This window comes from Microbacterium sp. STRO-2N (genome assembly GCF_057747775.1).
Map to the genome: position 1 here is coordinate 3,574,559 of NZ_CM173223.1, position 55,529 is coordinate 3,630,087.

Genomic DNA, 55,529 nt, shown 5'->3' on the forward strand with positions numbered 1-55,529 from the left:
GGGACAGGATCTCGATCATGAGATAACAATACCGGTAAAACAATCCCGGTATTACTATCGGAGCATGATGGTACGGCTGCCGCACACCGCAGATGAAATCGAGCGCGGGCAGCGTCTCGGCGCGACGCTGCGCCGGGCGCGCGGGAAGCGCTCCATGATGGACGTCGCCCTCGACGCCGGCGTCTCACCCGAGACGCTGCGCAAGATCGAGTCGGGGCGCGTGCCCGCGCCGGCGTTCCCCACGATCGCCGCGATCGCAACGGCGCTCGATCTGTCGCTGGATGAGTTGTGGAGCGATGTCAGAGACGACACCGCCGCCGGGCCCGACCAGCTCGCATCGTGACGCTGCTGCATAGTTGCCTCGATCGGGCCGATGAATCTCTGCGCGATCAGAGGTCCTCGTGGCTCCTTCTCCAGTTCACCTGCACGTCGGAGGCTGAGCGTAGCCTTCGCTGGTGATGGCCGAGTCGCTCGTCTTGCCTGCGCTTCATGTTCCGGCTGACGTCAACGTCAGTGAGGAGCTACGCGGCGGAGCCCGCCTCTGGGTAGACGCCGTCCGGCGCGGCAGCACGTTGCCGCTCGTTCCGGACCTCTCCCGCGACATCGTCATGACTCACGATGGCCCAGAGCTGACGGCGCGGACCGTCTCATTCACTCTCGTACCTGTCGCCCGAAGAACGACCATGACGGGGGTTCGGCTGCCGATCGCTGCGACCAACATCAACCTCGATCGCACTTGGCCGGGTTGGGCGTCGCGACGTTCCCCCGAAGACCGGCTTGCGGACGCGCTCGAGAATGGGGCGATCACTTGGATCGAAGATCCAGTGGTGTCTTCTTACGTCGCAAGCACTCAAGCATCTCCCACGAACGTCCCGCAGATGGCCCGCTTCGCGCTCGTTTCGGAACGCACGCTTCGCCGCCGGGTCAAGCATGCTCTCGGCGTCAGTCCTGTCTATGTCGGGCGGGTCCTGCGGCTGCACCGACTAGCGCGATTGATCCAGCACCACTCCGCCGCAGCAGCTTCCGCCGATGCCGGCTACGCCGACCAGTCTCATGCCGCGCGCGACGTTCACTCACTCACGGGCCTGCGCCTTCGGCAGTTCGCGCAGTTCAGGTTGGCCGAATAGTTCAAGGCGGGCGAGCACTCGCTCGCCAGAATCAGCCGTATGAGATTGGGTTATGTCATCGTCTACGTTCCTGACGTCGCTGCTGCCTTGGACTTCTACGAGCGCGGATTCGGGATGGCGAAGAGGTTTCTGCATGAGTCCGGTGACTTCGGCGAGGTCGATACCGAGGGACCTCGACTCGCATTCACCAGCCATCGACTCGGTGAATCGGCCGTGCCGGTCCCTTACGTTCACCTCGATCCCGCTCAGCCTCCCGCGGGGTTCGAACTCACCTTGGTGACCAGCGAGGTCGACGAGGCATATGCCACTGCCGTGCGAGCGGGCGCAACACCCCTCGCCGCCCCTCACGATGAGCCCTGGGGTCAACGGGTCTCGTACGTACGAGACCCGTTCGGGGTGCTCGTGGGCATCGCTTCACCGATGGCCTGATGCACGGGGCGTTCATGCCTCCGAGGTGTGTGCGGTACCTCGAACTCGCGAAGAACGGGTGTGGGTTAGTCGATTCTCAGTTTGGCGGCGGTCGTCGTCCTGACGGTCTCGGCCCTCGCGTCGAGGCGAAGCTGGCGCGCGTGGTTCCCGACCCTCACCCACCTGGCAACAACCCACGCCGTGTGCTGACCGACCTGACTTGCGATCAGGTCAGCGAGCTCGCCACCTAGATCACCGTCGCTCCCATTCCGGAGCCTTGGAGGAAAGCGCCCCCTGGATATGCTTTCGGCCGATGGCTTCCCCCACGATCGAGCAGAGGTACTTCTACCCGGACGGGCGACTCCAGGCAGCGATTCCGATGCATGTGGTCAGCGATACTGCCGATGTTGTCGTCGGTTGGACGACGCCCGGTACTGAGATCTCCTACTGGTCAACCGCGGACGGGGCCGATCCGCGAACGATCCCGCTCAGCTCACGCTTCTCCGGACGTCTCACGACCGCTCGCCGCACGTGGACGGGAGGAGCGATGCTCCGCGTCGTCCCTTTGAAAGAGCGGTGGCAGGTACTTCACTTCTGGGATTCTCAGACCGGCGCGTTCCTCGGTTGGTACGTCAACCTGGAGTCCGCGAAGACCCGCCGCAGTTCCTCAATCGACGCCGTCGACTGGCACCTCGATCTCCTGATCTCTCCCGACCTCGTAGTCACGTGGAAAGACGAGGACGAAGCCGCGGCTGCGGCAGGCACTCCCTACCTGCGACTCGAAGACTTGCGGTCCGCCCGCGAAACCGGTGAGGCCATCGCATCCGATCCTCAGAGAATCCTCGACCAGATCGGCGATTGGCGAAGCTTCGAACCATCACCGGATTGGAAGCCTCTCGCGCTTCTCGACGACCACCTGTGACGGTTCGCCGCGTTCATCGCCGAGTACGTGAACGATGACGGCACCATGACCAGCGACGCACAGACGGCGTACGCCTTCGCCCTGCAGAGACCGCGGCCACCGGCGACGAACGAATTGAGCGTCGGGACCACTGTTCCGCCGCCTGTGGGAAACCCGCTCACAACGTGAACGCGTTGATAGTTTGAGCGCACCTCGGCCGGCATTCGAAAGGAAGCGACTCAGTGGTCAGAAACATTGACGTGAGTGATCAACTCGACCAGCAGTGGCGCCTATGGCTCGAACAGAGAACCGTCCGACTGCAGCACGGGGATGATCTGTCGGTCGAGCGGGAGACCGAGCACACGCTCCTCTTCCGATGGCGCATCGACGCGACCCGAGCGAGCAAACTCATCAACCGGTCGCGATCCGTTCGAGTCTCACGAACCAACGGCCAGCCCCGGTACATCATCGACGCGATAGCCCAGGAGGACCTCCTCGACGACTCCGTGAGGCACTCGCTCCAGTACATGCTCACCATCGCGGCGGCGTGCCGCGGCACCTACGACGGATTCGGCGCACCGATCATGAACGCCGCCAATGTCGACGAACCGCCCACAGAACAGTGAAGACCCGCAGGCGGTGAATGACCGCGACCCCCGCACCATCTAGACGTGAGCAGCCCGTTCACCGACAGCCATCCGAACACCAGTCGCGGGCCGTGAGGCGGGCCGCCGCCCCGTGGTACGTGAACACGATGCGAATGCCTCGACGCGAAGCCCGCGCGTTGGACCCACGGGAGTGCTCAGTTGCCAGAAGTTCGCGTACGAGTAACGAACATGGTCGAGTCCGGCTCGCCAGCGCCTTCCCTGGCGCGTAGGTCCGCCCCGCACCCATCCGAGGCGCAATGACGCGTCCGCGCTAGCCGCAGTTCGGGCGACACCCTCGCTGGGTGACAGCGTCGATCAGCACCGTGCCGATGTCGGTCGGCTGAAGCGCCTGATACGCCGCGCCGTCAGTAGCCGCGGCGATCTGCTCCAGAGCGGACTGGTCGGTGTCGGGGCCGTACCCTATCGCGATGACGGCGACCGGCTTCGCCGGATCCCGCAGCTTCTCGAGTTCGGCGAGCAGCCCGGGCAGGTCGAGGCCCTCGTCGTCCTCGTTCTTCCCGTCGGTGTTGAGCAGCACCAGGTTGACCTGGCCTGGAACGTACGTCTCGCGCATGTACTTCACCGCCGCGAGCACGCTGTCGTAGAGTCCGGTACCGCCGCCGACGAGACTGTCGAGGTTGTTCGCCGTGTCGATCGTGGTCTGCTTGTGCGCCGGATCGCCCAACGGGCCGAACGGGACGATCTCCTGCCAGTCCTGCGCTCCGATCCGCTCGCTCGAGAACACCCACGTTGCGAGCGATGAGTCCGTCGACAGTGAGTTGATGGCGCGGACGGCGGCCTGCTCGAACAGGTCGATGCGCCGCATGTCGGCCGTTGCCGGCTCGAACATGGAACCCGAGACGTCGTTGAGCGACAGCATCCGGGACGGCGCAGTGAGCACCTGCCAGGTACGCAGCACTGCGGCCTGGTTCACGCCGTCCGTGAGCTCCGGGGCCGCGCTCGCCCCGTCCGTGCTCGAGTCGGTCGCGGTCCCCGCCGCGTCACGCAGGCCGAACTCGGCGAGGTGGTCGCTTCCGTCCTCCACAGCAGCCGCGAGCGCCTCGACGGCCGCACGTGTGTCGTCCGAAGCGTCGGCGAGTGTCACGAGCGGCATGCTCACCGCTGGCTTGACGTCGGCAGGGATGACCGGCACGAGCGGGGTCGCGGCATCCGCGTTGTATCCATGGACCGCTTGCTCAGTGGTCACGGCGACGGTGGGCGTCGTCGCACCGGATGCCGCGGCGAGCGCGTCGTCGGCGGTCGGGACGACGCCGGCGTCGAGGCCGAGCACGAGCGTGGTGAACGTGCGCGCATCGCCGGCGACAGCGGTCTGCAGGGCGAGCAGCGCGGCAGAGCTCGCGGCGACCGTCGCGGGATCGGGCAGCACGGGGGCGATCGAGCCGGTCGCGAAGCTCGAGAATCCGGCACCCTCGAGTGCGGTTGCGGTGGGCTCCGTCGCCGCGAAGACGACCGGAGTGCTGGCTACCATCGCGCCGACCTCCAGATCTGCGGCATCCACCCCCGTGAGCTCCGCCTGAGCAGTCGCTCGCTCAGGCCACATCGCCGAGTCGGGCACCCATCCATCGAAGTCCGGCTCCGTCCCCTCAGCGAGCGCCGCTGCGGTGATCGCGCTGTCCTCCGCCTCGATCGTCACGTCGAGGCAGTCCGAACCGGATTCCGTCTCATCGTCGACGATCGCCTCGAGCGCTTCGGCGATGGCCGGATCCGCGGTGATGCGCAGACTCGATGACGGGCAGTCGCCCGCCGGCGCCGCCCCCTGGTCCGGTTCGGCGGTGGTTTCGCGCGTCAAGAAGATGCCGACCACGACGGCGATCGCGACCACGAGGACGAGGATCACGGCCAGGAGGATCAGCGAGCGCTTCCGCTGCTGCGCCGCCCGCGCGGCAGCGCGCGTCGGCGTACTGCCGGTGGTGGGTGTGTTCGGCTGCACTCGAACCACATGCACTCCGATGAACGGCGGGTTGGGGGCCCGCTTTCGGGATACGACGCCGTACCCGAGGAATACGACATCGTAGGTGGGGGGATTCTTCAGTGGAGTATAGGCGAGGGCGGGAAGGGAGTACGCCCGCCCATCTCACTCGCCGCCGCACCGGCGGCCCGACACCGCACGAACGTTCACCGCCAGACGGCGTTGTCTGGGTCGATCCCATGCGCACGGGCTGACTCGTCGATGATCTGACGGAACCAGCACGCAAGCCCGGGTCTGATGCCGTTGTAGTGGGCGGCGAAGCCCGGATCCGACTCGAACATGCGCCCCAGACACACCTGCATCTCCCGCGTGAGGGGGAAGAAGTTCGAGAAGACCTCGCGATGCCGCTCGACGAGCCCATTCGCCTCGGGGCTGCCGGGAGCGACTCCGCGTCCGAGAGCGTCGCCCAGGTCGCGCTGGAGCGTGGACATCGCGTCGGAGAGCGATCGCCACTGCTCACGCGTACGGGACGCGGAACGCTCGGCGAACTGAGCCCACTGAGTCGAGCCGCCCCAGATCGCGCGGGCTTGCCGTGAGCGGGCCGGGTCCCAGTCGGGTCCGAACGTCTCCACCTGCGCTTCATCGGTGAGCAGGATGCCGCGTTCGTGCGCTTCCGTCATCCGTTCCAGTCGGTGATCGAGCTGCTGCAGATCGCGGATCCGGTCGGCCAGCTGCGCACGCTGCTCACGAAGGGTCGCGCCGATCTCCGCCGTTGCATCGTTGAGCACCTCACGCACGGCATCGAGCCCCAGACCGGCCTCCCGATATGCCACGATGCGGTGCAGACGGTACAGGTCCTCCTCGGTGTAGTGGCGATAGCCCGCCCTGGTGCGCACGGAAGGCGACGCCAGGCCGATCTCGTCCCAGTGATGCAGCGTGCGGACTGTGACGCCCACGACCTCCGCAGCCACGCCGACCGTGACACCGTCGGAGATGTCGCGGTCAACCATGTGCACCATTGTGACCTCCCTTCGCCGACTGCGGGCCCGTGATCCCGATCGCGGCAAGATCACGCGCCTCTTGGCTGTCGGGGTCGAACTCCTTCGCAGCCGAGTACACGATGCGCGCGCGCTCCGGCGTGATCAGCTCGATGTCGCGTGTGAGCCACGGAGTGTCACGCGGTCCGGTGACGCAGCCGGGAGCGAGCTGCGTGCACGCCTCGGCGACAGAATCGATCTCGCTTTGGACGCACAAGAAGCTCACGGTCATCGCCGGCACGTCGGCGGGGCCCGTATCCGCCGCCGCGGGCACGAGCAGCACGTCCTGGAACGCCCAGCGGCGCAGGTGGACGACCTGTCCGGGGACGCTGAACAGCTCGACGAAACCCAGGCCCCGCACCCAGAAGTCCGTCGACGCCGCGAGGTCTGCCGTGGGAATGGACACGAAGGCCGGCATCGCGTAGATGCCGCGGTACACCTCTGGCGCAACCGCCTTCGGCCCCCGCTCGGCTACCGGACCCATCTCGAACGCATCGAAGTATTCACTCATGCATGGCATCGTTCGCCCTCACGCAACGTGAGGGTCAAATCCGCTACGACGCAGCCGAACGGGGCCGGCACTCGTAGATGCCGGCCCCGTCCGAGCGTGAGGGATGAAGCTCAGACCTCGGGCGGCGCCTCCTGCAGCGCGCGGACCTCGATGCGGCTCTTCAAGACCACGGCGATCTTGGACGCCCACTCGACGGCGGCAGTCTCGTCGGGCGCTTCGATGACCCAGAACCCGCCGACGTACGAGTCCGCCTCGACGAACGGCTCATCGAGCACGCGGGGCTCGCCCGAGGTCACGTCGACCGTCTTCGCGGTCGACGGCGGGTTGAGCCCGCCGGCGAAGAGCCACGCTCCGGCGTCCTTGAGGGCGGTGTTGAACTCGTCGACCGCCGCGATCACTTCGGCGAACTCGGCCGGGTCGAACTCCTGCATCGACTCCATCGTCGGCTCGGTCGCGGTGTCGTGCGGCATGGTCAGGAAGTACTGAGTCATCGACGGATCCTCTCGTAAGTGGGCTCCCTGGTGTCGCCCTTACCAACGCGTCGAACGAGCCGCACGCAAATCGACATCAGCATCAGAAAACCCGCCCGATCGATTCCTCACTCGCGCGGAGCGCCGAGTGCGTTGCTGACGTCGAAGTGCGCATGAAACTCGGGAAGCAAATGGGGTGTGCCACCGTTTCCGACCGATGTGACTGAGATGCAGGGCTCGCACCCCTCCGACCACGCGACCGATGTTGTGACGGCGGGTGTCCGGAACGAGACGTTCAGCGTCACGCGAAACCTCGAGGCGGATCGGGCAGCGGTCTTCGCAGCGTTCGCGGACGATCGACTCCGCCGTCGCTGGTTTCGGCTGCCGGGATCCGGGGCGACCTATGACCACGACTTCCGCGTCGGTGGGGGTGAAGACGCGCGCAGCACCTTCGCCATGATGGACGGAAAGACAGAGAAGCTGCGCAATCGATCCCGCTACCTCGACATCATTCCCGACCGCCGAATCGTGTTCGTCTACGAAGCGATCGTCGACGAGGTGACCCGGTGGACCTCGCTTGTGACCGTGACCCTCGAGGATGCGGAAGACGGGGGAAGCACCCTGACCTGGACGGAGCAGGTCGCCTTGCTCGCCAGCAGCGGCGACGGCAGTGCAGACCTGGCTCACCTGCGCACGGGGACGACCTTGCGCCTCAACGGGTTGCCCGCAGCTCTTCTACTGTGAAGTCCGATCCGTCGGTCGAGCGCGGAACACCATCACCGTCGTCACCGCGAGCACCACGATCCCGATCGACTCGACGATCACCGTCTCGGGCACGAGCATGAAGTTCCAGTCCTGGTGGATGCCGAAGAGGCCGACGGTCAGCGCGAGCACCAGAGCCCCCAGCGTGGCGATGAGGAACAGCAGGCTCAGCACGGCCGCGGCCTGCAGCATCCGTCCCCGCAGGGCCACCATCGCGATCGCCAGGACGAGGCCGGCGACCGCGTTCAGGATGAACATCACACCGAGGAAGCCGCCGACGCCGTTGAGGGCGAGGTACAGGTGGATGCCTCCCGCCGCCAGCAGCAGAGCGGCGCTGAGTATGCGCAGGACCCACAGGCCCCGCTGTGACGTACTGGTCATCTGACCACTCCATTCCTTCTTCTCTGATCCGCGTCGATGCGGATCGTCGCGCGCGGTCGGTGGGAGACGAGCCACAGCACGTCCCTGCCGAACGACTCCACCAGCAGGGCGAGGGCCATCAGCACCACGGCCGTCGCCACCCACGCGGTGAGCAGCTCACTGGCAGCGGCGGTGAGCGCGATGCCCGCGACCGCCGTGGTCACCTTGCGCCAGTACCGCGGCGGCAAGGTCGCTCGCATCCACGGCAGGAACCATCCCGCGACGACGAACGCGTAGCGCAGCAGCCCGATCGTGAGCACCCACCACCCCAGCGCCGGCGCGACGTACACGCCCAGCACGAGGAGGAGGAAAGCGTCCACCTCCATGTCGAACTGCCCGCCCAGCTCGGTCTCTGAACGAGTGCGTCGCGCGAGCCATCCATCGACGCCGTCGAGCACCAGGGCGATGCTCGCGAGCACGACCAGCAGCGGCACCGATATGGAGGAGACGAAGGATGTCGCGACCAGCGCAGTGACGAGGGCGACCAGGGTCGATCGCGTCGCGGTGGCCCAGTTCGCCCACCCGAAGACGGTCATCGCCCTCTGGTGCAACCCCCTGGCGAGCAATCCGTTCGACACGACAAGGTAGAGGAGTCCGGCGGTCCATCCGGCGGCCGAGAGCGGTGAGAACCGGTCGATCGCCCAGAGGCCCAGCGCCCCCGCCGCGATCGACGAGAGCGGAGCGAAATGAACTTTCGGCATGGTCACCTCCGTTCCTCCGTCATGGATACCACTGGGTACACGTTTCGGCAGGTGGCCTCGGTTCAATCGTCCGGGGCGATCGGCCGATGAGGGCCACGGCGTACTGGGTGGACGCGCCCGCGCAGGGGTCGCTTCGGGGCGAGGCGGTGCCCGTGCCCGAGTCGGGCGAGGTGCTCGTCCGCACGCTGTACACCGGCATCAGCCGCGGCACCGAGTCGCTCGTGTTCCGCGGCGAGGTGCCGGCCGGCGAGTGGGAGCGCATGCGGGCTCCGTTCCAGGCGGGCGACTTCCCCGGCCCGGTGAAGTACGGATACCTCAACGTCGGCGTGGTCGAGCAGGGCCCGGCCGAACTCGTCAGGCGCACCGTGTTCGCCCTGTACCCGCATCAGTCCGCCTTCGTCGTGCCCGCGGCGGCGGTCGCGGTCGTGCCCGACGACGTTCCAGCGCGCCGGGCGGTGCTCGCGGGCGCCGTCGAGACGGCGGTGAACGTCCTGTGGGATGCCGCGCCCCTCGTCGGCGATCGCGTCACGGTGGTCGGTGCGGGGATGATCGGGTGCGCGGTCGCGAGGCTGGCACGCGGCATCCCGGGAATCGACGTCGCCGTCGTCGAGGTCGACGACGAGAAGGCCGAAGTGTGCGAGCGGCTCGGCGTCGCCTACGCGCGTCCCGCCGACGCCCCGCACGATCGCGACCTCGTGATCGACACCAGCGGGTCCGGCGAAGGACTGCAGCTCGCCATCGACACCGCCGCGGTAGAGGGCGAGATCATCGAGGCCAGCTGGTTCGGCGATCGCGCCGCGAGCGTGCGGCTCGGGGGCGCCTTCCACTCGCGTCGCCTCACGATCCGCTCGAGCCAGGTCGGGATGGTCGCGCCGCGCCGGCGCGCCACCCGCACCACGAACGACCGGCTCGGGCTCGCGCTGCGGCTGCTGCAAGACCCCGCGTTCGACCACCTGCTCACCGGCGAATCGTCGTGGCGCGAGCTGCCCGACGTGATGGCCGCGATCGCAGCGGGGTCGCTGCCCGGCCTCTGCCACACCATCGACTGGAGGGACTCCGGATGACGTACTCGCTCACCGTCCGCGACCACATCATGATCGCCCACAGCCTCGCCGGCGAGACGTTCGGGCCGGCCCAGCGACTGCACGGCGCCACCTATGTCGTCGACGCCACTTTTCGCGCGCGCACGCTGGACGCCGACGGCGTGGTGATCGACATCGGGCGCGCGTCGGACGCGCTGCGCGGCATCCTCTCGACGCTTTCTTACCGCAACCTCGACGACGAGCCCGAGTTCGCCGGCGTGAACACGACGACCGAGCGACTCTGCAGCGTCATCGCGGAGCGCCTCGTCGACGCCGTGCGCGCGGGTGACCTGGCGGGGAACCTGTCGGGCATCGAGGTCACGCTGCGCGAGTCGCACATCGCGTGGGCCTCCTTCGAGGTCGAGCTGTGACCGAGCGGGTGCTGTGGTTCGTCGTGCCCGAGGGGTTCGACGATCCCGGACGCGTGAGTGGCGGCAACGTGTACGACCAGCGGGTGAGCACCGAGCTGCGCGCGCTCGGCTGGGACGTGCGCATCGTCGACGCGCCCGCGGACACCTCCGCGGGCGCGGACCTGCTCGGTCACATCCCCGACGGGGCCCTCGTCGTGGTGGACGCTCTGATCGCGATCGGCTCGCCGACGGCGATCGAGGCGGCCGCCGGCCGAGTCCGCCTCGTGATGCTCGCGCACATGATCGCCGAGGCATTCGCCGACGCCGACCCGCGCGTGATCGAGGCCCAGCGGCGGGTGCTTCCCCGCGCGCACCGCGTCATCGCCGCCAGCGCGTGGCTTCGCGACGAGCTCGAGCGGCGCGCGCTCAGCACAGCCGAGCGGCTCGTGGTCGCGACGCCAGGCTCGGACGAGGCGGCCATGGCGCCGGGAACGTCGACCGGCGGGTCGCTGCTGTGCGTCGGCGTCGTCGCGCCCCACAAGGGACAGGACACGCTGGTCGCGGCTCTCGCCCGGCTCGGCGACGTGCCGCCCTGGACCTGCACGTTCGCCGGATCGCTCTCGGCCGACGACGGGTTCGCGACCAGGGTCGCCGCCGACGCGGAGACGGCAGGGCTGGCCGACCGGATCACGTGGGCGGGCGTGCTCACTGCGCGCGAGCTCGACGACGCCTACGCGCGCGCCGATGTGCTCATCGCGCCGTCGCGCACCGAGTCCTTCGGCATCGTGATCGGCGACGCGCTCGGCCGCGGCATCCCGGTCATCGCGAGCAGCGTCGGGGGCATCCCCGAGTCGGCCCAGCCCCCCGACGCCGTCATGCTCGTGCCGCCCGGCGACCCCATCGCGCTCGGCGAGGCGCTCCGCCATTGGCTCGAAGAGCCGCAGCGTCGCGCGAGCATGTCGGCCGCGGCCGGGCGCGCCGCTCCGGCTCGCAGGCGCTGGAGCGACACCGCGCGCACCATCCACTCCACGCTCGAGGCACTGCTGTGAGCGTCGTCATCCCGGTCTCGGCCGACTGGCTGACGCTGCGGGAGGAGGCCGACGCCGGCTCGCGTTCGCGCGCGCTCGCGCGGAAGGCGGGACGGATGCTGCGACCGCCCCTCGTCGTGCACGACCTCGGCACCGGAACGGGTTCGATGGTGCGGTGGTGCGCGCCTCTCCTACCCGGACCTCAGACGTGGGTGCTGCACGACTGGAACGACGCGCTCCTGCAGCACGCGGCGAGCGCCACCGCCCACGACCGAGACGGCGCGCCGGTCGCCGTGCGCACGCGGGTCGGCGAACTCGGCGGGCTGCGCAGCGAGGACCTCGCCGGCGCGTCGCTCGTCACGGCATCCGCACTGCTCGACGTGCTCTCGGCGGACGAGGTCGCCGCGATCGTCGCCGCCTGCCTCGCGGCGGGTGCACCCGCGCTGTTCTCGCTCTCGGTGACCGGCCGCGTCACGGTCGAGCCGCCCGACCCGGGCGACCGCGTCTTCGAGGCGGCCTTCAACGCCGATCAGCGGCGCACGGTGGAGGGCCGGCAGCTGCTGGGCCCGGATGCCGCAGCCGTCGTGGCAGATCTCTTCCGGGCCGCCGGCTGGTCGGTGCGGGTCGCGGACTCCCCCTGGCGCCTCGGCCTCGGTGACCACGCCCTCGTCACCGAGTGGATCGACGGCTGGCTCGCTGCCGCCGTCGCGCAGCGTCCGGCGCTGCGCGAATGGGCGGCGGAGTACGCCCGGACACGCGCTGCGCAGCTCGAGGCGGATGTCCTGCGGGTCACCGTGCACCATGTCGACCTCCTGGCGTGGCCGCCGTGAACGCCGTGATCGCGCGGTCGAGGCGCGCGGTGCGGACCGCGCCGCGATGGCAGCCGTGGGTGCGGGCGGCCGTCGGCATCGGCATCCTCGGTGCGATCGTCGCGGTCGCGGGTGCCGAGCCCTTCCTCCGCGGCATCGCGTCCGTGTCGCCTCCGGCCATCGGCGCGGCCGTGCTGCTCGCCGCCGCGGCGACGGCCGCCGCAGCCTGGCGATGGCGCCTGCTCGCCCGGCGGCTCGGACTGCGGCTCGGGTGGCGGGAGTCCGTCGCCGCGTACTACCGCTCGCAGTTCCTCAACACGGTGCTTCCCGGCGGCGTCGTCGGCGACGTCGACCGGGCCGTGTCGCACGGGCGAAGCGTCGATCAGGTCGCGCAGGCCGTACGTGCGGTCGCCGCCGAACGCGGGGCGGGGCAGACGGTGCAGGTCGTGCTCGCCCTCGTGGTGGTGGCGTCGATCGGATTCTCGGCATACGCTCCGGCCATGGCGCTGCTGTGGCTGTCGCTCGGCATCGTCGCCGTGGTGGCGACGGTCGCGGTTGCGAGCGGCCGGGCGCGGCGCCGGCTCGCACGCGAGGCGGTCATACTTCGCAACGCCTTCGGCACGATCGGCACCGTCCTCGCCGTCGTGGCGGCCTCCACGCTCGTCGTCGTCGCGCACGTCGCGACGTTCCTCATCGCCTGCGCCGCCGCGGGCGTGGTCGCGTCGGCCGAGAAGCTCACGGTCGCCGCGATCGTCGCCGTGCTCGCGTCGGCCATCCCACTGAGCATCGGCGGGTGGGGTCCGCGCGAGGGTGCCGCCGCATGGGCGTTCGCCGTCGCGGGCCTCGGCGCGGCGTCGGGGATCACCGCCGCCACCGCATACGGGGTGCTCGCGATGATCGCCGTGGCGCCCGGCGCGCTCGTCGTCGGCGCCTCCCTGCTGCGTCGTCGCCACGCCACGGCCGACCCCGGAGGGCAGGCCGCAGCATGACGCTTCCGTACGTGATCCTCAGCTGTGCGATGTCGCTCGACGGCTACCTCGCCGGCGAGGCACCGCGGCGCCTGGTGATGTCGAACCCCGAGGACTTCGACCGCGTCGATCAGCTGCGGGCCGACAGCGACGCGATCATGGTGGGAGCGTCGACGGTGCGGCGCGACGATCCGCGCCTGCTGGTGCGCAGCGCCGACCGGCGGCAGCAGCGCGTCGCCGAAGGGAGAACCCCCTCGCCGGTGAAGGTGACCGTCACGGGAAGCGGCGGCCTGCCGGCACAGTCGTGCTTCTTCACCACGGGCGAGGTGGAGAAGCTCGTCTACTGCCCGCGCAGGGTGGCCGACCGTACCGTGGGCGCCCTCGGTGAGAGGGCGACGATCGTGGCGCTCGACGACCCGGTGACGATGCGCGCGGTCGCAGAAGATCTCGCCGCGCGCGGCATCGACAGGCTCATGGTCGAGGGTGGCGGGAGGCTGCACACGCAGTTCCTGCGAGAGGACATCGCCGACGAGCTGCAACTCGTCATCGCGCCGTTCTTCGTCGGGGAGTCGCACGCGCCGCGGTTCGTCGAGGCCGGCGAGTTCCCGTGGACGGCGTCGCGGCGGGCCCGGCTGGCCGAGACCCGGCAGATCGGCGACGTCGTGCTGCTGCGGTACGCACTGTCGGAGCGCTTCCCCTCGGCAGGGACGTCGGGCCAGGTCGACGCTGCCGAGGCGGCCGCGGATCGGACGGGCTCGGAGCATGCCGAGACGCCGTGACGCGGCATCCGTCGACCACAGCGGCAGGCGCGGCGGAGCGGTGCTCACGGTGCTCGCGTGCGCGACGCTGCTCGTCGTGCCGCTCGTGCCGGGCGCGCTGAGCACGGGCAGCCCGAGCGCGCTGCTGGGCGTGCCGGTGGAATCCGTCATCGTCGTGGTCGCGCTCCTCGCCGTCGCGGCGTCTTGGCTGCGGATGCTCACGGCCGGCGTGTTCGCGGCCGTCGTGGTCGCCGCTCTGCTCCTCGCCGCGCTCGATCTGGCATTTCGCGCCACGATCGACCGCCCGTTCAATCTCGCCGAGGACGGCAGCGCGGTCGTCGACGCCTTCGACGTCGTGCAGGACGCGGTCGGCCCCGTCGGCGCGGGCGTCGTCGTGCTGCTCGTCGCCGCCCTCGCGGTGGCGGCGGGAGCTCTCGTCGCGGCCTCCGCGCTGCGCGTCGGACGCGCCGCGCGGCGGGCGGGCCCCCGCGGGCGTGCCGCCGTCGCCACGATCTCCGTCGCCTGGATCGTCTTCTCGCTCGCGGGCTCCCAGGTCGTGCCCGGCACGCCGGTCGCGGCATCCCGTGCCGGTGACGTGCTCGTCGCGACGTCGGTGCGCGCCGCCACGAGCGTGCGGGAGCAGCAGGCCTTCGAACGCGCGCTGGCGTCCGACCCCCTCGCGTCCGATACCACCGCGCGGCCGATGTCGCTGCTCGCCGGCAAGGACGTCGTGATCGCGTTCGTCGAGAGCTACGGCCGCGTGGCTGTCGAACCGTCGCCGTTCGCCGACCCCATCGCGCGCACGCTGAACGAGGGCGCCGACAACCTCGCGCGCCACGGGTACTCCGCGCGAAGCGCGTTCCTCTCGTCGCCCACGTTCGGCGGCGTGAGCTGGCTCGCCCACGCGACGCTGCAGAGCGGGGTGTGGGTGGACTCGCCCCGCAAGTACGACCGGCTGCTCGAGCACGGTCGCACGACCATCAGCGGCCTCTTCGACGCGGCCGGCTGGCGCACGATGGCGGTCGTGCCGTCGAACAAGCGGGACTGGGAGGCGGGCGAGGCGTTCTACGGGTTCGACGCCGTGCTCGACTCCCGCAACATGGGGTACCGCGGGCCGACGTTCGGCTACGCGCGCATGCCCGACCAGTACACCCTGCAGGTGTTCCACGACCGCGCGCATCTCGACGGGCCGCAGCCGGTGATGGCCGAGATCGACCTCGTGTCGTCTCACACGCCGTGGACGCCACTGCCTCGCATGGTCCCGTGGGACGAGCTCGGCGATGGCTCGGTGTTCGCCGGCCAGGCGGCGGAGAGCGAGTCGGCGGTCGCGGCGTGGGCCGATCCCGAACGAGTGCGTGAACTGTACGCCGCATCGGTGTCGTACTCGCTCGAGTCGATGTTCTCGTACCTCGAGACCTTCGAGCAGCAGGATCTCGTGCTGATCATGCTCGGCGACCACCAACCGGCCCGCATCGTGAGCGGCCCCGATGCCGGGTACGACGTGCCGGTCACGATCATCGCGAAGGATCCCGCTGTCTTCGACGCGATCGAGTCGTGGGCTTGGGAGTCGGGCGTGCGTCCCTCCGCGGAGGCGCCGGTGTGGGCGATGGACGACTTCCGCGACCGCTTCGTCGACGCGTTCAGCGAGTGACGAGTCAGGCGCCGTGCCTACCCCTTGCCGGCCGTTCAGGTGGCGGAACACGCGGAATCGACGCACCCACCCCGCGTGTCGTGACACCCGATCGCCGCAGCCGCGCCTCGGTCGCAGCATCCGTCGCCCAGATTCCGTCTAGCCCTGCGGGCGCAAAGTGAATATCCTTTCGTAAGCGAATCCTCATCCGGGATCGCCTCGATCGGAGTCACCGTGTCACTGGCCCGCTACACCCGCCCCGTCGACGGTCAGGTGCGCCTGCTCACCAAGGTCGCGCGCATGTACCACGAGCGCGGTGTGCGGCAGGCCGACATCGCGTCCGCGCTCAATATCTCACAGGCCAAGGTCTCACGTCTGCTCAAGCGTGCCGAGACCCTCGGGATCGTGCGCACGATCGTCACCGTCGCGCCGGGCGTGTACGCCGAGCTCGAGGAGCAGCTCGAGGAGCGCTACGGCCTCGCCGAGGCCGTCGTCGTCGACGTGGACCCCGACGCAGACGAGCGCGAGCTGCTCGCGTCGGTCGGTGCGGGTGCCGCCGCGTACCTCGAGGCGACCCTCTCGGGGTCGGAGCGCATCGGCGTCTCGTCATGGAGCCAGACGATCCTCGCGATGGTCGACCGCATGCGTCCTTTCACGGTGCGCGCCGCGACCGAGGTGGTGCAGCTGCTCGGCGGCGTCGGCGCGCCCGAGGCGCAGAGCCACTCCAACCGCATCCTGGGAGAGCTCGCCCGCATGCTCGGCGCCGAGCCGGTGTACGTTCAGGCGCCGGGTGTCGTGGCCGATCCCGCCATCCGCGACAGCCTGCTGCGCGACCCGTCGATGCAGGACGTCTCGCAGCACTGGAACGACCTGACCATGGCGATCATGGGCATCGGCAGCATCGAGCCGTCCGACGTGCTGGCCACCAGTGGCAACGCCTTCGCCGCGGAGGAGCGCGAGGGCCTTCTCGCGCAGGGCGCCGTCGGCGACATCTGCCACCGCATCTTCCGCGCCGACGGCACCCTCGTGCGCGGCGAGCTCGACGACCGCATCATCGCGATCCCCGTCGAGAACCTCATGCGCATCCCCCGCCGCGTCGGCGTCGCCGGCGGCGAGCGCAAGCTCGAGGCCATCCACGGCGCGCTCGCCGGCGGCTGGGTCACGACCCTCGTGACGGATCTGCGCTCCGCCGAGGAGCTCGCCGGTCGCTGACCCCGGCATCCCGCCCCTGGTCGAAGCGCCGGTCGGAGGCTGGCTGCCGCGTCGGCCACCCGCCGCCCGGTCGAGACGGTCCGCTGAAGGACGGCCGCGGTAGTCGGCGTCCCGGCGTATTCTGTCGGTATCGCCGATCGAAGGATTCGTCGTGTCAGGCCCTGCAGATCGCGCCGCTCAGGCGCACCACATCCCGGGCCCGGGCGAGCCCTCCGTCCCCGAGCTCGAGGTCGATGAGACCGTGGCGCCGCGTCCGGAGGAGGAGATCGCCGATGTCCTTCGCGCGGAACCGGACGTCGAGGATCACAGCCGGCGCTGATCCGTCGCTCCTCGTGAGGCGGGTCGCTCGGCGCGCAGTCGCCGCGTACGAGAACCTTCCGCTTCCGGCGGGGTCGATCCTCGGCATCGCCGGAGTCCTCCTGCTGCATCGCGTACACGCAGTGCCGATCCGGGGAAATCGGGCGCTCCAGCGCACGGCCGGTTGCATACTGTCGGTGGCCGGATGCGCGCTCAACGTGTGGGCGCTCGCAGAACGCCGGCGCCGTGCCCCGAGCCGATTCCGTCTCGAGCACCCGGATTCCGTGGTCACCACCGGACCGTATGCGTACAGCCGGCATCCTATGTACCTGGGCTGGTGGCTCATCCATGTCGGAATCGGCCTGTGGCGCGGTTCCGCCTGGATCGCAGTGACCGCTCCGGTCGGAGTGCTCGCCGAGCATCTCGGTTCCCTCGCGGAAGAGCGCGCGCTCCGGTCACGGTTCCCCACGGAGTACGAGCGCTACGCCGAACGGGTGCCGCGCTACTGGGGCACACGCCGGCGCGTCGCTCGTTCTCGCCGACGGCGGCCGCAAGTCCCGCACGTCGGCTGACCGGGTCCGGTCCCGCAGGCTCCGGGCTCGCGCGACGTCAGAGCGCGGCGACGGCTTCGCTCAGGCGACGGATGCCGGGCTCGAGGCTCGTCAGCACGGGAACGTCGACCGACACGGCCTCGGCCGCGCTCGCCATCGAGGCCTGCGCCAGCACCACGACATCGGCGTCCGTCGCCACACGCTCGATCGCGGCGGCGACGAGCCGATCGTGGGTGGCGCGGTCGCCCGACGCGACGGCCTCGAACGCTCCCTCGACGACCTCGCTCACGAGCTCCGGCGAACGCCCGGCGAGCTCGGCGCGCTCGCGCAGCAGCCCGAGGGTCGGGGTGAGGGTCGTCGGCAGGGTCGCGAGCACCGCGACGCGGTCGCCGGTGCGGACCGCGGCATCCGCCATCGCCTCGTCGATGCGCAGCACCGGGATGCCGACCGCCTCGGCCGTGGGCGCGGCCAGGTGCGAGATCGACGAGCACGTGAGCATGACGACATCCGCTCCCGCGCTCTGCGCCGCCTTCACGAGATCGGTGAGACGCTCGGGGACGGATGCCGCGAGCGCCGGGTCGCCGAGGTCCGCCACGATCTTGTCGTCGAGGTAGTTCACCGTCGTCGCGCCGGCCAGATGCTCGCGGGCGAGCGCGGCGACCGGCGGGATGACGACGGCGCCGGTGTGGACGAAGGCGATGCGGGGTGCGTCGGCGGTCATGCCACCAGCCTTTCAGCTCTCAGCCCTTGAGGGCGCCGCCGGCCATGCCGGCCATGATCTTCTTGTTCAGCGTCAGGAAGACGATGAGCAGCACCACGATGTTGATGCTCACCGCGGCGAAGAGCGGACCGTACTGGGTCGAGCCGTACTCGTCACTGAGGCTCAGCAGGCCCACCTGGATCGTCGCGAGCTCGGGCCGCGTCGTGAACGTCAGCGCGATCAGCAGGTCGTTCCAGACGCTGAAGAACTGAACGAGGCCGACCGTGAGGATCGCGTTCTTCATCATCGGGACGCCGATCACGAAGAACGAGCGCAGCGGGCCGGATCCGTCCACCGTCGCCGCCTCGAAGATCTCGCGGGGGACGGAGCGGAAGTACGTCGCCATGAGGAACGTCGTCAGCGGCAGGCCCATCACGGTGTACGTGATGATGAGCGGCAGCAGCGAGTCGGTGATGCCCATGCGGAAGTACACGATGAACAGCGGCACCAGGATCATCTGACCCGGCACCATGATGCCGGCCAGGATGTACAGCAGCGTGCCGTTGCGGCCCTTCCAGATCATGACCTCGAGCGCGTACCCGGCGGCGACGCCGATGAACACGATGAGCAGCACCGACGGGATCGTGACGATGATGCTGTTGAGGTAGTTCTGCCCGACGTTGCCGTTGGTCAGGGCGATGACGTAGTTGTCGAACTGCCAGGTCTCGGGCAGTGACAGCGCCGGGTTGGAGAGGAACTCCGACTGCGTCTTGAACGAGCCGAGCACCATCCACACCTGCGGGTAGAGCACCACCACCATCAGGATCGCGACGAGGATCCACACCGGGATGCGGCGCACGAGGCGCAGCGCCTTGCGCCGCACGGGGCTCGGCCCCGGCTTGCGCCGGGTGGGCACCGCCACGGTGGCGGGGGCATCCGTCTGCGTCATGGTGGTCATGTCACACCTCCGCCTTGCGACGCGACGATCGGAAGATCGCGAGCGTGAACACGAGGCACAGCAGGGTCAGCACCAGGGCGATCGTCGAGCCGTAGCCGTACTCGGCGTACTCGAACGCCGTGCGGTACATGTACAGCGTCAGCGGGGCGGTCGACGTGCCGGGTCCGCCGTTGTTGAGGGCCAGCAGGCTGTCGAAGACCTTGAGAGTCGCATTGAGGCTGAAGATGATCGACGACAGCAGGATCGGAAGCGACAGCGGCAGCACGATGTGCCGCACCAGTCGCAGGCCGTTCGCCCCGTCGAGCCGGGCCGACTCGATGATCTCCTCGGGGATGTCGAGCAGGCCGGCGTACAGCAGCACGGCGTAGAAGCCCATCGAGCCCCACAGCGTCATGACGATCGCGGTCGCCATCGTGCCCGCCGTCGAGGCCAGCACCTCGACGCTGTCGCCGCCGAAGAAGTTGATGATGTCGTTGACAGGGCCCTGGTTGTCGCCGACGGCGACGAAGCTCTTGAACAGCAGCGCCACCGCGACCGTCGGCAGGATCGCCGGGAAGAACACGATCGTGCGGACGAACGAGGATCCCTTGCGCAGCACGAACACGTACAGCAGCGCCAGGCCGTAGCCGAGCGCCACCTGGCCGATCGTCGCGACGATCGCGAAGAAGATGCTCACCCACATCGACTGCAGCGCGGCGTCGTCGGTGAAGAACGTGGTGAAGTTCTGGAAGCCGACCCATTCGAATCCGCGGAGCGTGTTGCCCTCGAAGAACGACAGGCCGAGCGACCATGCGACGGGGACGACCTTGAGCAGGGTGTAGAGCAGCAGCGCTGGGGCCAGCAGGATGATGATCGTCCTGCGATCGCCGAAGATCGAGTTCATCTCCGTCGCTTTCTGTGGGGAGCCGGCCCCCCGAGCCTGGGCGCGGGGGGCCGGCGGGGCGGGCGTCAGCTGTTGGCGTCGATGCTCGCCTGGAGGTCGGCCATGTAGTCCTCGGCGCTCATCTGCCCCGTCGTCAGCAGCGTGACATTGGTCGAGGCGAGCGAGTTGGACTTCGGGTCGAACAGCGCCTCGAACCACAGCACGGTCTCGTCGATCTCGGCGATGCGCTCCTGGATCTCTGCGGTGTTCTCCGAGAGGTCGGTGACCTCGCCGTTGACCCGGAAGCCCGAGATCACACCGGCGTCCTGGAGGGCCTGCTGACCGTAGTTCTCGGCGATGCAGCTGATCCAGTCGACGACCTTCGGGCCGAACTGCTTGGCGTTGACGATCATCGGCGCGCCGGCATTGGCCGGGTACTGCTCGATCGAGCCCTCGCCGCCCTCGACCTCGGGGAACGGCATGAAGCCGATGTTCTCGCCGCCGATCTGGTTGCGCTCGGGGTCGTTGATGGCGCTCAGCAGCCACGTGCCGTCGTAGGTCATCGCGGCCTGGCCGGTGAGGAACATGTTCGACGACGTGTCGCCGTCGCGGGTCGAGAAGCCCTCGCCGAAGTAACCGGCCTCGGCGAAGTCGGCCAGCGCCTGCGCGCCCGCGACGTACTCGGGGTCGGTGAGCTTCGCGTCGCCGTCGCGGATCGCGGCCATCGCGTCGGGGCCGACGTTGCGGAAGATGTACATGCCCAGGATGCGCGTGAGCGGCCAGCCGTTGGCTCCCGCCTCGGTCATCGGCGTGATGCCGGCGTCCTGCAGGGTGGCTGCGGCATCCACCAGCTCGTCCCACGTCTGCGGCTCTTCGATGCCGTTGTCGGCGAAGATCTGCTTGTTGTAGAAGATGCCCTCGATGTTGTACTGGTACGGCATCGAGAACATGCCGCCGTACACCTGCTCGACGGTGGAGGCGGCCGCGGGGAGCACGTTGTCCCACGTGCCCGCGCCCTCGAGCGCCTCCTTGAGGTCGCCGACCAGCCCGGCCGCGCCGAGGTCGCCGTCGGGACGGATGAGCGCGGTGCCCGCGATCGTGTGCGTGGGCAGTGCGTCCTGGCTCGCGAGCAGCGTCACCTTCTGCACCGTGTCGGCCTGCGCGACCTTCTGGTGCTCGAGCGGGAGGGCCTCGTTCTCGGCCTCGCACGCGCCCGCGGCGAGCGCGTCGAGCTGAGCCTCGAGGACGGGGTTCTCGTTCGCGGTCATCACCGTGAAGGCCTCCGGGTCGGTGCCGGCGGCGCCGTCGTCACCGGAGGGCGCGCCGCTTCCGCCGGCGCAGGCGGCCAGCGGCAGCACGGCCGCCAGGGTCAGTCCCAGGGCCGCGAAAGCGCGGCTGCGGGGTCGGGTGTTCATAGCGTCCTCCTTGACGAAGACCATGCGGGTGAAGGGTACGACCACGACAGTAGGCACGAACGGGAAGTGTGTCAACACTCAGTGTTGAAATTCTATTCACTTCGTGCTCAAATCGTCACTACAGTCAGGTGCACGCCCTCCGGAAGGACCCATCGCATGACCGCCACGACAGCGACTCGCGCCCATGCGCGGCTGCGCCCCCTCGGAGCCGAGAGCGCGCGGTGGAGCAGCGGCTTCTGGGGCGGCGTCCACGAGCGCACGCGCGATGTCACCATCCCGCAGATCTGGTCGTCGCTGAGCGACCCCGCCATCAGCCCGGGCCTGACGAACTTCCGCATCGCCGCGGGCCTGGAGGCCGGCACGCACCTCGGACCGCCGTTCATGGACGGCGACTTCTACAAGTGGCTCGAAGCAGCCATCGCGCGCCTCGAGACCGACCCCGACCCCGAGCTGGCCGCCCGGATCGAAGACATCGCGCAGCTCATCGCGTCGGTGCAGCGCGAGGACGGCTACCTGCACACGCCGACCATCATCTCGGCGCGCAACCATGAAGACGCGCTGGCCCTCGCCGACCGCTTCCACTTCGAGACCTACAACCTCGGCCACCTCATCACCGCGGGCGTCAAGCACTACGAGGTGACCGGATCGACGACACTCCTGGAGGCCGCCAAGAAGGCCGCCGCCTTCCTCGAGGATCTCGCGACCAACAAGCCGCTCGAGCTGGCGCGCAGCGCCATCTGCCCCTCTCACTACATGGCCGTGGTCGACCTCTACCGCGCCACCGGCGACGAGCGGTACCTGCGCCTGTCGGAGGCGTTCGTGCGCGTGCGCGACGACTTCCAGGGCGGCGACGACAACCAGGACCGCCTGCCCGTGCGCGAGCAGACCGTCGTCGCCGGGCACGCCGTGCGCGCGAACTACCTGTACGCGGGCCTCGCCGACCTCGTCGCCGAGACCGGCGACGACGAGCTCACCGCCGTCCTCGAGCGGCTGTGGCAGGACGTCGTCGCCACCAAGCTCTACATCACCGGCGGCGCCGGCGCCCTGTACGACGGCGCCTCGCCCGACGGCTCCCCGTGGCAGGACCAGATCAGCCGCGTGCACCAGGCCTACGGCCGCGCGTACCAGCTGCCGAACACCACTGCGCACAACGAATCGTGCGCGAACATCGGGCTCATCCAGTGGGGCGAGCGGATGCTGTCGCTCACCGGCGACGCGCGGTACGCCGACGTCATCGAGCAGGTGGCCTTCAACAGTCTGCTGTCGAGCATCAGCCTCGCCGGGTCGGAGTACTTCTACACCAACCCGCTCCGCCAGGTGCGGGACCTCCCCTACCCGCTGCGGCGCCCGGGCGACACCGCGATCCACCCGACTCCGCCGCCGCCGCCCTCCGACGAGCGTCTGCGCGAGTCGTACCTCAGCTGCTTCTGCTGCCCGCCGAACATCGCGCGCACCCTGGCCCGGTTCCACGAGCGCGCGGCGTCGCTCGGCGACGACGGCCTCTACCTCCACCTCTACGGGGGCTCGTCCATCGACGTCACGACCGACGACGGTCGCCGCCTCGCCCTGCGCGAAGACAGCGATTACCCGTGGCACGGCACGATCTCGTGGACGGTGACGGATGCCTCGGGCCGAGGCATCCCGCTCCACCTCCGCGTCCCCGGCTGGTCGTCGGGCGCGACGCTGACGGTCAACGGCGAAGACGTGGCGGTCACCGAGCCCGGCACCTACACGCGCGTCGAGCGCGAGTGGCGCGAGGGCGACGTCGTCGTGCTGAGGCTGCCGATGCCGGTGCGCGTGCTGCGCGCCCACCGTCTCGCCGAGGAGGCCACGAACCAGGTCGCGGTGCGCCGCGGACCGGTCGTGTACTGCCTCGAGAGCGCCGATCTCCCTGACGGCGTCGTGCTCGAGCAGGCGGCGCTGCGCCGCGGCCAGGAACTCGCCCCCGTCGAGGCCGAGGTCGACGGCGCGCGAGTCGTCGCGCTCGAGACCGAGATCGCCGTCCTGCCCGAGCAGGCCGATGACGACGCGCTCTACGACGACCTCGGCGACGCCGAGCTTTCGACCGCGAAGACGCGGCTCGTGCCGTACTTCGCGTGGGGCAACCGCGGCGCCGGCGAGATGTCGGTCTGGCTCCCGCTGGTCTGGTGAACCGATGACCGCACAGCACGTCATCGCGACGTACATCATCGAGACCTCGCTCCCGCTGCGGCGCGCGGCGGAAGTGCTCGCGGGCGAGCAGTCCACCGGCACGTTCGTGCGCATCGAGCGCGAGTCCGACGACCTTCGCGCGCGGTTCGCGGCGCAGGTCGAGTCGCTCGAGGAGGTGCCGCTCACCGGCGCCTCCCCGCTGCCCGGCTCCGTGGGAGACCCGTCGCTGCGCCGCCGTGCACGGCTGCGCCTGCGCTTTCCGCTCGACAACTTCGGGCCGTCGCTGCCGAACCTGCTCGCGGCCGTCGCCGGGAATCTGTTCGAGATCAAGGAGCTGTCGGCGATCAAGCTGATCGACGTCGATCTTCCGCCCGCGTTCGCGGAGCGCTACCCGGGCCCGGCGTTCGGCGTCGAGGGCACGAGGCGGCTCGTGGGCCGCCCGAGCGGCGCCATGATCGGCACGATCGTCAAGCCCAGCATCGGGCTCTCGCCAGAGGAGCTCGCCGAGGTCGTGGGCGAGCTGGCCGAGGCGGGCATCGACTTCATCAAGGACGACGAGCTGCAGGGCAACGGCCCCAGCGCACCGCTGGCCGAGCGCGTGCGCGCGGTCATGCCCGTGCTCGAACGCTACGCCGACCGCACCGGCCGCAAGCCCATGTACGCGTTCAACATCACCGACGACATCGGCCGGCTCGAGGCCAACCACGACCTCGTCGTCGCCGCCGGCGGCACATGCGTCATGGCGTGCATCAACCTCGTGGGGCTCCCGGGCCTGGAGTTCCTGCGCCGCCACTCCGAGGTGCCGATCCACGGCCACCGCGCGATGCTCGGCGCGTTCAACCGCTCCGAGCAGGTCGGGATAGGGTTCCGAGCGTGGCAGAAGCTCGCCCGGCTCGCCGGCGCCGACCACCTGCACACCAACGGAATCAGCAACAAGTTCTACGAGACGGACGCCGAAGTGCTCGACTCGATCGCCGCGGTCCGCGAGCCGCTGCTCGGTCTCACCCCGACCGTGCCCGTGCTGTCGTCCGGGCAGTGGGGCGGTCTCGCCCACGCGACGTACTCCGCGGTCGCAACGACCGACCTGCTCGTGCTCGCGGGAGGCGGCATCCACGGTCATCCCGACGGTGCGGCCGCGGGCGTCGCGAGCATGCGCGAGGCCTGGGAGTCGGCCGCCACCGGCGAGGCGGTCGAGGTCGCTCTCGAGCGCTCGCCCGCGCTGCGCCGTGCGACCGAGCTGTTCGGGCCGGTGCGTGTCTAGACTCCGCGCCGCCTTCTACGGCGACGACTTCACCGGCAGCGTCGACGCGCTGCTGCAGTTCACGCGGCGCGGGTGGACGGGGCGCCTCTTCACACGACTTCCGGATGCCGCGGCCCTGCGCCGCGCCGCGTCCGAGGTCGACGTGGTGGGCGTAGCCGGGATCTCGCGGTCGCTCGCGCCGGATGCCATGGACACCGAGCTGCGCCCGGTGTTCGCGGCGTTCGCGTCGCTCGAACCCGAAGTCGTGCAGTACAAGGCGTGCTCGACAGCGGACTCCTCGCCGACGGTGGGGAGTCTCGGCCGCGTGGTCGAGCTCGCCCGCGAGGTTTTCGGGGACGCACCGGTACCCATGCTGTTCGCCCAGCCCGACTTCGGCCGCTACACGCTGTTCGGCCACCACTTCGCCGCCGAGCGCGGGGTGGTCTACCGCCTCGACCGGCAGCCGACGATGTCGAACCACCCGTCGACGCCGATGACCGAGGCCGAGCTCGCCGTGCACATCGGGCGCCAGACTGCGCTTGCGGTGGGGGCGATCCCGCTCGTGTCCTACACCGACCTGGGATCGCGTCTCCGAAAGGCGCCCGAGGCCGCCGTCGTGCTCGACGCCGTCACCGACGACGACCTCGTCGCGGTCGGTGCAGCCCTGCACTCGCTGCCGGGTCCGGCGTTCGCGATCGGCTCGGGCGGACTGTCGCACGGCCTCGCGGCGGCCGATCCCGGGGCGGCGCCGCCGATCGCCGTGTCGACGCCGGCCTCCGGACCCGTGCTCGTGGTGTCTGGGAGCCGGTCGGCGCAGACGCGACGGCAGGCGGATGCCGCGGCCGCCGCAGGCTGGCTCGTGCGGCCGCTCCCGCTCGGCGACGCGGCACTGGATGGCGCGGCCGATGAGGCGATCGCGACGCTCCGCTCGGGGCGCGGGGTGGTCTTCACGTCGGACGACGCCGACACCGCGGCGGCAGGCGAGCGACCCGTGCTCGAGGCGATCGCGGAGGCCGCGGCATCCGTCGTCTCCGCCGTCGTGCGGGCGAGAGCGAGCCGGCGCGTCGTCGTCTGTGGCGGCGACACATCGAGCCGCGTCACGCGGCTGCTCGGCGTCGAGGCTCTGTCGATCGCGGCGAACCCGTGGGGCAACGTCGTGCTGCTGCGCGCACACGCCTCCGACCCGACGGTGGACGGCGTCGAGCTGCTGCTCAAAGGCGGGCAGGTGGGCGCCGACTCGCTCTTCACCGACGTCGCCGCACTCGACGCCTGACGGCGGTCGGGGCTCATCGGGCCGTGGTCGTCTGACCCCGAGGTGGACTACCGCTCGACCGGTTGCCAGATGATGTCGGCGACGCAGAGGCTGCCGTCGGTCTCCCGGTAGAACACGTCGGTCGGCACAGCCTCGCCTGGCGCAGCGCCGACGCCCGATCCTTCGAGGTTGATCCGCCAGGCGGCGTCGAGCGACGGCCTGTCGACCGAGGTCTCAGCGTCGAACTGCTCCGGCTCCCCCGCGCTGGTTCCATCCCACGCCTGTGCGTCTCCGAACTCGCCGGCGAAATCGGCGCACGCGAATGATCCCTGTTCTCCGGGAACCGCCGCGTCGATGAGCTGCTCGGTCGTCTCGATCACGCGGGCCCCGTCAGGTCCCCATATCGCCGTGTCGACCGAACACGCCGGCAGTGCAACCAGCGACGCACCGACGATCGCAACCGCCCAGACACGAGCAGGCGCTTTCACGCGGCCACCGTTGAAAGGAAGTCCACGACACCCGGCACAGTCACCCGATCAGCGAACCGCTCCGTCATGGGTCACACGGTACGCCAATGCAAGCCCTCCGCGCGGCTGCGCTGCTGCGCAAGAGCGGCCGAGTGGGCGGCGACTCGCTCATCACCGACGTCGCCGCGCTCGGCCGACTCGGTCGGGCCTGTAGGGTCTTGCGAGCCATGACTCGCGTCTCACTCGTGCCTGCGTCGTACGTCTTCCTACGCCGGTCGGGCGCGGTGCTGCTGCAGCTGCGGCAGAACACCGGCTATATGGACGGGTACTGGACGGCCGGCGCCGCCGGTCACGTCGAGCTCGGAGAGACGGCGGTGGATGCCGCGGTCCGGGAGGCGAAGGAAGAGCTCGGGGTCGACGTCGACCGGGCCGACATGATCGCCTCGAGCGTCATGCAGCGCACCGACGGCACCGCCGAACCGCGCGAGCAGCGGGTCGACTGGTTCTTCGTATGCGATGCGTGGCGGGGCGAGCCCACGATCCTCGAGCCGCACAAGTGCGCCGAGCTCGCATGGTTCGATCTCGACGGGCTGCCCGAGCGGGTGCCCGACTACGAGACGCTCGCGCTCGACGCCATCCGGGGCGGGCGGACGTCGACCCTGCTGTCGTACGGGTTCTGATCCGGTCGCGGCGCTGTGCTTGACCCTGACACTGTGTCATGGTCGAACGTGGCCAGCACCATGTACACCATCGGAGAGTTCGCCGCCTTCGGGCGCGTCAGCGTGCGGATGCTGCGTCACTACGACGCGATCGGCCTGCTGGTTCCGGCATCCGTCGATCCGCACTCGGGATATCGCAGGTACGCGAGCACGCAGCTGCCGCGGCTGCTGCGGATCGTGGAGCTGCGGGACCTCGGCGTCGGCCTCGACGAGATCGCCTCGGCGTTGGATTCGGACGACGAGAGCGTGCTTCGTCGCGTGCTCGCGAATCGGCGGGCGGAGGTCGCAGCTTCGATCGACGCAGACACCGCACGGCTGGAGCGGATCGACCGGCGACTCTCCCTCTTGGAAGGGAACACCGCCATGACAGAGAACGTGCAGTACCGCCCAGTGGACGCCGTCACCGTCTACGCCGCATCGGGCATCGCCCCGGGCGGCGGCCCCGAGAACGTCAGCCCCGTCGTCGGGACCATCATGCCGAGACTCGACGCCGCGCTCCGGGCTTCCGGGCGGCCCCTCATCGAGCCCGGAGTCTTCTGGTACGAGCCCATCGTGGGAGCGGACGACCTGCGGGTGTACGTCTCGTTCATCGCAGAGGAGGAACCGGTGCCTGGCGAAGGGTACGACGTCGTCACGCTTCCGGCCGTGGACACGATGGCGACGCTCATCCATCGCGGCGACATGTCGGGCATCGGGGAATCGTGGTCGCTGCTGATGCAGCGTGTCATCGACGAGGGCTATCGGATGACCGGACCCTGCCGCGAGGTGTACCTCGAGGCGGACGGCCACGAGCCCGGCCCCGACTGGGTGACCGAGCTGCAAGTGCCCGTCGAGAAGGCGTAGCCGCGGCTCCGCGCGGCGGGGGGCCGATCCGCGAGTGCGATCGGCTCCCGTCGTTCGCTCTTGTGTTCATCCACAGGTCGGTCGCTCATACATACGAATGTCTGAGCCACGTGTCATGATTGAGTATGGCATTCTTCTCCGATCTGCAGACGGCACTGGACGCGCTGCGCGCGGCGGTCGGAGACGACGTCGAGGCCATCGACATCCCGGCGGCCGTGCAGGGCTTCGCCGATGGCGAGGTGCTCGCCCTCATCGAGCAGGCGAGCGTGCTCGTGCGCGGCGGCGAGTGCATCCGTATCGCCGGTACGGGAGTGATCGCGTCGCGCTCGGCTCGCGACGCCGGGCACGGTGGGATGGCGCAGAAGCGCGGTCACCGGTCCACGGTGTCGCTGATCCAGGACCTCACCGGCTCGACCCGCGCCGACGCGGCCAAGCAGGTGCGGCTCGGCGAAGCGCTCGCGGCGGCCGTGGCATCCGTGCCTGCCGATCCCGACGACTTCGACGGCGCGGAATCCGCCGTGGACCTCGGGACGGATGCGGCGGCTTCAGGCGACGCGCCGCGTGCGGTGACCGACCGGCCGTGGCACGCCGTGCTCGCCGACGCGCTCATGACCGGGATGCTCACGTCCGCCCAGCACGACGCCATCTACCGCGGACTCGGCGAACCTCCCGTCGCGGCGGAGGCAGGTGAGGGATCATCGGCCGAGATCGCGCCCGCCGTATCGCCGGCGGCGGAGGTGCGGGCGGCGTGGGAGACCGCGGCGACGCAGTTGATCGACGAGGCTGCCAGCCGCACCGTCGAGGAGCTCGCAGGCGCGGCACGGGCGATCCGCGACCTGCTCGATCCCGCCGGCGCGGAGCGACGGTTCGAGCAGCGCTTCGAGGCACGCTCGTTCCGCCGATGGACCGATCGCGACGGCATCCGTCACGGCAGCTTCACGTTCGAAGACGAGGGCGGAGCGTGGATCGAGTCCATCATCGACACCGCGCTGCGACCCCGCCGCGGCGGACCGCGGTTCGTCGATCCGCAGGAGAAGGCGCGCGCCGAAGAGCTCGCCACCGACCCGCGGACGAACGACCAGCTCGCCTACGATCTGATGCTCGATGTGCTCCGGGCTGGTGCGCTCGCCGACGCCGAGACCGTCTTCGGCTCGCGACGGGCGGGGCTTCGCATCGTCGCGACCGCGGCCGCGCTCGACGACGCAACCTCGGGAAGTGCCGCGGTCGCACTGCTCGAAGACACGGACACGACGCTTCCCGGCTGGCTGGTCGCTCGACACGCGTGCGACACCGGCACCGTGGCGTGCACACTCGACGACCGTGGCAACCCGCTCGACCTCGGACGCGAGGCGCGCCTGTTCTCGGCGAAACAGCGGCTCACGCTCGCCGTTCGTGACGGCGGATGCCGCTGGACGGGCTGCGACCGGCCCGCCTCGTACTGCGAAGCCCATCACATCGACCCATACAGTGAAGGCGGCCGCACCGATATCGACCGCGGCATCCTGCTCTGCCGCTGGCATCACATGCAACTCCATCACGGTGGCTGGCGTATCACCCGCGACGGCAGGGACGACTTCGTCCTCCATCCACCCGACGATGGTGGTGGTCGTGGCGGCGGCGAGCCCATCACTCTGCCCGCCCGGCTCGCCCGCCGCTACGCCTGGGGCGACCTGCAGCCGCCACCTCGAAGGTTCCGCCCTGCCGCGTAGCGTCGGGCGATCGCAGAACTATCCTCCGATCATGGCAAATCGCATGGACAAGCCCGAGCTGCACGTCGACACGGTTGCGGAATGGGAAGCCTGGCTGGACGCAGACCCCGACCCGACCGGAGTCCGACTGCGGCTGCGGAAGAAGGCGTCGACCAAGCCCGGGATCACCTACGCCGAGGCCCTCGATGCCGCGCTGTGCTTCGGATGGATCGACGGGCAGAAGTCGCCGCTGGACGCCGACTACTTCCTGCAGACCTTCACGCCACGACGACCGCGAAGCCTGTGGTCGAAGGTCAACATCGGTCACGTGACGCGGCTGATCGAGGAAGGGCGCATGCGCCCACAGGGCCAGGCCGAGATCGACCGCGCGAAGGCCGATGGTCGATGGGACAACGCGTATCGTCAGAGCGACGGCGCCATCCCCGCGGAGCTCCAGGATGCCTTCGACGCGGACCCCGAGATCGCCAAGGCGTTCGCGGCCCAGTCGGCGCAGAACCGATTCGCGATCACCTTCCGCGTGGCCAACCTCAAGCGGCCGGAGTCGCGAGCCCGACGCGTCTCCGAGTACGTCGAGATGCTCAAGCGAGGCGAGAGCATCTACTGATGACTGACGTCTGTGGTGGAGTGGGGGCATGCGCGTCTCGTCGGTCGTCATAAACGGCACCACAGGCGTCGGCAAGTCAGCCGCTCTGCAGGCCATGGGAGCCGTCCTCGCCGAGCGACGTGTGCCGCACGCCCTCGTCGACTTCGACTTCCTCAGCCTCGCCTGGCCGGCGCCCACCGACGATCCGTTCAACCTCCGCCTCGGGCTGCGCAACCTCACCGACGTCGCGGCCAACTACCGCGAAGCAGGGTTCGAACGCCTCGCGATCGCGAGCGTCATCACGAATCGCGCCGATGCCGAGGCGTTCCAGCGCGCGACGGGCAGCGAGCGGATGCTGGTGACCCGACTGCGTGCGGATCCCCGAACCGTCGAGGCGCGACTGCGCCGGCGACACGGCGCGCAGGCCGAATGGGAGCTGCCCTGGTTCCTCGAGCGGTTCCAGGTACTCCAGAACGAACTCGACGCCGCCGCGATCGACGACGTGGTGATCGACGTCGATGATCTCTCGCCGACCGCTGTCGCCCACGAGGTCCTCGCGGCCGTCGGTTGGTGAAGGAGCGTCGTCCAGCCGCAGCCGCCACACCGCGTCGCGCCTCCTCACACGACCCTCTAGGGGTGTGGAGTCTCGTCCGTCCTCACCCAGCGGACGACCCGGGCGGGAGCGCCGACGGCGACGGCACCGGCGGGGATGTCTTTCGTCACGAGGGACGCGGCGCCGATCACGGCGTCGTCGCCGATGGTGACGCCGGGCAGGATCGTGACGTTCGCGCCGATCCAGACGTTGTCTCCGAGGACGACGGGGGCAGGATGCAGGTCCGCACGCCGGCTCGGGTCGAGGTCGTGATTGAGCGTGGCGAAAACCGCGTTATGTCCGATGAGGCAATCGTCGCCGATGGTCACGCCGCCTTGGTCCTGGAACCGGCATCCCGAGTTGATGAACACTCGCCTGCCGATCCGGATGCCCCTGCCGAAGTCCGTCGAGAACGGTGGGAACACCACGACCGAGTCGTCGACCGTGGCGCCGATCAGCTCGGACAGCAGCTCGCGTACACGCTCGGGCGAGTGGTACGCGCCGTTGAGCTCAGCGGTGATCCGGAGGGCGTCTTGACTTGCCCGGTGCATCACCTCGTGCAGGGGAGAGCCGCCCGCGATGGTGCGCCCCTCGCGCAGGGCGGTGAGCAGATCGTCGATGGTGAGGGTCACGCCTCCGCCCCCTCTCGACGCACCGAGTCCGCGTGCGTGGTGGCCGCACTGCTGCCGAGGAGGGCGAGCTTGTCAGCGCTCGGGCTTCCGGGAATCGCGGTGTACGTGCCGATGGACAGCCCCGGCTCGCCGGGCATCTCGAAGACGTCGTAGTTCAGTTCGAGATCACCCACTTCGGGATGCCGGTAGATCTTGGTGCCCGTGCGGTGCTCATGCACGCCCTGATCGGCCCAGTCCTGACGGAACCGAGAGCTGCGGGTGGCGAGCTCGCCGATCAGTGCGGTGAGGTCTGCGTTGAGCGGATCACGACCGGCCTGATAGCGGAGCATCGCGGCGGTGAGACTGCACGCGAGGGGCCAGTCGGCGTAATAGTCGTGGGCTCGCGAGTCCAGGAAGATGAACCGCGCCAGGTTGGGCCGGTCGGTGTCGAAATGAGGCGCGAACAGCGCGCGCCCGAGCAGATTGGAGGCGATCAGATCCTGCTGCGCGTTGTAGACGACGGCAGGAACGGTCATGTTGTCGAGAACCCGCTGCACCGACTCGCGAAGCCGCCCCTGCACCGCCCCGCGGGCGCGGGCGGCAGGAGTGGCGGGAACCCCGCGCGCTAGGTCGTGCAGGTGCGCCCGCTCGACATCGGTCATCCGCAGCGCGTCGGCGATCGCATCGAGGACCGCCCCGGACGCACCCTGGATGCGGCCGCGTTCGAGCCGTGTGTAGTAGTCCAGGCTGACTCCGGCGAGGAGCGCGACCTCTTCACGGCGAAGCCCCGGCACCCGGCGATCACCGCCCCCCGGCATCCCTGCCTGCTCCGGTGTGACGGCCGCGCGACGTGCCATCAGGAAGTCGCGCACTTCGTTGCTGCCGCTCATGGGATCAACCTACGTCCGTCAGAGTGTGAGCAGCACCTTGGTGGCGCGGCGCTCGTCCATGGCCTTGTACCCTTCGGCCGCCTCCTCGAGCGGCAGCGTCAGGTCGAACACCTTGCCGGGATCGATGGCGCCGTCCCAGATCAACTGGATGAGCTCGGGCAGGAACCGCCGCACGGGCGCCGGCCCGCCTTCGGCGTGGATGCCGGCGAAGAAGAGCTGGATGCCGGGGATCTGCACCTCGTGGTTCACGCCGACGTAGCCCAGGTGCCCGCCGCCGCGGGTCGCGCCCACGGCCTGCATGAACGACTCCTGGGTGCCGACGGCTTCGACGACGGAGTGGGCACCGAGCCCACCCGTGAGCTCCTTGATCTTCGCCACTCCCTCGTCGCCGCGCTCCTCGACGATGTCGGTGGCGCCATAGTGGCGTGCGAGTGCCTGACGCTCCGGGTGGCGCGACATCGCGATGATGCGCTCCGCGCCGAGCTGCTTCGCAGCGAGGATCGCCATGAGCCCGACCGCGCCGTCACCGACGACCGCGACCGTCTTCCCCGGCCCGGTATCGGCGGCCACCGCGGCGTACCAACCCGTGCCGAGCACGTCCGAGGCCGCCAGGAGGTGGCGCATCTGCTCGTCGGTCGGCTGGCTCGGCGTTACGACCAGCGTTCCGTCCGCGTGCGGGATGCGTGCCTTCTCGGCCTGAGTGCCGATCGCCCCGGCGACGAACTCGCGGTGCACGCACTGGGACTGGTAGCCGGCCCGGCAGATCTCGCACGTGTTGTCGGAGATCACGAACGACCCGACGACGAAGTCGCCGACCTCGAGGCTCGTCACGTCCGCGCCGATCTGCTCGACCACGCCCACGTACTCATGACCCATCGGCGTGCGGTCCACGGGCTCGATGCCGCGGTAAGGCCACAGATCCGATCCGCAGATGCACGTCGCCGTCAGGCGCACGATCGCATCGGTCGGGTCGATGATCCTGGGATCCTCGCGCTCCTCCACCCGCACGTCACCCGGCGCGTACATCACAACTCCACGCATCAGCGAGGTCTCCTTCCGTCGGCAGACAGGACGGCGGCGTGAGTCGGCCGCCGTCACCGGCGGGCGCTGTTCGGGTCTGCCCGCCGCTTCCATTCAACGAGGGGCCGAGCGATGGTGAGAGGCTCTGTCAGACACCCCCGGGCCGGGGCCGCGCCGTCTGCGGAGCGCGGGGACGTGGGCGCCGCCGCGACGAGACACTACGGTGGCGGTGTGTCCACCGATGATCCGCTGCCCGATCGTCCTGCCCCCCACGACCCGTCGGGGAAGCTGGTTCTGCTGCGCCATGGCGAGACGGAGTGGTCGAGGGAGGGCCGGCACACCGGGCTCACGGATATCCCGCTCACCGCTCGCGGCGAGAACCTCGCCCGCAACGCGGGCCGGCTCGTCGCCGGCTACGACTTCTCACTCGTCCTGAGCTCGCCGTTGCAGCGTGCACGACGGACGGCCGAACTGGCGGGCCTTACCGCCGAGGTGGATCCTCTCCTGACCGAGTGGGACTACGGAGGCTACGAAGGGCGCACGACCCGCGACATCCGTCACGAACTCGGTTACAAGTGGAGCGCCTTCACCCACGGCGTGATCCGCGGGAACACCCCGGGCGAGACCGTGGAAGAGGTCGCCGCACGAGCCTCGCGCGTGCTCACGCGCGTGCTGCCCGCGATGGCGCAGGGGGATGTCGCCCTCGTCGCGCACGGGCACCTCCTGCGCATCCTGACGGCCGTGTTCCTGCGGTTGGCACCGCGCTTCGGCGGGCAGCTCACTCTGGACGCCGGTTCGGTGTCGGTACTGGGCTTCTACCGCGAGCAGCCCGCCATCCTGTCGTGGAACTACGGGCTCGAACTGCCGCTCGAGCCCTCGGAATCCTGATCTGTCCGCGGCTCAGCGCGTCCCGAGCCACACGCTCCACGACGTGCGTTCGCGGGGCACCCGGTACCGCTCGGGCAGGGCGGGGCCGACGGATGCCGAGCCCAGACCCTGCTGCATGCGGTCGATGTTGAGCCACACCCGGCCGGAGTCGACCAGCTCGTGCGGCTTGGCGGCGCGCTCGAGGTCATGCGAGGTCCAGCGGCGTGCGGTGAAGTCGAACTCGGGGCGCCCCTCGACCCGCAGCGTCGGCATCCCGCCGCCCGCGACCTCCAGCCAGCGCGTCTGCACATGGTTGCCGTTCTCCTGCGGCACCGGATACGGCACCTGCAGCTCGTCGATCGGCCGCGAGAATCGCCCGACGCGCGACCCCTCGTGCGAATCGACGTAGGTCTCGCCCGGTCCACGACCGAACCACGTGACGCGCTGGGCCATGCCGGGCATCGCGAAGAGCAGGCCGAGGCGCGGCACCCAGATGTCGCGATGCATGTAGGGCGTATCGGCCCAGGGCCCGACGAAGTCCACCTCGACGTCGAGTCGCAACCCGTCGCCGGCGGTCGCCCAGGTCATCGACCACGCCACCCCGTGCGGATGCGTCCGCGGTGCCGTGCGGCCGCGAACCCGCAGCGAGTCCCCCGCGACCGACACCTCATCAACCCGGTGCAGCAGCCGGTGCAGCATGGTCTTGCGCCACACTGCGGCGACGTTGTTGGTGTCGCCCTGCCCGTGGTCGTTCTCGGTCGGCGCCCGGTAGAGGTCGAGCACCGGACCCTCGAGCTCGAGGTCGCCGATGCGCAGGAGTCGCCCGGTCGCCGCGTCGAACCCGCCGGGGCCGAGGCGCACGATGCCGTCCGTCGCTGGGTGGCCGGCCGGCCCTGAACCACCGTGATGGTTCCGAGACACGACGGGTTCGGCGGTGGCTCGCCGGTTCTCCGGTGTTCCGCCTCCCACGGCTGGAGCCGCGACCGACTCGGAGGGTTCGGCGACGGATGTCTCGACCCCGGCGCCCGTCCCGAACACCCGCTGGCCCCACGCCACGACGTGGCCGGCCGGTGCCCACAGGGTTGCCGCCGCCAGGGCCGCCTCGACGGTGAGCACGGCGTCCGGTTGCCCGTATGCGGCGGTCGCGGCATCCGGAATCCGCACTCCCGCCGACGCACCCGCCGCCAGCTCGCCTACCGGAAGCACCCCGCTCGAGACAACGTCACCGTCGGCTGCGAGGCTCCATCGGAACACCAGATCTGCGGTGGATACATAGTGTCGGTTGTTCACTATGTACACCAGGTCGGGGTGCACGTCGATCGACAACGGCTCGTGCGCCTTGGTCAGCTCGACGAGTCCGGGCGTCGGCGTGCGGTCGCTGAACACCAGACCGTGCAGGCTGAAGCGGCCGCCGCGGGGCTCGTAGTCGACGTCGTCGCCGTGCATCGTGAACGGGATGCCGTCGGCCGTGGCGGCCGTGAGCCCGTGGTCGATCCACTCCCACACGAACGCGCCGCACAGCCGATCGTGCGCATTGATGATGCGCCAGTAGTCCTGGAGCGACCCCGGACCGTTGCCCATCGCGTGCGCGTACTCGACGAGCAGGAACGGCAGTCCGCGACGGCGCTCCTCGTCGGCCTCGGTGACACCGGCGGGGAGCGGGGTCACGGCGCCCGGCTCGTCGAACACCATGCCGTGCATGCTCAGCCGCCCGCCGCGCGGCTCCTCCCGACGCCCGATGGCGTCGAGCAGCTCGAGCGACGGATACATCAGCGAGTAGAAATCGGAGTCCCGGTAGCTCGGGTCGCGCTCGTAGAGCACGGCCCGCGACGGGTCGCGCTCGTCGAGCCAGCGACGCATCTCGCCGAACCCGTCTCCGGTCATGCTCTCGTTCGCGAGCGACCACACCACGACGCTCGGGCGGTTCTTGTCGCGCTCGACCGTGCGGCGCAGACGGTCCATGATCGCCTCGCGCCACTCCGGCAGTGCGGGCGGGTTGTGCTCCCACCCCTCGTAGATGAAGCCGTGGGTCTCGAGATCCACCTCGACGATCACCCACAGCCCGTACTCGTCGCACAGCCGGAGGAATTCGGGATGCGGCGGGTAGTGGCTCGTCCGCACGGCGTCGACGTTCGCGCGCTTCATCATCACGATGTCCTGGATCATCGTGTCGCGGTCGAGCGCTCGGCCGGTCTCGGGGTGGTGCTCGTGGCGGTTCACACCGCGGAGCTTCACCGCGCGCCCGTTCACGGTGAACACGCCGTCGACGATCTCGACGTGCCGGAACCCGACCGCGAGCTCGACGGTCTCGCCGCGCGATCGCAGCGTGCCGCGGTACAGCCGTGGGCGCTCCGCGCTCCACGGCTCCACCGGGACGGTCGCCGTGTCACCGGCAGGCATGCGGATGCCGAGCTCGGGGATTTCGACGACGGCCTCGGTCGAGGCATCCACCCGCAGCGTCCCCAGGCCCGTCGCGGCGTCGAAGTCGGCGTGCACGAAGTGGTCGTCGATCGCACCGTCGGGACGCGCGATCAGCTCGACATCGCGGAAGATGCCGGGAAGCCACCACATGTCCTGGTCTTCGAGATACGTGCCCGCCGACCAGCGGTGCACGCGCACGCACAGTACGTTGCGGCCCTCGCGCACCGGAGCGTCGAACTCGAACGGCAGGCGGCTGCCGGTCGACCAGCCGAGCTCCCCGCCGTTGAGCCACACCTTGGCGCACGAGTCCACGCCCTGGAACCGCAGCACCGCGGCGCCGAACCCCGCGGGCACATCGAACACGAGCCGGTAGTCGCCGGTCGGGTTCTCGGTCGACACGTGCGGGGGATCGAGGGGGATGGGGTACGCGGTGTTCGTGTAGAGCGGGCCTTCCTCGGTGCCCAGCATGCGGCGCGCACCCCCACCGGCGAGCGGCGTGAACTCCTCGAGCACCCAGTGCGAAGGCACACGCATCGGATCCCACGCGGAGTCGTCGAAGCCGTCGGCGAGGAACGCGGCGCCCGTGCCCTCGGCGGTCGGCGAGAGGCGGAACCGCCATGTGCCGTTGAGGCTCAGCACCGCGGCGTCGGTCACGGCGTCGGCACGCGGCTCACGCCGGCCGGCGCCCGGCGCCGTACTCTCCCAGTAGCAGTCAGCGACGGCAGTGGAGGTGGCGGCGACGGATCGACTAGTCTGCATGTCCATGGGAGTGTGCATATCCATTCTTTATTGAATGTGGTTGCAGTTTAGCTCAGAGGAGTCCGCGTGACACGAACGGCATCGACGACGCTTCCTTCTGCGCGCGTCCCCGATGCGATCGCCCGTGCGGTCGCCGAATCCTCGCGACTGAAGACGCGCATGATCGACCGGGTCTCGTACGCGAGCGACGCGTCGCACTTCCTCCTCACGCCCGAGGCCGTGGTCGTCGCCGAGGACGCCGCAGAGGTCGGGCGGCTCATGCGCGCGGCCGGTTCCACCGGATCGCGGCTCACCTTCCGCTCGGGAGGTACGAGCCTGTCGGGCCAGGCCGCGACCGACGGCCTGCTGATCGACGTGCGCCGCCGATTTCGCCGCATCGACGTGCTCGACGGCGGGCGGCGCGTGCGCGTGCAGCCCGGCGCCACCGTTCGTCAGGTCAACGCGCGCCTCGCCCGTCACGGCTACCGCCTCGGACCCGACCCCGCGAGCGAGATCGCGTGCACCATCGGCGGCGTCGTCAACAACAACTCCAGCGGCATGGCGTGCGGCATCACCGAGAACACGTACCAGACGCTCGAGTCGCTCGTCCTGGTCCTGCCGTCGGGCACCGTCGTCGACACCGGGGAACCCGACGCGGACGCCGCACTCAGGGCGGCGGAACCCGACCTCGCCGACCGGCTGATGCGGCTGCGCGAGCGCGTCGTGTCGAACCCGCACTCGGTCGAGATCATCCGACGGCAGTTCGCGATGAAGAACACCATGGGGTACGGCATCAACGCGTTCCTCGACTTCGACTCGCCGGCCCAGCTGCTCGCCCACCTCGTCGTCGGCAGCGAGGGCACGCTCGCCTTCGTCGCCGAGGCCACCTACCGCACGGTCCCGGTGCGGCCGCGGGTCTCGACGGCCCTCACCGTGTTCCCCGATCTCGACACCGCCACCCGTGCGCTGCCGGATCTGGTCGCGACGGGCGCGGCGACGCTGGAACTCATGGATGCCACGTCCCTGCGTGTCGGGCAGACCCTCGCAGGTGCGCCCCCGCAGATCCTCGGACTCGCGGTGCGCGAGCAGGCCGCGCTGCTCGTGGAGTACCACGCGGACGCGGATGACGAGCTGGCCGAGCTCGTCGCGCTCGGCGCCCGCACGCTCCAGGCCCAGCCGCTCGAGACGCCGGCCGCGTTCTCGGCCGATCCCGTGGAGCGCGCCGCCGCATGGAAGCTGCGCAAGGGCCTCTACGCGTCGGTCGCCGGCGCCCGTCCGAGCGGCACGACCGCCCTCCTCGAGGACGTCGTCGTGCCCGTCGAGCGTCTCGCCCCGACGTGCGCGAGCCTTCAGGATCTCTTCGCGCGCTACGGCTACCGCGACAGCGTCATCTTCGGGCACGCCAAGGACGGCAACATCCACTTCATGCTGACCGACCGGTTCGAGACGTCCGATCAGCTCGCGCGCTACTCCGGATTCACGGAGGACATGGTCGATCTCGTGCTCGGCGAAGGCGGCAACCTCAAGGCCGAGCACGGCACCGGGCGCGCGATGTCGGCGTATGTCCGCCGCCAGTACGGCGACGAGCTGTACGACGTCATGCGCGAGCTGAAGCGCCTGTGCGATCCGCACGGGATCCTCAACCCCGGCGTCATCATCGACGACAACGCCGACGCGCACCTCGAGCACATCAAGCTCGCCGACACGATCGAGCCCGAAGCCGACCGCTGCGTCGAGTGCGGCTACTGCGAGCCGGTGTGCCCGAGCAAGGACCTGACGCTCACACCCCGGCAGCGCATCGTCACGCGCCGCGCGATCGTCCGAGCCGAGGCATCCGGCGATCAAGCGCTCGCGCGCGAGCTGGAACGCGACTACGACTACGCGGGGGTCGACACGTGCGCCGTCGACGGCATGTGCCAGACCGCGTGCCCGGTGCTGATCAACACCGGGAGCCTCGTCAAGCGGCTGCGCCGTGAGGACGCCGGCGCGGTCGCGGGGACTGCGTGGGCCGGTGCTTCACGCGCCTGGGGTCGCGTCACGCGCGCCGCTTCGACCGGCCTCAGCCTCGCCGACCGCCTGCCCGCGCCGGTCGTGACGGTGGCGACCGATGTGGGCCGGACCGTCCTCGGCGCCGACACCGTGCCCCGCTACTCCGCCGACCTGCCGCGCGGCGGCACTCCCCGCAGTAGGCTCGGCGCAGAGGTCGGCGCCGGCCCCGAAGCCCCCGTCGCGGTGTACCTGCCCGCGTGCGTCAACACGATTTTCGGCCCGGCGGGCGACGGAGTCGGCGTGATCGAAGCGTTCCGGCTGCTCGCGGAACGCGCGGGCGTACGGCTCATCGTCCCCGACGGCGTCGACGCGCTGTGCTGCAGCACGCCGTGGACGTCCAAGGGCTTCACGAAGGGGCGCGACGTGATGCTGCACCGCGTGGGCGAGGCCGTCGCCACCGCGACCCGCGGCGGCGAGCTGAGCGTGGTGACGGATGCCTCGAGCTGCACCGAGGGCTTCATCCACCTGCTCGCCGATGCCGGCGTCGACGCGCGCGTCGAGGACGCCGTCGCGTTCGCCGAGCGGGTGCTGCTGCCCCGGCTCGGAGCCGTCGCCCCCGTCGTCGCGACGCTCGCGCTGCATCCGACCTGCTCGTCGGCGCAGCTCGGGCTGGATGCGTCGCTGCGCCGCGTGGCCGAGGCCGTCGCGACGGCCGTCGTGGTGCCGGACGCGTGGGGCTGCTGCGCCTTCGCGGGAGACCGCGGGATGCTGCATCCCGAACTCACGGCGTCCGCGACCGCCGCCGAAGCAGCCGAGGTGAGGGCCCTGGGCGCCGACGCGCACGCGTCGTGCAACCGCACGTGCGAGCTCGGCATGACGCGTGCGACGGGCGCCGACTACCGCCACGTCCTCGAGCTGCTCGAAGAGGCGACCCGCCCCCGATCCTGACGCAGCGTCGCGTCCGGCGTGCGCCCGCGCCCGCTGCCCGCTCAGGTGTGTCACAACACGCGGCTACGCGCGCCGGATACCGCGTGTCGTGACACCCCAACACCAGTCCGCGCGACGGCCCCCGACTCAGGTGTCACAACACGCGGCAACCCGCGCCGGATACCGCGTGTCGTGACACCCGAACGCCGCGCCGCCGGCAGCGCCTGCGGGCTCAGCCGCCTGTGGACTCACGCACCACGAGCTCGGGCTGGAACCTCACGCGGCGCTCGTGCCCGCCGTCAGGGTCGTCGAGCTCGGTCAGCAGCAGGTCGACAGCGGTGTAGCCGATGAGGTGGGCGGGCTGGCGGATCGAGCTCAGCGGCACGACCGTCGCCGAGGCGAAGTCGATGTCGTCGTAGCCGATCAGTGCGATGTCGTGCGGCGCGGCGACGGAGGGCGACACCGAGAACGCCTGCAGCACGCCGATCGCGAGCAGGTCGTTCGCGGCGAACACCGCGTCCGGCCGCGCCGCGGCGGGCCGCGCGCGGATCGCCTCACCGGCGGCGCGCCCCTGCAGCACGGACAGCGCGGGCGTCTCGATCACCTCGAGAGAGGCATCCTCCACCTGATCCACTGCTCGTCGGGCGCCTTCGAGCCGGTCGGCCACCTGCCGGATCGTCGTCGGCCCGCCGACGAAGGCCACCCGGCGCCTTCCCGCCGAAAGCAGATGACCGACGGCCAGGCGGCCGCCTTCGACGTCGTCGACCGACACCGACGCGAGCGCGCGCGGGGAGTCCTCGGCGTCCTCGTGGTCGACGAGGACCACCGGCACCCCGCCGTTGCGGAGGCGGTCCAGTCGTGACAGGTCGGCGCCCACGGGGGTGACGAGCACGCCGTTGACGCGCTGCTCGCGGAACAGGTCGAGATACGCCTCCTCACGGTCGGTGCGTTCGTCGCTGTTGCCCAGCAGCACGCTCATCCCGGACTCCGCGGCCCGATCCTCGGCACCCCGGGCGACCTCGGCGAAGAACGGGTTGCCGGCGTCGAGGACGATCAGCGCGATGCTGCGGCTGCGGCCGGCGCGCAGCTGCCGGGCGGCGTCGTTGCGCACGAACCCGAGCTCGTCGATCGCCCGCATCACCCGCTCCACGGTCGCCGGCGACACCTTCGACGGCCGGTTCAGCACGTTCGACACGGTGCCCACAGACACGGACGCCGCAGCCGCGACATCCCGCACGCTCACCATGTCATCGCCGGCGCTCGGCGGAGACCGCCGCCAGCCGCTCCTCGATCGCCCGCTGGAGGTCGGGCCCCGCGACCATGAACAGGGCCTCGCCCAGCTCCCGTCCCGGCACCCACTTCGTCGTCGTCCGGAATCTCTCAGCCGCGTCGGGCGAGTCGGCCCCGAGCACGTCGAGCACCGCCCTGTACGCCTCGGAGTCGTCGATGACGTCGGCGAGACTCGAGTCCAGCCCCACGCGCGCCGGCGCGACCTGCTCCGCGACGTCGGCGACCTCCCACGCGTGCGCGCCCGACCCGACCTCGTGCGATCGCCCGTCGGGCAGCACGACGGTCGCCGTGGTGTTGGGAGGGATCACGGCCTCGACTCGGATGACGCCGTCGGCGCGCGTCCACGCGGAGCGAGCTCGCCCGTAGGGCGTGAGGTGCTCGGCCGATGCGTGGTCGAAGCCGCCCAGCGGTCGCGGCTCGATCCGGATGCGGGCGTACCCCGGGGCGTCCGGGGCGAGGCCGGCCACCACGCGATGCAGCCAGTCGCCGATCGCCCCGAAGGCGTAGTGGTTGAACGACGTCATCTCGCCCGGATTGATCGTGCCATCGGGCAGCATCGAGTCCCACCGCTCCCAGACCGTCGTCGCTCCCATCGTCACCGGGTACAGCCATGACGGGTTCTCGGTCTGCACGAGCAGCCGGCGCGCCGTCTCGACGTGGCCCGTGCGGGTGAGTGCGTCCTGGATGATCGGCGTCCCGACGAACCCGGTCCCGATGTGGTAGCCGGACTGGCGCGTCAGCGCGGCGAGCCGATCCCCCAGCGCCGCGTGCTGCTCTGCCGGTGCGATGTCGAAGACGATCGCGAGCGCATACGCCGTCTGCGCGTCCGACATCATGCGCCCCGCCGGAGTGACGTACTCGGCGTTGAACGCGGCACGGACCTCGTCGGCGATGCGCGAGTACTCGACCGCCTCGTCCGCACGGCCGAGCAGCTCGGCGGCGCGAGCGACGGCGTCCGCGGAGCGGAAGAGGTACGCGGTCGCGACGATGTCGGCATCCGTCTTCGCGTTCGCCGGCAGGTGAGGCGGCGCGTCGGGGTCGAGCCAGTCGCCGAACTGGAACCGACCCTCCCACAGCCGCCGGTCGCCGGCGATGTCGATGAGGACGTCGGTCCATGCCTTCATGCTCGGGTACTGCCGCTCGAGGGTCGCGGTGTCGGCGAAGCGCTCGTGCAGCACCCACGGCACGACGGTCGCGGCATCGCCCCACGCGGCGGCGGGACGCGCCGGGCCGAGCACGTTCGGCACCACGAACGGCACCACCCCGTCCGATTCCGACTGCTCGATCGCGAGGTCGCGCAGCCACGAGTCCAGGAAGCCGCGTACGTCGTACAGGAACGACGCCGTCGGCGCGAACACCTGGATGTCGCCGGTCCAGCCCAGGCGCTCGTCGCGCTGCGGGCAGTCAGTCGGCACGGACAGGAAGTTTCCGCGGAGTCCCCACACCACGTTCTCGTGAAGGCGGTTCACGAGCGGGTCGGATGCCTCGAACCAGCCGGTGCGCTCCATGTCGCTGTGGATCACGACCGCGGTGACGGCGGACGGGTCGAACTGGCCTGGCCAGCCCGAGACCTCCGCGTAGCGGAAGCCGTGGAACGTGAACTCGGGCTCCCACTCCTCGACACCCTCGCCCGACAGGACGTACCGGTCGGTGGCCGCCGCGGCCCGCAGCGGCCGCGTTCCGAGCTCGCCGTGCTCGAGCACCTCCGCGTGACGCAGCGTCACCTCGGTGCCCGCGGGCCCCTCGACCCGGATCCGCAGCCGCCCGACGAGGTTCTGGCCGAAGTCCAGCACCGTCTTGCCGCTCGGTGTCGTGATGACCTCCTGCACGGGAAGCTCCTCGAGCCGGCGGACGAACGGCGACACACGCGCCTCGGGCGTCGCGACGGCGTCGAGCACCGCGGCAGGACGCCATCCGGAGTCGTCGTATCCGGCCTCCGCGAAGCCGCGACCCGTCGCATCGACGAGCGCGCGGCGCGCGTCGTAGTCCTCGCCGGCGTAGAGGCCGCTCGCGGTGAGCGGTCCGGTCGACGCCCGCCACGAGGCATCCGTCGCCACCCATTCGCTCGACCCGTCGGCGTACTCCACGAGCAGCTGCGCGGCGAAGCGCGGCTGGTCGCCGTAGTGGCGCTGGGCGCTGTCGCGGAACCCGAACCTCTCGGTCGCCCACGCGCCCGCCAGGCGCACGCCGAGCGCGTTGCGGCCCTCGGTCACGAGCGCGGTGACGTCGGTCGTCTCGTGGATCGTCCGCTGCCGGTACGGCGTCCAGCCCGGCTTCATGACATGGTCGTCGACGTCGGCGCCGTTGACAGCCACCTGGTACACGCCCACCGCAGTGGCGTACAGCGTCGCGCGCCGCACGGGGCTCGCCGGTTCGAACTCCGTCCGCAGGTACGCGGGCTGCGCGTCCTGCTCCGGGTCGGCGAGCCCGATCGTCTCCGCGGTCCACTCCTCGTCCCCGAGGAAGCCGCCCACGATCCTCCGCGGCTCGCTCCACGCTCCCTCGGCGCCGTCCTGCCCGGTGACCCGCACGCGAAGCGCGACCTCCTCGCGCGGCGCGAGCGGTCCGAAGGGCCATTCGACGCCGTGCGAGTCTCGGCCGTCGACGCGATGGGTCTCCGACCCGTCCCGCCGGACGAGCTCGAGCTCCGCTCCGGCCTGGAGCCAGCCCGGCGAATCGGTCTCGGTGCGCCAGCCGATGCGTGGTGCGGGCGTGGCGACGACGTCGCTGCGGTACGGGGCTTCGATGACGATGCGGGCGGTGGGCTTGCTCATGGCGCTCCTTCGTGCGGGTCCGGTGCTTCGGATCGGTCGGATTGCGGCGGCTCTGCGTGGACGCGGCCGTGACGGGTCAGGCGGAGACGGTCACCTCCGGCCGGGCGACCGCCGGCGCGGTCACGACGATGCGGTGCGAGCCATGGCCGAGCTCTCGTGACGGTGCCTCGCCGTCGACGGTGATGTCGGAGTCGGCCGTGATCGGCAGGTCCAGCCGCGCGCGGCACCCGAACGGCACCTCCAGGCTCGCCTCGAACCGCTCGCCCGCGAGCCGCCAGTCGATCGCGAGGCGGCCGTAGGGGGTGTCGATGGATGCCGAGGCCCGGTCCAGCCCGTCGGCCGGACGCGGCGCGACCCGCACGACCCGGTAGCCCGGCTCCGCCGGCGCGAGGCCCGCGACCGTGCGGTACACCCAGTCGATCATGGCCCCGTATGCGTAGTGGTTGAACGACAGCATTCCGGTGTTCTCGGGACCGCCCTCGGTGGGCGCCGCGTCCATCGCGCCGGAGTGGATCGAGCCGTCGGGGAGGATCGCGTCCCACCGCTCCCACACCGTGGTGGCGCCGCGGTCGACCTGGTACAGCCACGACGGCGCCTCGCGCCGCAGCACCATGAGGTAGGCCTCGTCGAGGTGCCCGAATCGCGAGAGCGCGAACAGCACGAGCGGCGTGCCGAGGAAACCGGTCGCGATGCGCCCGGCCTCGCGACGCACGTTCTCGGCGAGGGCGGCCGCGATCTCGGCGTGCCGCTCCTCGGGTGCGATGCCGAACTCGATCGCGAGCGCGGCGCCCGTCTGGGTCGCGATCGCCGCCTCGCCCCAGCGCGCGAACGTCTCGGCCGCGACCTGGTCCGCCAGCCGCTCGTAATCGTCCGCCCGCACGGCGTCGCCGACCAGGCGCTCGGCGCGCGCGAGCAGGCGTGCTGAACGGACGTAGAAAGCGTTCGCGACGTAGTCGCTCGAGACCTTCGCCTCCCATGGCCGGTCGGCCGGCGCGTCGGGATCGAGCCAGTCGCCGTACTGGAAGGACGGCGGCAGCACGATGTCGTCGCCGGCGCGCCGACGGAGGTGCTCGACCCACCGGCGCATGCTGTCGAGTTGCTGCGACAGGATCTCGGCGGACCCGTACGACTCGTACACGGCGAACGGCACGATGGTGGCGGCATCCGCCCAACCCGCCCGCCCCATGTTCTCGATCGGGCCGCCCTGCATGACGATGTCCTGCGGGCGGATGATGTCGGGCACGACGGAGGGAACTCCGGCGTCGGTCTGGTCGATCGCGAGGTCGGTCAGCCACGACCGCCAGAAGGCCTCCGAGTCGACGAGCGTGCACGCGGTCGCGGCGAACGCCTGGGCGTCGCCGGTCCATCCCAGCCGCTCGTCGCGCTGCGGGCAGTCGGTCGGCACCGAGACGAAGTTGTCGCGCAGCGACCACAGCACGTTCGAGTGGAACTGGTCCAGCGCCGCGTGCGACGACGAGAACGAGCTGCGAGGCGCGAGGTCGCTCGAGATCGCGACGGCGACCGCCGACACGACCTCCGCGCCTTCGACATCGGCGTAGCGGAAGCCGTGGAACGTGAACGCCGGTTCGAGCGTGTGCTCGCCGTCGCGGTCGAGCGTGTACACGTCGGTCGCCTTCGCCGAGCGCAGCGCCGTCAGGTGCAGATCTCCGGACGGCTCGAGGACTTCGGCGTGCCGCACCGTGACGGTGTCGCCGGCCTCCCCGCGCACCGTCAGCCGCACCCACCCCGCGATGTTCTGCCCGCCGTCGAGCCGCGAGCGACCCGCGTGCGTCGACACCGACATGGGCAGTTCCGCGATCACCCGCACCGGCGGGGCCGACCGGGGCACGAATCGCGTCCGGTCGACGGAGATGACGGATGCCGCGGCCCAGCCCTCGCCCGAGAACCCCGGTTCGTGGGCGGCGGGGTCATCCAGGCGCAGGTCGATCACGGTCCCGTCGTAGATGCTCGCACTGCGGACCGCTCCGAATCCGCCTCGCCACGAGGCATCCGTCTTCGCGACCACCCGGCCATCGGCCTCGATCTGCGCCAGCGCGCCGAGCCGGTCGCCGTAGATCTCGGTGCGGCGTGCGAACCCGAAGCTGCCGCGGTACCAGCCGTCGGCGACCGCGAGGACGACGACGTTCTGCCCCTCGCGGAGGAGGTCGGTGACGTCGAGGGTGTCGACGACGATCCGCTCCTGGTACGAGGTCCACCCGGGCGTGAGGTGCGCGTCGGTCGCGCGGACGCCGTTGATCCACGCGTCGACGAGACCCAGCGCGCTCAGACGCAGCCGTCCTGCGGCCGGGCGGTGCTCGAGTGAGAACTCGGCGCGCAGCAGCTGCGCCGGTCCGTCCACCGGCGCGTCGATGCCGACGACATCGGCCTCGAGCTCGGGTCCGTCCACACCGGCCTCGACGATGAGGCGATCGCTCCACGGCGACCAGCCCGCGGCGGTCGCCACCCGGACCGCGAACGCCCGGCGCTCGCCCGCGCGGAGATCGCCCTCGATGCGCGCGCCGGTCGCGTCGGCATCCGCGACGGCAGCGGACTCGGCGAGGTCGTCGTGCTCGGATCCGCTGGCGATCTGGTAGCCCAGCACGCGCGCGTCGGCGTCGGAACTCGTGATGCGCCACGAGAGCCGGAGCCCGGAGCGCGGGACGCCGAGGAGTCCCGGAGCGTGCTGCGTGCGGAGGCCGACCACCGTCGTGGCGAGGTCGGGCTCTGAGGGGAGGGGAAGCGCCGTCATGGCCGGAGTCCTTTCGCCGGACAGCAGCGTCGCCGCCCGTGCCTCCATCGTGAAACGATTCATGGTTCGTTGTCAACCAGAGTGTAGACCGTTACACGATCGTGACGGCCGGTTTCGACATGACTGTTGACGACCTTGCTTGCGCGACGTACCTTACGAGGAGTTGAATGGTTTCAACGACCATTCGGCGCAGCACCAGGGAATCCGGCAGCGTGGGCGGAATCGGCCGCTCGGCTTTACAAGGAGGTAAAGGATGAAGAGCAATCGAACCCGGAGACTGCTCGTCGCGACGACGGGGATCGCCGCATTGGCGCTCCCGCTCGCGGCCTGCAGCGGCGGAGACGGCGGGGGTGGCGACGGAACGGTCGAGATCTCGTTCCTCACCCAGAACACCGGCACGAACGTCGAGGTCGCCGAGGCGCTCATCGAGGCGTTCGAGGCGGAGAACCCCGACATCACGGTCCGGCTCGAGACTCAGCCGGCCGGCACCGAGGGCGACAACCTCATGAAGACCAAGCTGGCCACCGGCGAGATGGAGGACGTCTTCGGATACAACTCGGGATCGCTGTTCCAGGCGCTCAATCCCGATCAGAACCTCGTGCCCCTCGATGACCAGCCGTGGGTCGCAGACCTGATCGACACCATGAAGGCGGTCGTGTCCACCGAGAACGGCATCTACGGCGCGCCATTCGGCTCGACCCAGGCCGGCGCGGTCGTCTACAACAAGAAGGTCTACGCCGACCTCGGTCTCGAGGTGCCCACGAGCTGGGAGGAGTTCGCCGCGAACAACGAGGCCATCAAGGCCGCCGGGATCGCCCCCGTCGTCCAGACCTACGGCGACACCTGGACCAGCCAGCTCTTCGTGCTGGGAGACTTCGGGAACGTCCTCGCGCAGGACCCGGACTGGGCCGAGGAGTACACCGCGGGCAACCGCAAGTACGTCGACGAGCCGGCCCTTCAGGGCTTCGCCAACCAGCAGGAGGGCTTCGACGCGGGCTGGTGGAACGAGGACTTCGCCTCGGCGCTCTACGACGACGGCGCACGCATGGTCGCGACGGGAGAGGGTGCCCACTACCCGATCCTCACCGGCATCGTGACGACGTTCCAGCAGAACTACCCCGACGAGCTCGAGAACATCGGCGTCTTCCCGCTTCCCGCGCAGAACGCCGAGGACACCAAGCTCACGGTGTGGCTGCCCAACGCCGTCTACATCCCCAAGACGACCGAGGGCGACAAGCTCGAGGCCGCCAAGACGTTCGTCGCGTTCATCAACGACGCCGGCGGCTGCAAGATCCAGACCGAGGTCATGGTGCCGAGCGGGCCGTTCGCGACGAGCGCCTGCACGTTGCCCGACGACGTCCCCGGCCTGCTGAAGGACATGCAGCCGTACTTCGACGAGGGCAACACCAACCCGGCGCTCGAGTTCCTCTCGCCGATCAAGGGGCCGAACCTCGAGAACATCACGGTCGAGGTCGGGTCGGGCATCCGCTCCGCTGAGGACGGGGCCGCCCTGTACGACGAGGATGTCGTCAAGCAGGCGCAGCAGCTCGGCCTGGAAGGCTGGTGAGACACCGGGCCTGAAACCTGTCCGTCGGTGGGGGCCGTGTCGCCCGCGGCACGGCCCCCACCCACATCAATGGAGATGAGATGACGACGATCGCGGAACGCCCGCGCGAGAAGACCGCCCCGCCGCCCCCGCGCGCGAAGCGCAGGCCGATGAAGAGCATGTACCCGACGTGGTTCTACATCCCGTCCGGTGTGCTCTACGTCGTCCTCTTCGCCGTGCCGACGTTCGCGTCGTTCTACTTCGCGCTGACGCGGTGGTCGCTCTTCGACGTCGAGTTCATCGGCCTCGACAACTTCGTGACGTTCTTCACAGAGCCGATGCTGTTCCAGGGCCTCATCAACACGTTCGTCTACGGATTCCTGACGTCGGCGTTCAAGGTGGTCCTCGGCCTCGCGCTGGCCGTGCTGCTCACGGGCTCGATCCTCGGCCGCGGCTACCTCCGCTCGACGATCTTCTTCCCGGTGCTGGTCTCGACGATCGGCGTCGGCATCACGTTCAAGGTCCTGATGGACCCGTTCGACGGGCTCATCAACAAGACTCTCGCGACGTTCGGCATCGAGGGGCCGGGCTGGCTCACCGACCCGGCGTGGGCGCTGTTCTCGGTCGCTCTCGTCGACGTCTGGAAGGGCGTCGGGATCGCGACGCTGATCTACATCGCCGGCATCGTGGCGATCCCCCAGGAGTACTTCGAGGCGGCCAAGGTCGACGGCGCCGGTGCGTGGAAGAGCTTCTGGAACATCACGCTCCCGCTCGTGCGCCCCGCGACGGCGACCGTCGTGCTGCTCTCGCTCATCGGCGGCCTGCGCTCGTTCGAGCTCATCTGGGCCATGACACGCGGCGGCCCCGGATTCTCGAGCGACGTCATCGCGTCGGTGATCTACAAGCAGTACCAAGCCGGCTTCTACGGTCTCTCGACCGCCGGCAACGTGGTGCTGTTCATCATCGTGACGGCGATCATCGTGCCCATCTCGTACCTCCTCAACCGCCGGCAGGTGGAGTCATGACCCTCACGCGCACCCTCACCACCGCGGGGGCCAAGCCCTCCCGGATCCGCCAGGACCGCCGGCCGATGACGCTGAAGCGATTCCTGCGCAAGTACCTGCTCGGCATCATCGCGATCCTCGCCTCGATCGTCGTGTTCATCGTGCCGTTCGCGTTCATCTTCCTGACCGCCGCGAAGAACATGCAGGAGGCGTCGCTCTTCGAGTTCTCGCTGCCGCAGCAGGGCTGGCACCTGTGGGAGAACTTCCTGACCGTGCTGCAGACGCGCGACTTCATCATCGTGCGCGCGTTCGTCAACAGCACGATCCTCACGATCGCGTCCGTCGCGATCATGGTCGTGTTCGCCGCGATGGTCGGGTACGTGCTCCAGCGGCGCAAGTCCCGCTGGAACCACCTCATCAACTTCTTCGTGCTCGCCGGTCTCATCGTCCCGCCCGCGGTCGTTCCGACGATCTGGGTCATGCAGACCCTCGGGATCTTCAAGACGATGCCGGGGATGATCCTCATCGAGGCCACCTTCGGCCTGTCGTTCTGCATCCTGCTGTTCCGGGCGTTCGTGGCGACGATCCCCAAGGAGCTCGACGAGGCCGCGATCATCGACGGCGCCGGCCCCATGCGGCTCTTCTTCACGGTGGTGCTGCCGCTGCTGAAGCCGGTGGTCGTGACCGTGATCGTGGTGCAGGCCGTCGCGGTGTTCAACGACTTCACCGGGCCGCTGTACTTCCTGCCCGGCGATGCGAACGCGACGGTGCAGCTGACGCTCTACAACTTCCAGAGCCAGGCCGCGAGCCAGTGGAACCTGCTGTTCATGGACATCCTGCTCATCACGATCCCGCCGCTGATCATGTACATCTTCTTCAACCGGCAGATCGTCGCGGGCATGACCAGCGGAGCCGTCAAGGGCTGAGCCGCGACATCCGTCTCACCAGTACTCGGCCGGCACCGTGCCGCGCAGCCACGCGAGCTCGTTGTCGCGGATGAAGATCGACAGGGTGTCGGCAGGGTCGAGCCCCTCGCCGAGCCACGGGAACAGGATGTCGAGGAGCGCCTGGCCGGAGGCGGTGTCGGGCTCTTCGACCACGCGCTCCCACGCGTCGACGAAGCCCGCCGGCGTGGGCACGGTGCGGACGAGCTTCGAGACGTACTTCGGGCCCGGCAGCATGACGTGCGCCGCGGCCAGAGCGGCTCGCGCCGCCGCGAGCGCGAGGTGCACGCCGGCGTGGCGTCGCAGGAACGGATCGTCGCGCTCGACCGCCTGCCGCAGGAAGTAGCCGCCGTAGAGCCGCGCCTGCGAGAGATACGAGCGCACGCGCTCGTCCCACACGTCATCGGGCAGCGACGTGATCCGGTCGATGAGCCCCTCGAGGCCGGGCAGCTCGCTCCACGCCACCCGGGCGCTCAGGAACGACGCCCTGGTGGGATCGTCCGCGCGCTCGGTGGCCCGTTCCAGGTACGAAGGGCTCGCGAGCTTGATGTCGATGTACGAGCCCGGGTAGTCCACGCCCTGGCGCTCGATCCACGCGAAGCGCCCCGCCGCGGTCTCGGCTGCGAACCGCTCGTCGTCGACGACGAGGTAGACGTCGACGTCCGAGTCTTCGCGCTCCCTCCCCTGGGCGACGGATCCGACCAGCACCACGGCGAGCGCGCCGGGCTCCCTGCGCACCGATTCGACATAGGCGTCGAGCGCCCGTTCCTGATGTTCCACATCTGCTCCTTCGCGACGATCGTCTGCTTCCCCCGACGCGGCCCGGATCGGCGTTGTCGAGGCCGGCTGGGGTCAGGCCGGCGGCCGCGTGGACGCCCGCACGATCAGCTCTGCGTCGAACGTCTGACGCGCGGGCTCGGCCCGGCCCGCGAACCGCTCGAGCAGCATCTCGACGGCTCGCGCGCCCATCGCCTCGCCCGGCTGATGAACCGTCGTCAGCCCGAACGCGGGATGCGACGCCAGCGGAACGTCGTCATAGCCCACGACCGCGAGCGGCAGACCCGCATCGAGCGCCGCGCGAAGGGTTCCGAAGGCGAGCTCGTCGTGAGCTGCGAACACGGCGGTCACCTCGGTGCCCCCGGCGATCTCGCGGCGCACGACGTCGTACGCGTTGCCTTCGCCCTCGTCGGTGCGCCATACCACCGCCTCGTCGGCGAGGCCCGCCGCGGCCATCGCGCGCGAGTACTCGCGCAGCCTCACGCCGTGCGGGAACGGCTCCCTGTGGTCGGACTCCCCGAGTGTGAGGTGCGCGATGCGGCGGTGCCCCAGCTCGAGCAGGTGCCGCATCGCCGCTCGGGCGCCCGCGGCATCGTCGCCGGCCACGACGTCGTAGCGCTCCGAGGTGTCGTGGCGTCCGAACATGACGACCGGGAGCGATGCGGCGATGCGCTCGAGCGCGGTCTCGTCGACGCGGGGCGAGACGGCGATGAGCCCGTCGACCTGCCGGTCGACCAGCGCTTCGAGCGCCCGGAAGCCCTTGCGCGACCCGACCTCGGCCGGGGCGATGATGAGCTGGTACGGCGTGCCCTCCAGCGCGGCGTTCGCCCCCTGCACGATCCGGGCGAAGAAGTGGTTCGACAGGTCCGGCAGCTCGATCCCGATCGTGAACGTGCGGCCTCGCATCGCCCGAGCGGCGATGCGCGGACGATAATTGAGCTCGGCCATCGCAGCGGTCACCCGCTCGCGCATCGCATCGCTCACGCCGTACGCGTTGCGCAGCACCTTCGACACCGCGGCCCGCGAGACGCCCGCGGCTTGCGCGACGTCCTCGATCGTGGCCGCACGTGGTCGCTCGACTGTCATGACATGAGGCTAACGGCGGGGAGCGGGCGCAGCCGCCGGATGGGTCGGCGACGCGCGCCGCCGACCCATCCGGTGCCGGCCCTACCGGATCGAGAAGGATGCCTCGGCGTGGGCATCTATCGAACCACCGACGGTGACCACGTAGGTGCCGGGAGCGGTCGTCCACGCGGACGCGGCGGCATCCCAGTACTCCAGCAGGTGCATGTCGGCGAGGTCCTCGGCCGACAGCGTGACCTGCACGTTCCGGTGCTCGCCGGGCTCGAGCGTGACGCGCTCCCACCCGATCAGGCGCTTGGAGGGCTCCCCCGAGGCATCCGGGAGCTCGAGGTACACCTGCGCTACCTCGGTGCCGGCGACGTCCCCGGTGTTGGTGAGCCGGAACCGCACCCGGATCTCCTTGTCGCCCGTGGTCGACCTCGGCGTCACCGTGACCTTGTCGTACGAGAACTCGGTGTAGCTGAGCCCGTGGCCGAACCCGAACAGCGGCTCGATGCCCTCGGCCTCGTACCAGCGGTAGCCGACCTTCAGCCCCTCGGCGTAGTCGACCTGGAGGATCCCCTCCTCGTCCGGCAGTCCGGGGTACTGGGCCTCCGATCCCGCCGTGGGCGTGTCGGCGAGCGACGCGGGAAACGTCATCGGCAGCTTCCCCGACGGGTTCACGTCGCCGTACACGAGGGCAGCCAGCGCCGGGCCGAACTGCTCACCCGAATGCCAGGCGTGCAAGACCGCGTCGACGTCCCCGATCCAGGGCATCTCGACCGCGGAGCCCGCGTTGAGCACGGCCACGGTGCGGGGAGCGGATGCCGCGACCGCCGCGATCAGCTCGTCCCCGTTGCCGTCCAGCCGCAGGTCGGGCAGGTCCTGGCTCTCGCCCATCGTGTAGTGCCCGAAGACGATCGCGACGTCCGCCGCTGATGCCACGGCCGCGGCATGCGCCGCGTCGGCGCCGTTGTCGTACACCACCTCGCCGCCCGCCTGGGTCACCCGCTCGGTCAGCGCGGTGAGAGGATCGACGATCGCGTCGCAGTTCAGCACCGGACCACCGGGTCCGAACGGGAAGTCCCATCCGCAGCCGGTCTTGGCGCTGACGCCGTCCGTCGGCACGCTCGACGCGGTCTGGCCGATGACCGCGACGGTGAGGTCGCCCTCGGCGAGCGGCAGCGCGCCGTCGTTCTTGAGGAGGACGGTGCTCTGCTCGGCGATCTCCCTGGCGAGGGCCTTGTGCTCGGGCGTGGAGACGTTCGCGACGGGCGTGGCGGGCACCGGGTGGTCGAAGAGTCCGCCCGCGATGTACGAGTGCACGACGCGGAAGGCGGCCTCGTCGACCCGCTCCTGCGCGATCTCACCCGCGGCGAGCGCGGCGTCCAGGCGTGCGGGGGTGAACCACCGTGGCCGGTTCAGCTCCTGATCGAGCCCGGCGTTGAGCGACGGCGCGGTCGAGTGCACCGAGCCGAAGTCGCTCATGACGTATCCCTCGAAGGGGTAGTCCTGCCGCAGGCTCGTGGTGAGGATGTCGTTCTCGCACGCGTACACGCCGTTGACCTGGTTGTACGAGCACATGAGGCTGCCGGGGTCGCTCTTGCGCACGGCGATCTCGTACGGCAGGTCGTAGATCTGCTTGAAGGTGCGCTCGTCCATGTTCGACGAGCTCGTCTGGCGTGCTTCCTCCTGCTCGTTCGCGACGTAGTGCTTGAGGTTCGCGATCACCGGCTTGTCGGGGTTGCCGTCTTCCAGACCGCGGACGTTCGCCGCGGCCATGAGCCCCGAGAGCACGGGGTCCTCGCCGAAGTACTCCGAGCCGCGACCCGACAGCGGCGTGCGGCCGGACGCGATGCCGGGTCCGAGGATCACCGCGCTGCGCTTGTCGAACGACTCGGCCGCGTGCGCAGCCGCCTTGTGCTCGCCCAGCTCCAGGTTCCACGTCGCGGCGACGGCGATCGGTCCCGGCCACGCGGTCGTGCCGGCGGACTGGTAGACGCCGTCGGGTCCGTTGGCGTAGATCACGGTCGGCGTGCAGGGGACCTGTTCGGGGTAGACCACGGGCGCTTCGCCCGCGAACCCGGGGTTCCACGTGGTGCGGGCAGGCGTGTTCGCCGGCTGTTCGACGAGCCAGCGGTACTTCTGATGCTGCGAACTGGCATCGAGGAGCGCGTGCGCACGCTCCTCGGCGGGCAGCGAGGTGTCCATCCAGGGCACCGTTGAGCAGTTCACGGCGGCGGCGGGCGCTGCTGCCGAGACCACGGCCCCACCGGCCGCCAGTGCGACACCCAGCACGAGCGCCGTCGCGCGCCTGCGCACGCTCGGCCCGCTTCCGAGCCGGTTGTTCACGAGTGACGTCATCGTCGATCCTCTCCATCGAGGAGCGATCCGTAGACCGCTCTACATAATGTAGACCGCTCTACGGTGGCATCATCCGGGCCGTCCGTCAAGGGCCCGTCTCGGCGCCGCCCCTCGGCGTACGGTGGCCCCATGGATGAGCGGCGAAGCGAGAACGACACCCCCGAGGCCCGGCTGCCCGAGGACGACAGCCCGACCGGCGGCGACGAGACGACCGAGGAGCAGCTCGACGCCGACAACCCCGTCGAGGAGGACACCCTCAAGACCCTCGACCCCGACAATCCGCCCGCCTGAGCGACCGCGCCGCCGCTCGCGGCGCGTTCGCTGCGGACCCGGAGATCCGGCTTCGCCACGGTTTCCGGGTTCGGCTGAGCCCCGGCATCCGGAAACCGTGCAGTTCTCGATCTCGGATCCGGCGAGCTCACGCTTCGCGGGTGATGGTCACCTTCACGTGCAGGCTGCTCTTGAA

General features: G+C 70.1%; 53 protein-coding genes (2 of these 53 running past the window's edge). 30 read left to right on the forward strand and 23 right to left on the reverse strand.

Annotated features, from left to right (window positions below):
* On the reverse strand, window positions 1-19 hold the beginning of the coding sequence (gene map, locus AC3ANN_RS16435) for a type I methionyl aminopeptidase (RefSeq protein WP_488338455.1). 767 nt of this gene lie to the left of the window's left edge; only the first 19 of its 786 coding nucleotides appear in the window; its start codon is at window positions 17-19; its stop codon lies beyond the left edge, outside the window.
* A 48-nt stretch (window positions 20-67) separates the two neighbouring features.
* Between map and AC3ANN_RS16440 the strand changes: the two genes are divergently transcribed.
* From AC3ANN_RS16440 to AC3ANN_RS16460, 5 genes are all read left to right on the forward strand, one after another.
* Entirely contained in the window at window positions 68-343 is a 276-nt protein-coding gene (locus AC3ANN_RS16440) for a helix-turn-helix domain-containing protein (RefSeq protein ID WP_488340856.1), read from the forward strand.
* A 115-nt stretch (window positions 344-458) separates the two neighbouring features.
* Complete coding sequence (locus tag AC3ANN_RS16445; protein WP_488340857.1) at window positions 459-1,127, forward strand: helix-turn-helix domain-containing protein; 669 nt, start codon at window positions 459-461, stop codon at window positions 1,125-1,127.
* Window positions 1,128-1,166: 39 nt separating this feature from the next.
* On the forward strand, window positions 1,167-1,556 hold the full coding sequence (locus AC3ANN_RS16450; RefSeq protein ID WP_488338456.1) for a VOC family protein: 390 nt from the start codon (window positions 1,167-1,169) through the stop codon (window positions 1,554-1,556).
* Between the two features lie 292 nt (window positions 1,557-1,848).
* Entirely contained in the window at window positions 1,849-2,457 is a 609-nt protein-coding gene (locus tag AC3ANN_RS16455; RefSeq protein WP_488338457.1) for a ribonuclease FAU-1 family protein, read from the forward strand.
* A 239-nt stretch (window positions 2,458-2,696) separates the two neighbouring features.
* A complete protein-coding gene (locus tag AC3ANN_RS16460; RefSeq protein WP_488338458.1) occupies window positions 2,697-3,062 on the forward strand; it encodes a ribonuclease E inhibitor RraB in 366 nt (121 codons plus the stop codon).
* Window positions 3,063-3,354: 292 nt separating this feature from the next.
* Here AC3ANN_RS16460 and AC3ANN_RS16465 read toward each other — a convergent pair whose 3' ends face one another.
* From AC3ANN_RS16465 to AC3ANN_RS16480, 4 genes are all read right to left on the reverse strand, one after another.
* Window positions 3,355-5,043, reverse strand: a complete 1,689-nt coding sequence (locus AC3ANN_RS16465) for a hypothetical protein (protein ID WP_488338459.1) — start codon at window positions 5,041-5,043, stop codon at window positions 3,355-3,357.
* A 176-nt stretch (window positions 5,044-5,219) separates the two neighbouring features.
* Window positions 5,220-6,023 (reverse strand): MerR family transcriptional regulator, encoded by an 804-nt coding sequence (locus AC3ANN_RS16470; protein WP_488338460.1) that lies wholly within the window; start codon window positions 6,021-6,023, stop codon window positions 5,220-5,222.
* Window positions 6,016-6,561 (reverse strand): VOC family protein, encoded by a 546-nt coding sequence (locus tag AC3ANN_RS16475; RefSeq protein ID WP_488338461.1) that lies wholly within the window; start codon window positions 6,559-6,561, stop codon window positions 6,016-6,018. The genes AC3ANN_RS16470 and AC3ANN_RS16475 overlap by 8 nt, the downstream gene beginning before the upstream one ends.
* A 110-nt stretch (window positions 6,562-6,671) precedes the next feature.
* Entirely contained in the window at window positions 6,672-7,052 is a 381-nt protein-coding gene (locus tag AC3ANN_RS16480) for a YciI family protein (RefSeq protein WP_488338462.1), read from the reverse strand.
* Between the two features lie 207 nt (window positions 7,053-7,259).
* Here AC3ANN_RS16480 and AC3ANN_RS16485 point away from each other — a divergent pair, with 207 nt between their 5' ends.
* Window positions 7,260-7,775 carry an SRPBCC domain-containing protein gene (locus AC3ANN_RS16485; RefSeq protein WP_488338463.1) on the forward strand — a complete coding sequence of 172 codons (516 nt, stop codon included), beginning with the start codon at window positions 7,260-7,262 and terminating at the stop codon, window positions 7,773-7,775.
* Here AC3ANN_RS16485 and AC3ANN_RS16490 read toward each other — a convergent pair.
* Window positions 7,767-8,174 (reverse strand): hypothetical protein, encoded by a 408-nt coding sequence (locus AC3ANN_RS16490; RefSeq protein ID WP_488338464.1) that lies wholly within the window; start codon window positions 8,172-8,174, stop codon window positions 7,767-7,769. The two genes, AC3ANN_RS16485 and AC3ANN_RS16490, sit on opposite strands and share 9 nt — an antisense overlap.
* Entirely contained in the window at window positions 8,171-8,914 is a 744-nt protein-coding gene (locus AC3ANN_RS16495; protein ID WP_488338465.1) for a CDP-alcohol phosphatidyltransferase family protein, read from the reverse strand. The genes AC3ANN_RS16490 and AC3ANN_RS16495 overlap by 4 nt, the downstream gene beginning before the upstream one ends.
* Window positions 8,915-9,000: 86 nt before the next feature.
* On the opposite strand from AC3ANN_RS16495, the gene AC3ANN_RS16500 reads away from it, so the two are divergent.
* From AC3ANN_RS16500 to AC3ANN_RS16545, 10 genes are all read left to right on the forward strand, one after another.
* Window positions 9,001-9,978, forward strand: a complete 978-nt coding sequence (locus AC3ANN_RS16500) for a zinc-dependent alcohol dehydrogenase (RefSeq protein WP_488338466.1) — start codon at window positions 9,001-9,003, stop codon at window positions 9,976-9,978.
* Complete coding sequence (locus AC3ANN_RS16505; RefSeq protein ID WP_488338467.1) at window positions 9,975-10,367, forward strand: 6-pyruvoyl trahydropterin synthase family protein; 393 nt, start codon at window positions 9,975-9,977, stop codon at window positions 10,365-10,367. Before AC3ANN_RS16500 ends, AC3ANN_RS16505 begins: the two co-directional genes overlap by 4 nt.
* Window positions 10,364-11,395: a glycosyltransferase family 4 protein gene (locus AC3ANN_RS16510; RefSeq protein WP_488338468.1), complete on the forward strand. Its 1,032-nt coding sequence runs from the start codon at window positions 10,364-10,366 to the stop codon at window positions 11,393-11,395. The genes AC3ANN_RS16505 and AC3ANN_RS16510 overlap by 4 nt, the downstream gene beginning before the upstream one ends.
* On the forward strand, window positions 11,392-12,204 hold the full coding sequence (locus AC3ANN_RS16515) for an SAM-dependent methyltransferase (protein ID WP_488338469.1): 813 nt from the start codon (window positions 11,392-11,394) through the stop codon (window positions 12,202-12,204). Before AC3ANN_RS16510 ends, AC3ANN_RS16515 begins: the two co-directional genes overlap by 4 nt.
* Window positions 12,192-13,172 (forward strand): lysylphosphatidylglycerol synthase domain-containing protein, encoded by a 981-nt coding sequence (locus AC3ANN_RS16520; protein WP_488338470.1) that lies wholly within the window; start codon window positions 12,192-12,194, stop codon window positions 13,170-13,172. The genes AC3ANN_RS16515 and AC3ANN_RS16520 overlap by 13 nt, the downstream gene beginning before the upstream one ends.
* Complete coding sequence (locus tag AC3ANN_RS16525; RefSeq protein WP_488338471.1) at window positions 13,169-13,930, forward strand: RibD family protein; 762 nt, start codon at window positions 13,169-13,171, stop codon at window positions 13,928-13,930. Before AC3ANN_RS16520 ends, AC3ANN_RS16525 begins: the two co-directional genes overlap by 4 nt.
* The gene (locus AC3ANN_RS16530) at window positions 13,914-15,560 is read left to right on the forward strand and encodes an alkaline phosphatase family protein (protein ID WP_488338472.1); all 1,647 of its coding nucleotides are present in this window, start codon (window positions 13,914-13,916) and stop codon (window positions 15,558-15,560) included. Before AC3ANN_RS16525 ends, AC3ANN_RS16530 begins: the two co-directional genes overlap by 17 nt.
* Window positions 15,561-15,773: 213 nt before the next feature.
* Window positions 15,774-16,751 (forward strand): sugar-binding transcriptional regulator, encoded by a 978-nt coding sequence (locus AC3ANN_RS16535; protein ID WP_488338473.1) that lies wholly within the window; start codon window positions 15,774-15,776, stop codon window positions 16,749-16,751.
* A gap of 151 nt (window positions 16,752-16,902) precedes the next feature.
* Window positions 16,903-17,070 carry a hypothetical protein gene (locus tag AC3ANN_RS16540; protein WP_488338474.1) on the forward strand — a complete coding sequence of 56 codons (168 nt, stop codon included), beginning with the start codon at window positions 16,903-16,905 and terminating at the stop codon, window positions 17,068-17,070.
* Entirely contained in the window at window positions 17,024-17,620 is a 597-nt protein-coding gene (locus AC3ANN_RS16545) for a methyltransferase family protein (RefSeq protein WP_488338475.1), read from the forward strand. Before AC3ANN_RS16540 ends, AC3ANN_RS16545 begins: the two co-directional genes overlap by 47 nt.
* 37 nt (window positions 17,621-17,657) lie before the next feature.
* Here the strand turns inward: AC3ANN_RS16545 and AC3ANN_RS16550 are convergent, their stop codons facing one another.
* The 4 genes from AC3ANN_RS16550 to AC3ANN_RS16565 all read right to left on the reverse strand — a co-directional run bounded on the left by AC3ANN_RS16550 (window position 17,658) and on the right by AC3ANN_RS16565 (window position 21,534).
* On the reverse strand, window positions 17,658-18,320 hold the full coding sequence (locus AC3ANN_RS16550) for an aspartate/glutamate racemase family protein (protein ID WP_488338476.1): 663 nt from the start codon (window positions 18,318-18,320) through the stop codon (window positions 17,658-17,660).
* Between the two features lie 19 nt (window positions 18,321-18,339).
* The gene (locus tag AC3ANN_RS16555; RefSeq protein WP_488338477.1) at window positions 18,340-19,257 is read right to left on the reverse strand and encodes a carbohydrate ABC transporter permease; all 918 of its coding nucleotides are present in this window, start codon (window positions 19,255-19,257) and stop codon (window positions 18,340-18,342) included.
* 1 nt (window position 19,258) lies between these two features.
* Entirely contained in the window at window positions 19,259-20,140 is an 882-nt protein-coding gene (locus AC3ANN_RS16560; RefSeq protein ID WP_488338478.1) for a carbohydrate ABC transporter permease, read from the reverse strand.
* Between the two features lie 65 nt (window positions 20,141-20,205).
* Window positions 20,206-21,534 carry an ABC transporter substrate-binding protein gene (locus AC3ANN_RS16565; protein ID WP_488338479.1) on the reverse strand — a complete coding sequence of 443 codons (1,329 nt, stop codon included), beginning with the start codon at window positions 21,532-21,534 and terminating at the stop codon, window positions 20,206-20,208.
* 156 nt (window positions 21,535-21,690) lie between these two features.
* On the opposite strand from AC3ANN_RS16565, the gene AC3ANN_RS16570 reads away from it, so the two are divergent.
* From AC3ANN_RS16570 to AC3ANN_RS16580, 3 genes are read left to right on the forward strand one after another with little or no spacing between them, the layout of a single operon-like run.
* On the forward strand, window positions 21,691-23,685 hold the full coding sequence (locus AC3ANN_RS16570; RefSeq protein WP_488338480.1) for a glycoside hydrolase family 127 protein: 1,995 nt from the start codon (window positions 21,691-21,693) through the stop codon (window positions 23,683-23,685).
* A 4-nt stretch (window positions 23,686-23,689) separates the two neighbouring features.
* Window positions 23,690-24,946 carry a RuBisCO large subunit C-terminal-like domain-containing protein gene (locus AC3ANN_RS16575; protein WP_488338481.1) on the forward strand — a complete coding sequence of 419 codons (1,257 nt, stop codon included), beginning with the start codon at window positions 23,690-23,692 and terminating at the stop codon, window positions 24,944-24,946.
* The gene (locus AC3ANN_RS16580; RefSeq protein WP_488338482.1) at window positions 24,939-26,198 is read left to right on the forward strand and encodes a four-carbon acid sugar kinase family protein; all 1,260 of its coding nucleotides are present in this window, start codon (window positions 24,939-24,941) and stop codon (window positions 26,196-26,198) included. Before AC3ANN_RS16575 ends, AC3ANN_RS16580 begins: the two co-directional genes overlap by 8 nt.
* Window positions 26,199-26,245: 47 nt before the next feature.
* On the opposite strand, the gene AC3ANN_RS16585 is transcribed toward AC3ANN_RS16580, so the two are convergent.
* Complete coding sequence (locus tag AC3ANN_RS16585) at window positions 26,246-26,557, reverse strand: hypothetical protein (protein ID WP_488338483.1); 312 nt, start codon at window positions 26,555-26,557, stop codon at window positions 26,246-26,248.
* A gap of 194 nt (window positions 26,558-26,751) precedes the next feature.
* Here AC3ANN_RS16585 and AC3ANN_RS16590 point away from each other — a divergent pair, with 194 nt between their 5' ends.
* The 5 genes from AC3ANN_RS16590 to AC3ANN_RS16610 all read left to right on the forward strand — a co-directional run bounded on the left by AC3ANN_RS16590 (window position 26,752) and on the right by AC3ANN_RS16610 (window position 31,072).
* On the forward strand, window positions 26,752-27,324 hold the full coding sequence (locus AC3ANN_RS16590; protein ID WP_488338484.1) for an NUDIX hydrolase: 573 nt from the start codon (window positions 26,752-26,754) through the stop codon (window positions 27,322-27,324).
* 48 nt (window positions 27,325-27,372) lie between these two features.
* Window positions 27,373-28,206, forward strand: coding sequence for a MerR family transcriptional regulator (locus tag AC3ANN_RS16595; RefSeq protein ID WP_488338485.1), 834 nt, complete (start codon window positions 27,373-27,375; stop codon window positions 28,204-28,206).
* 125 nt (window positions 28,207-28,331) lie between these two features.
* Window positions 28,332-29,915: an HNH endonuclease signature motif containing protein gene (locus AC3ANN_RS16600; protein WP_488338486.1), complete on the forward strand. Its 1,584-nt coding sequence runs from the start codon at window positions 28,332-28,334 to the stop codon at window positions 29,913-29,915.
* A 31-nt stretch (window positions 29,916-29,946) separates the two neighbouring features.
* Window positions 29,947-30,519, forward strand: coding sequence for a YdeI/OmpD-associated family protein (locus AC3ANN_RS16605; RefSeq protein WP_488338487.1), 573 nt, complete (start codon window positions 29,947-29,949; stop codon window positions 30,517-30,519).
* A 28-nt stretch (window positions 30,520-30,547) separates the two neighbouring features.
* The gene (locus AC3ANN_RS16610; RefSeq protein ID WP_488338488.1) at window positions 30,548-31,072 is read left to right on the forward strand and encodes a hypothetical protein; all 525 of its coding nucleotides are present in this window, start codon (window positions 30,548-30,550) and stop codon (window positions 31,070-31,072) included.
* A 56-nt stretch (window positions 31,073-31,128) separates the two neighbouring features.
* On the opposite strand, the gene AC3ANN_RS16615 is transcribed toward AC3ANN_RS16610, so the two are convergent.
* The 3 genes from AC3ANN_RS16615 to AC3ANN_RS16625 are packed head-to-tail and all read right to left on the reverse strand — an operon-like array spanning window position 31,129 to window position 33,632.
* Window positions 31,129-31,722: a DapH/DapD/GlmU-related protein gene (locus AC3ANN_RS16615; protein WP_488338489.1), complete on the reverse strand. Its 594-nt coding sequence runs from the start codon at window positions 31,720-31,722 to the stop codon at window positions 31,129-31,131.
* Window positions 31,719-32,591, reverse strand: coding sequence for a helix-turn-helix transcriptional regulator (locus tag AC3ANN_RS16620; protein ID WP_488338490.1), 873 nt, complete (start codon window positions 32,589-32,591; stop codon window positions 31,719-31,721). The genes AC3ANN_RS16615 and AC3ANN_RS16620 overlap by 4 nt, the downstream gene beginning before the upstream one ends.
* Window positions 32,592-32,609: 18 nt before the next feature.
* Window positions 32,610-33,632, reverse strand: a complete 1,023-nt coding sequence (locus AC3ANN_RS16625) for a zinc-dependent alcohol dehydrogenase family protein (RefSeq protein ID WP_488338491.1) — start codon at window positions 33,630-33,632, stop codon at window positions 32,610-32,612.
* A gap of 210 nt (window positions 33,633-33,842) precedes the next feature.
* On the opposite strand from AC3ANN_RS16625, the gene AC3ANN_RS16630 reads away from it, so the two are divergent.
* Window positions 33,843-34,499 carry a histidine phosphatase family protein gene (locus AC3ANN_RS16630; protein WP_488338492.1) on the forward strand — a complete coding sequence of 219 codons (657 nt, stop codon included), beginning with the start codon at window positions 33,843-33,845 and terminating at the stop codon, window positions 34,497-34,499.
* A 12-nt stretch (window positions 34,500-34,511) separates the two neighbouring features.
* On the opposite strand, the gene AC3ANN_RS16635 is transcribed toward AC3ANN_RS16630, so the two are convergent.
* A complete protein-coding gene (locus tag AC3ANN_RS16635) occupies window positions 34,512-37,676 on the reverse strand; it encodes a glycoside hydrolase family 2 TIM barrel-domain containing protein (RefSeq protein WP_488338493.1) in 3,165 nt (1,054 codons plus the stop codon).
* Window positions 37,677-37,817: 141 nt separating this feature from the next.
* Between AC3ANN_RS16635 and AC3ANN_RS16640 the strand changes: the two genes are divergently transcribed.
* Entirely contained in the window at window positions 37,818-40,574 is a 2,757-nt protein-coding gene (locus AC3ANN_RS16640) for an FAD-binding and (Fe-S)-binding domain-containing protein (RefSeq protein ID WP_488340858.1), read from the forward strand.
* A 211-nt stretch (window positions 40,575-40,785) separates the two neighbouring features.
* Here the strand turns inward: AC3ANN_RS16640 and AC3ANN_RS16645 are convergent, their stop codons facing one another.
* The 3 genes from AC3ANN_RS16645 to AC3ANN_RS16655 form a co-directional block, all read right to left on the reverse strand.
* Entirely contained in the window at window positions 40,786-41,799 is a 1,014-nt protein-coding gene (locus AC3ANN_RS16645; protein ID WP_488338494.1) for a LacI family DNA-binding transcriptional regulator, read from the reverse strand.
* 1 nt (window position 41,800) lies between these two features.
* On the reverse strand, window positions 41,801-44,617 hold the full coding sequence (locus tag AC3ANN_RS16650; protein WP_488338495.1) for a family 78 glycoside hydrolase catalytic domain: 2,817 nt from the start codon (window positions 44,615-44,617) through the stop codon (window positions 41,801-41,803).
* Window positions 44,618-44,693: 76 nt separating this feature from the next.
* Window positions 44,694-47,366: a family 78 glycoside hydrolase catalytic domain gene (locus AC3ANN_RS16655; RefSeq protein WP_488338496.1), complete on the reverse strand. Its 2,673-nt coding sequence runs from the start codon at window positions 47,364-47,366 to the stop codon at window positions 44,694-44,696.
* Between the two features lie 253 nt (window positions 47,367-47,619).
* Between AC3ANN_RS16655 and AC3ANN_RS16660 the strand changes: the two genes are divergently transcribed.
* From AC3ANN_RS16660 to AC3ANN_RS16670, 3 genes are all read left to right on the forward strand, one after another.
* Window positions 47,620-48,933: an ABC transporter substrate-binding protein gene (locus AC3ANN_RS16660; protein ID WP_488338497.1), complete on the forward strand. Its 1,314-nt coding sequence runs from the start codon at window positions 47,620-47,622 to the stop codon at window positions 48,931-48,933.
* Window positions 48,934-49,013: 80 nt separating this feature from the next.
* Complete coding sequence (locus AC3ANN_RS16665) at window positions 49,014-49,937, forward strand: carbohydrate ABC transporter permease (RefSeq protein ID WP_488338498.1); 924 nt, start codon at window positions 49,014-49,016, stop codon at window positions 49,935-49,937.
* A complete protein-coding gene (locus tag AC3ANN_RS16670) occupies window positions 49,934-50,842 on the forward strand; it encodes a carbohydrate ABC transporter permease (RefSeq protein WP_488338499.1) in 909 nt (302 codons plus the stop codon). Before AC3ANN_RS16665 ends, AC3ANN_RS16670 begins: the two co-directional genes overlap by 4 nt.
* A gap of 15 nt (window positions 50,843-50,857) precedes the next feature.
* On the opposite strand, the gene AC3ANN_RS16675 is transcribed toward AC3ANN_RS16670, so the two are convergent.
* The 3 genes from AC3ANN_RS16675 to AC3ANN_RS16685 all read right to left on the reverse strand — a co-directional run bounded on the left by AC3ANN_RS16675 (window position 50,858) and on the right by AC3ANN_RS16685 (window position 55,063).
* Window positions 50,858-51,640, reverse strand: coding sequence for a nucleotidyltransferase domain-containing protein (locus AC3ANN_RS16675; RefSeq protein WP_488338500.1), 783 nt, complete (start codon window positions 51,638-51,640; stop codon window positions 50,858-50,860).
* Between the two features lie 72 nt (window positions 51,641-51,712).
* Window positions 51,713-52,723, reverse strand: a complete 1,011-nt coding sequence (locus tag AC3ANN_RS16680; protein ID WP_488338501.1) for a LacI family DNA-binding transcriptional regulator — start codon at window positions 52,721-52,723, stop codon at window positions 51,713-51,715.
* Between the two features lie 81 nt (window positions 52,724-52,804).
* Window positions 52,805-55,063 (reverse strand): beta-glucosidase family protein, encoded by a 2,259-nt coding sequence (locus AC3ANN_RS16685; RefSeq protein WP_488338502.1) that lies wholly within the window; start codon window positions 55,061-55,063, stop codon window positions 52,805-52,807.
* 129 nt (window positions 55,064-55,192) lie between these two features.
* Here AC3ANN_RS16685 and AC3ANN_RS16690 point away from each other — a divergent pair, with 129 nt between their 5' ends.
* On the forward strand, window positions 55,193-55,354 hold the full coding sequence (locus AC3ANN_RS16690; RefSeq protein WP_488338503.1) for a hypothetical protein: 162 nt from the start codon (window positions 55,193-55,195) through the stop codon (window positions 55,352-55,354).
* A 127-nt stretch (window positions 55,355-55,481) separates the two neighbouring features.
* Here the strand turns inward: AC3ANN_RS16690 and AC3ANN_RS16695 are convergent, their stop codons facing one another.
* On the reverse strand, window positions 55,482-55,529 hold the 3' end of the coding sequence (locus AC3ANN_RS16695) for a transglutaminase family protein (protein ID WP_488338504.1). Its footprint extends 798 nt past the window's final position; 48 of the gene's 846 nt are visible here — the last part of the coding sequence; the start codon falls outside the window, past its right edge; its stop codon occupies window positions 55,482-55,484.

What these genes read in the sequence shown, in the direction of transcription:
- AC3ANN_RS16440 (WP_488340856.1), top strand. Translation starts at nt 68, where the DNA reads ATGGTACGGCTGCCGCACACCGCAGATGAAATCGAGCGCGGGCAGCGT.
- AC3ANN_RS16445 (WP_488340857.1), top strand. Translation starts at nt 459, where the DNA reads ATGGCCGAGTCGCTCGTCTTGCCTGCGCTTCATGTTCCGGCTGACGTC.
- AC3ANN_RS16450 (WP_488338456.1), top strand. Translation starts at nt 1,167, where the DNA reads ATGAGATTGGGTTATGTCATCGTCTACGTTCCTGACGTCGCTGCTGCC.
- AC3ANN_RS16455 (WP_488338457.1), top strand. Translation starts at nt 1,849, where the DNA reads ATGGCTTCCCCCACGATCGAGCAGAGGTACTTCTACCCGGACGGGCGA.
- AC3ANN_RS16470 (WP_488338460.1), bottom strand. Translation starts at nt 6,023, where the DNA reads ATGGTTGACCGCGACATCTCCGACGGTGTCACGGTCGGCGTGGCTGCG.
- AC3ANN_RS16475 (WP_488338461.1), bottom strand. Translation starts at nt 6,561, where the DNA reads ATGAGTGAATACTTCGATGCGTTCGAGATGGGTCCGGTAGCCGAGCGG.
- AC3ANN_RS16480 (WP_488338462.1), bottom strand. Translation starts at nt 7,052, where the DNA reads ATGACTCAGTACTTCCTGACCATGCCGCACGACACCGCGACCGAGCCG.
- AC3ANN_RS16485 (WP_488338463.1), top strand. Translation starts at nt 7,260, where the DNA reads ATGCAGGGCTCGCACCCCTCCGACCACGCGACCGATGTTGTGACGGCG.
- AC3ANN_RS16490 (WP_488338464.1), bottom strand. Translation starts at nt 8,174, where the DNA reads ATGACCAGTACGTCACAGCGGGGCCTGTGGGTCCTGCGCATACTCAGC.
- AC3ANN_RS16495 (WP_488338465.1), bottom strand. Translation starts at nt 8,914, where the DNA reads ATGCCGAAAGTTCATTTCGCTCCGCTCTCGTCGATCGCGGCGGGGGCG.
- AC3ANN_RS16500 (WP_488338466.1), top strand. Translation starts at nt 9,001, where the DNA reads ATGAGGGCCACGGCGTACTGGGTGGACGCGCCCGCGCAGGGGTCGCTT.
- AC3ANN_RS16505 (WP_488338467.1), top strand. Translation starts at nt 9,975, where the DNA reads ATGACGTACTCGCTCACCGTCCGCGACCACATCATGATCGCCCACAGC.
- AC3ANN_RS16525 (WP_488338471.1), top strand. Translation starts at nt 13,169, where the DNA reads ATGACGCTTCCGTACGTGATCCTCAGCTGTGCGATGTCGCTCGACGGC.
- AC3ANN_RS16530 (WP_488338472.1), top strand. Translation starts at nt 13,914, where the DNA reads ATGCCGAGACGCCGTGACGCGGCATCCGTCGACCACAGCGGCAGGCGC.
- AC3ANN_RS16545 (WP_488338475.1), top strand. Translation starts at nt 17,024, where the DNA reads ATGTCCTTCGCGCGGAACCGGACGTCGAGGATCACAGCCGGCGCTGAT.
- AC3ANN_RS16550 (WP_488338476.1), bottom strand. Translation starts at nt 18,320, where the DNA reads ATGACCGCCGACGCACCCCGCATCGCCTTCGTCCACACCGGCGCCGTC.
- AC3ANN_RS16555 (WP_488338477.1), bottom strand. Translation starts at nt 19,257, where the DNA reads ATGACCACCATGACGCAGACGGATGCCCCCGCCACCGTGGCGGTGCCC.
- AC3ANN_RS16560 (WP_488338478.1), bottom strand. Translation starts at nt 20,140, where the DNA reads ATGAACTCGATCTTCGGCGATCGCAGGACGATCATCATCCTGCTGGCC.
- AC3ANN_RS16565 (WP_488338479.1), bottom strand. Translation starts at nt 21,534, where the DNA reads ATGAACACCCGACCCCGCAGCCGCGCTTTCGCGGCCCTGGGACTGACC.
- AC3ANN_RS16570 (WP_488338480.1), top strand. Translation starts at nt 21,691, where the DNA reads ATGACCGCCACGACAGCGACTCGCGCCCATGCGCGGCTGCGCCCCCTC.
- AC3ANN_RS16575 (WP_488338481.1), top strand. Translation starts at nt 23,690, where the DNA reads ATGACCGCACAGCACGTCATCGCGACGTACATCATCGAGACCTCGCTC.
- AC3ANN_RS16590 (WP_488338484.1), top strand. Translation starts at nt 26,752, where the DNA reads ATGCAAGCCCTCCGCGCGGCTGCGCTGCTGCGCAAGAGCGGCCGAGTG.
- AC3ANN_RS16600 (WP_488338486.1), top strand. Translation starts at nt 28,332, where the DNA reads ATGGCATTCTTCTCCGATCTGCAGACGGCACTGGACGCGCTGCGCGCG.
- AC3ANN_RS16605 (WP_488338487.1), top strand. Translation starts at nt 29,947, where the DNA reads ATGGCAAATCGCATGGACAAGCCCGAGCTGCACGTCGACACGGTTGCG.
- AC3ANN_RS16610 (WP_488338488.1), top strand. Translation starts at nt 30,548, where the DNA reads ATGCGCGTCTCGTCGGTCGTCATAAACGGCACCACAGGCGTCGGCAAG.
- AC3ANN_RS16620 (WP_488338490.1), bottom strand. Translation starts at nt 32,591, where the DNA reads ATGAGCGGCAGCAACGAAGTGCGCGACTTCCTGATGGCACGTCGCGCG.
- AC3ANN_RS16625 (WP_488338491.1), bottom strand. Translation starts at nt 33,632, where the DNA reads ATGCGTGGAGTTGTGATGTACGCGCCGGGTGACGTGCGGGTGGAGGAG.
- AC3ANN_RS16635 (WP_488338493.1), bottom strand. Translation starts at nt 37,676, where the DNA reads ATGCACACTCCCATGGACATGCAGACTAGTCGATCCGTCGCCGCCACC.
- AC3ANN_RS16640 (WP_488340858.1), top strand. Translation starts at nt 37,818, where the DNA reads ATGATCGACCGGGTCTCGTACGCGAGCGACGCGTCGCACTTCCTCCTC.
- AC3ANN_RS16645 (WP_488338494.1), bottom strand. Translation starts at nt 41,799, where the DNA reads ATGGTGAGCGTGCGGGATGTCGCGGCTGCGGCGTCCGTGTCTGTGGGC.
- AC3ANN_RS16650 (WP_488338495.1), bottom strand. Translation starts at nt 44,617, where the DNA reads ATGAGCAAGCCCACCGCCCGCATCGTCATCGAAGCCCCGTACCGCAGC.
- AC3ANN_RS16655 (WP_488338496.1), bottom strand. Translation starts at nt 47,366, where the DNA reads ATGACGGCGCTTCCCCTCCCCTCAGAGCCCGACCTCGCCACGACGGTG.
- AC3ANN_RS16660 (WP_488338497.1), top strand. Translation starts at nt 47,620, where the DNA reads ATGAAGAGCAATCGAACCCGGAGACTGCTCGTCGCGACGACGGGGATC.
- AC3ANN_RS16665 (WP_488338498.1), top strand. Translation starts at nt 49,014, where the DNA reads ATGACGACGATCGCGGAACGCCCGCGCGAGAAGACCGCCCCGCCGCCC.
- AC3ANN_RS16670 (WP_488338499.1), top strand. Translation starts at nt 49,934, where the DNA reads ATGACCCTCACGCGCACCCTCACCACCGCGGGGGCCAAGCCCTCCCGG.
- AC3ANN_RS16680 (WP_488338501.1), bottom strand. Translation starts at nt 52,723, where the DNA reads ATGACAGTCGAGCGACCACGTGCGGCCACGATCGAGGACGTCGCGCAA.
- AC3ANN_RS16685 (WP_488338502.1), bottom strand. Translation starts at nt 55,063, where the DNA reads ATGACGTCACTCGTGAACAACCGGCTCGGAAGCGGGCCGAGCGTGCGC.
- AC3ANN_RS16690 (WP_488338503.1), top strand. Translation starts at nt 55,193, where the DNA reads ATGGATGAGCGGCGAAGCGAGAACGACACCCCCGAGGCCCGGCTGCCC.